Origin of the sequence: Halomonas sp. AOP27-A1-41 (assembly GCF_052378605.1) — a bacterium.
Classification (GTDB): Bacteria; Pseudomonadota; Gammaproteobacteria; order Pseudomonadales; family Halomonadaceae; genus Vreelandella; species Vreelandella citrativorans.
The window spans coordinates 115,344-156,250 of the sequence record NZ_JBQSXT010000005.1 but is presented as its reverse complement, the minus strand read 5'-3'; the positions used below and the strand labels follow the sequence as shown (position 1 = coordinate 156,250).

General features: G+C 54.9%; 40 protein-coding genes, 1 tRNA gene and 1 pseudogene (1 of these 42 only partly in view). 12 read left to right on the top strand and 30 right to left on the bottom strand.

What is annotated here, in order from left to right; translation table 11 throughout:
- Positions 1–70 precede the first annotated feature (70 nt).
- A pseudogene (locus ACT3TC_RS05765) lies at positions 71–274 on the bottom strand (BrnT family toxin); the annotation flags it as partial.
- Between the two features lie 231 nt (positions 275–505).
- On the opposite strand from ACT3TC_RS05765, the gene ACT3TC_RS05760 reads away from it, so the two are divergent.
- On the top strand, positions 506–808 hold the full coding sequence (locus tag ACT3TC_RS05760) for a type II toxin-antitoxin system RelE/ParE family toxin (protein WP_444639444.1): 303 nt from the start codon (positions 506–508) through the stop codon (positions 806–808).
- Positions 805–1,125, top strand: coding sequence for an addiction module antidote protein (locus ACT3TC_RS05755; protein WP_444628492.1), 321 nt, complete (start codon positions 805–807; stop codon positions 1,123–1,125). Before ACT3TC_RS05760 ends, ACT3TC_RS05755 begins: the two co-directional genes overlap by 4 nt.
- A 95-nt stretch (positions 1,126–1,220) precedes the next feature.
- Here the strand turns inward: ACT3TC_RS05755 and ACT3TC_RS05750 are convergent, their stop codons facing one another.
- Positions 1,221–1,619 carry a lysozyme inhibitor LprI family protein gene (locus ACT3TC_RS05750; protein ID WP_444639443.1) on the bottom strand — a complete coding sequence of 133 codons (399 nt, stop codon included), beginning with the start codon at positions 1,617–1,619 and terminating at the stop codon, positions 1,221–1,223.
- Between the two features lie 150 nt (positions 1,620–1,769).
- Positions 1,770–2,471: a ZinT family metal-binding protein gene (locus ACT3TC_RS05745; protein ID WP_444639442.1), complete on the bottom strand. Its 702-nt coding sequence runs from the start codon at positions 2,469–2,471 to the stop codon at positions 1,770–1,772.
- A gap of 377 nt (positions 2,472–2,848) precedes the next feature.
- On the opposite strand from ACT3TC_RS05745, the gene ACT3TC_RS05740 reads away from it, so the two are divergent.
- The 3 genes from ACT3TC_RS05740 (at position 2,849) to ACT3TC_RS05730 (ending at position 5,563) form a co-directional block, all read left to right on the top strand.
- Positions 2,849–3,874 (top strand): CNNM domain-containing protein, encoded by a 1,026-nt coding sequence (locus tag ACT3TC_RS05740; RefSeq protein WP_444639441.1) that lies wholly within the window; start codon positions 2,849–2,851, stop codon positions 3,872–3,874.
- Positions 3,875–3,997: 123 nt separating this feature from the next.
- Complete coding sequence (locus ACT3TC_RS05735; protein WP_444639450.1) at positions 3,998–4,957, top strand: calcium/sodium antiporter; 960 nt, start codon at positions 3,998–4,000, stop codon at positions 4,955–4,957.
- A gap of 60 nt (positions 4,958–5,017) precedes the next feature.
- A complete protein-coding gene (locus tag ACT3TC_RS05730; RefSeq protein WP_444639440.1) occupies positions 5,018–5,563 on the top strand; it encodes a hypothetical protein in 546 nt (181 codons plus the stop codon).
- A 29-nt stretch (positions 5,564–5,592) separates the two neighbouring features.
- On the opposite strand, the gene ACT3TC_RS05725 is transcribed toward ACT3TC_RS05730, so the two are convergent.
- Together ACT3TC_RS05725 and ACT3TC_RS05720 are read right to left on the bottom strand one after the other, a co-directional pair.
- Positions 5,593–7,383 carry a TRAP transporter permease gene (locus ACT3TC_RS05725; protein ID WP_444639439.1) on the bottom strand — a complete coding sequence of 597 codons (1,791 nt, stop codon included), beginning with the start codon at positions 7,381–7,383 and terminating at the stop codon, positions 5,593–5,595.
- Between the two features lie 85 nt (positions 7,384–7,468).
- Positions 7,469–8,437, bottom strand: coding sequence for a TAXI family TRAP transporter solute-binding subunit (locus ACT3TC_RS05720; RefSeq protein WP_444639438.1), 969 nt, complete (start codon positions 8,435–8,437; stop codon positions 7,469–7,471).
- A 506-nt stretch (positions 8,438–8,943) separates the two neighbouring features.
- Here ACT3TC_RS05720 and nhaD point away from each other — a divergent pair.
- Entirely contained in the window at positions 8,944–10,419 is a 1,476-nt protein-coding gene (gene nhaD, locus ACT3TC_RS05715; protein WP_444639437.1) for a sodium:proton antiporter NhaD, read from the top strand.
- Positions 10,420–10,500: 81 nt separating this feature from the next.
- On the opposite strand, the gene ACT3TC_RS05710 is transcribed toward nhaD, so the two are convergent.
- The 3 genes from ACT3TC_RS05710 to ACT3TC_RS05700 all read right to left on the bottom strand — a co-directional run bounded on the left by ACT3TC_RS05710 (position 10,501) and on the right by ACT3TC_RS05700 (position 14,492).
- Positions 10,501–13,107 carry an EAL domain-containing protein gene (locus ACT3TC_RS05710; RefSeq protein WP_444639436.1) on the bottom strand — a complete coding sequence of 869 codons (2,607 nt, stop codon included), beginning with the start codon at positions 13,105–13,107 and terminating at the stop codon, positions 10,501–10,503.
- Between the two features lie 7 nt (positions 13,108–13,114).
- Positions 13,115–13,786: a glutathione S-transferase gene (locus ACT3TC_RS05705; protein ID WP_444639435.1), complete on the bottom strand. Its 672-nt coding sequence runs from the start codon at positions 13,784–13,786 to the stop codon at positions 13,115–13,117.
- A 127-nt stretch (positions 13,787–13,913) separates the two neighbouring features.
- On the bottom strand, positions 13,914–14,492 hold the full coding sequence (locus ACT3TC_RS05700; protein WP_444639434.1) for an antibiotic biosynthesis monooxygenase: 579 nt from the start codon (positions 14,490–14,492) through the stop codon (positions 13,914–13,916).
- Positions 14,493–14,635: 143 nt separating this feature from the next.
- Here ACT3TC_RS05700 and ACT3TC_RS05695 point away from each other — a divergent pair, with 143 nt between their 5' ends.
- Positions 14,636–14,839: a putative metalloprotease CJM1_0395 family protein gene (locus tag ACT3TC_RS05695; protein WP_444639433.1), complete on the top strand. Its 204-nt coding sequence runs from the start codon at positions 14,636–14,638 to the stop codon at positions 14,837–14,839.
- Positions 14,840–14,969: 130 nt separating this feature from the next.
- Here ACT3TC_RS05695 and ACT3TC_RS05690 read toward each other — a convergent pair whose 3' ends face one another.
- The 15 genes from ACT3TC_RS05690 to ACT3TC_RS05620 all read right to left on the bottom strand — a co-directional run bounded on the left by ACT3TC_RS05690 (position 14,970) and on the right by ACT3TC_RS05620 (position 29,471).
- Complete coding sequence (locus ACT3TC_RS05690) at positions 14,970–15,458, bottom strand: C40 family peptidase (RefSeq protein WP_444639432.1); 489 nt, start codon at positions 15,456–15,458, stop codon at positions 14,970–14,972.
- Between the two features lie 64 nt (positions 15,459–15,522).
- Entirely contained in the window at positions 15,523–16,152 is a 630-nt protein-coding gene (locus ACT3TC_RS05685) for a histidine phosphatase family protein (RefSeq protein ID WP_444639431.1), read from the bottom strand.
- A 37-nt stretch (positions 16,153–16,189) separates the two neighbouring features.
- Positions 16,190–17,005: a phosphonate ABC transporter, permease protein PhnE gene (gene phnE / locus ACT3TC_RS05680; protein WP_172117624.1), complete on the bottom strand. Its 816-nt coding sequence runs from the start codon at positions 17,003–17,005 to the stop codon at positions 16,190–16,192.
- 16 nt (positions 17,006–17,021) lie between these two features.
- Complete coding sequence (gene phnE / locus ACT3TC_RS05675; RefSeq protein WP_444639430.1) at positions 17,022–17,858, bottom strand: phosphonate ABC transporter, permease protein PhnE; 837 nt, start codon at positions 17,856–17,858, stop codon at positions 17,022–17,024.
- On the bottom strand, positions 17,855–18,691 hold the full coding sequence (gene phnC / locus ACT3TC_RS05670) for a phosphonate ABC transporter ATP-binding protein (RefSeq protein WP_444627946.1): 837 nt from the start codon (positions 18,689–18,691) through the stop codon (positions 17,855–17,857). Before phnC ends, phnE (ACT3TC_RS05675) begins: the two co-directional genes overlap by 4 nt.
- Before the next feature lie 79 nt (positions 18,692–18,770).
- Positions 18,771–19,736 (bottom strand): phosphate/phosphite/phosphonate ABC transporter substrate-binding protein, encoded by a 966-nt coding sequence (phnD, locus tag ACT3TC_RS05665; RefSeq protein ID WP_172117627.1) that lies wholly within the window; start codon positions 19,734–19,736, stop codon positions 18,771–18,773.
- A gap of 100 nt (positions 19,737–19,836) precedes the next feature.
- Complete coding sequence (locus tag ACT3TC_RS05660; RefSeq protein ID WP_444639429.1) at positions 19,837–20,031, bottom strand: hypothetical protein; 195 nt, start codon at positions 20,029–20,031, stop codon at positions 19,837–19,839.
- Positions 20,032–20,192: 161 nt separating this feature from the next.
- Positions 20,193–21,728, bottom strand: a complete 1,536-nt coding sequence (locus ACT3TC_RS05655; RefSeq protein WP_444639428.1) for a TolC family protein — start codon at positions 21,726–21,728, stop codon at positions 20,193–20,195.
- Positions 21,712–23,616, bottom strand: coding sequence for an FUSC family protein (locus ACT3TC_RS05650; RefSeq protein WP_444639427.1), 1,905 nt, complete (start codon positions 23,614–23,616; stop codon positions 21,712–21,714). Before ACT3TC_RS05650 ends, ACT3TC_RS05655 begins: the two co-directional genes overlap by 17 nt.
- The gene (gene mdtN / locus ACT3TC_RS05645; protein WP_444639426.1) at positions 23,606–24,655 is read right to left on the bottom strand and encodes a multidrug transporter subunit MdtN; all 1,050 of its coding nucleotides are present in this window, start codon (positions 24,653–24,655) and stop codon (positions 23,606–23,608) included. Before mdtN ends, ACT3TC_RS05650 begins: the two co-directional genes overlap by 11 nt.
- 3 nt (positions 24,656–24,658) lie before the next feature.
- Positions 24,659–24,955: a YtcA family lipoprotein gene (locus ACT3TC_RS05640; protein ID WP_319643844.1), complete on the bottom strand. Its 297-nt coding sequence runs from the start codon at positions 24,953–24,955 to the stop codon at positions 24,659–24,661.
- Between the two features lie 225 nt (positions 24,956–25,180).
- Positions 25,181–27,100 (bottom strand): alkaline phosphatase D family protein, encoded by a 1,920-nt coding sequence (locus ACT3TC_RS05635; RefSeq protein WP_444639425.1) that lies wholly within the window; start codon positions 27,098–27,100, stop codon positions 25,181–25,183.
- A gap of 15 nt (positions 27,101–27,115) precedes the next feature.
- A complete protein-coding gene (locus ACT3TC_RS05630) occupies positions 27,116–28,483 on the bottom strand; it encodes a sensor histidine kinase (RefSeq protein WP_444639424.1) in 1,368 nt (455 codons plus the stop codon).
- Positions 28,480–29,154, bottom strand: coding sequence for a response regulator transcription factor (locus ACT3TC_RS05625; protein WP_193056537.1), 675 nt, complete (start codon positions 29,152–29,154; stop codon positions 28,480–28,482). The genes ACT3TC_RS05630 and ACT3TC_RS05625 overlap by 4 nt, the downstream gene beginning before the upstream one ends.
- On the bottom strand, positions 29,151–29,471 hold the full coding sequence (locus tag ACT3TC_RS05620; protein ID WP_444639449.1) for a PepSY domain-containing protein: 321 nt from the start codon (positions 29,469–29,471) through the stop codon (positions 29,151–29,153). Before ACT3TC_RS05620 ends, ACT3TC_RS05625 begins: the two co-directional genes overlap by 4 nt.
- Positions 29,472–29,699: 228 nt before the next feature.
- Here ACT3TC_RS05620 and ACT3TC_RS05615 point away from each other — a divergent pair, with 228 nt between their 5' ends.
- Together ACT3TC_RS05615 and ACT3TC_RS05610 are read left to right on the top strand one after the other, a co-directional pair.
- Positions 29,700–30,176, top strand: a complete 477-nt coding sequence (locus ACT3TC_RS05615; protein ID WP_087108803.1) for a PepSY domain-containing protein — start codon at positions 29,700–29,702, stop codon at positions 30,174–30,176.
- A gap of 171 nt (positions 30,177–30,347) precedes the next feature.
- Positions 30,348–31,301 (top strand): DUF1853 family protein, encoded by a 954-nt coding sequence (locus tag ACT3TC_RS05610; protein ID WP_444639448.1) that lies wholly within the window; start codon positions 30,348–30,350, stop codon positions 31,299–31,301.
- A gap of 89 nt (positions 31,302–31,390) precedes the next feature.
- On the opposite strand, the gene proB is transcribed toward ACT3TC_RS05610, so the two are convergent.
- From proB to rplU, 4 genes are all read right to left on the bottom strand, one after another.
- A complete protein-coding gene (proB, locus tag ACT3TC_RS05605; RefSeq protein WP_444639423.1) occupies positions 31,391–32,530 on the bottom strand; it encodes a glutamate 5-kinase in 1,140 nt (379 codons plus the stop codon).
- Positions 32,531–32,642: 112 nt separating this feature from the next.
- The gene (cgtA, locus tag ACT3TC_RS05600) at positions 32,643–33,836 is read right to left on the bottom strand and encodes an Obg family GTPase CgtA (protein ID WP_444639422.1); all 1,194 of its coding nucleotides are present in this window, start codon (positions 33,834–33,836) and stop codon (positions 32,643–32,645) included.
- 140 nt (positions 33,837–33,976) lie between these two features.
- Positions 33,977–34,234: a 50S ribosomal protein L27 gene (rpmA, locus tag ACT3TC_RS05595; RefSeq protein WP_018917617.1), complete on the bottom strand. Its 258-nt coding sequence runs from the start codon at positions 34,232–34,234 to the stop codon at positions 33,977–33,979.
- 31 nt (positions 34,235–34,265) lie between these two features.
- A complete protein-coding gene (rplU, locus tag ACT3TC_RS05590) occupies positions 34,266–34,577 on the bottom strand; it encodes a 50S ribosomal protein L21 (protein WP_087108812.1) in 312 nt (103 codons plus the stop codon).
- A gap of 307 nt (positions 34,578–34,884) precedes the next feature.
- Here rplU and ispB point away from each other — a divergent pair, with 307 nt between their 5' ends.
- Together ispB and ACT3TC_RS05580 are read left to right on the top strand one after the other, a co-directional pair.
- Entirely contained in the window at positions 34,885–35,889 is a 1,005-nt protein-coding gene (ispB, locus tag ACT3TC_RS05585) for an octaprenyl diphosphate synthase (RefSeq protein ID WP_444627953.1), read from the top strand.
- Between the two features lie 86 nt (positions 35,890–35,975).
- Positions 35,976–36,052: transfer RNA gene (locus ACT3TC_RS05580), tRNA-Pro, on the top strand.
- Between the two features lie 77 nt (positions 36,053–36,129).
- On the opposite strand, the gene ACT3TC_RS05575 is transcribed toward ACT3TC_RS05580, so the two are convergent.
- Entirely contained in the window at positions 36,130–36,795 is a 666-nt protein-coding gene (locus ACT3TC_RS05575) for a hypothetical protein (RefSeq protein WP_444639421.1), read from the bottom strand.
- Positions 36,796–37,108: 313 nt separating this feature from the next.
- Here ACT3TC_RS05575 and ACT3TC_RS05570 point away from each other — a divergent pair, with 313 nt between their 5' ends.
- A complete protein-coding gene (locus tag ACT3TC_RS05570) occupies positions 37,109–38,281 on the top strand; it encodes an MFS transporter (RefSeq protein ID WP_444639447.1) in 1,173 nt (390 codons plus the stop codon).
- A gap of 32 nt (positions 38,282–38,313) precedes the next feature.
- On the opposite strand, the gene ACT3TC_RS05565 is transcribed toward ACT3TC_RS05570, so the two are convergent.
- Both ACT3TC_RS05565 and ACT3TC_RS05560 read right to left on the bottom strand, forming a co-directional pair.
- A complete protein-coding gene (locus tag ACT3TC_RS05565) occupies positions 38,314–39,093 on the bottom strand; it encodes a TSUP family transporter (protein ID WP_444639420.1) in 780 nt (259 codons plus the stop codon).
- A gap of 31 nt (positions 39,094–39,124) precedes the next feature.
- Positions 39,125–40,907 carry the 3' portion of a helicase C-terminal domain-containing protein gene (locus ACT3TC_RS05560; protein ID WP_444639419.1) on the bottom strand. Its footprint extends 530 nt past the window's final position, so only the last 1,783 of its 2,313 coding nucleotides appear in the window; its start codon lies off the right edge, out of view; it ends in the stop codon at positions 39,125–39,127.

Below are 40,907 nucleotides of genomic sequence, written 5' to 3'. Positions count from 1 at the left end.
TCGTAGCACCTCAGCCATGGGCCGCATTTGCTTCACGTCCGCTTCTGTTAGCTCTCTAACTTCGCCGTCTTTATTCGTGAGTCGCGTTTTCATAGCGTCGCATCTCCCGTGAGTTGGCTTTCCTGAGACTGATAACCCGAATGCCATCGGTAATAGGCGTAAAGCACACTACGTGCACCCTTTCCCCTATCTTCCCCAAGCCTATGAAGCGCTGTTCGGGGTAATCAAAGCGGGTATCTTCCGAAAATACAGCGCCTTCCCAATCAAAGCGCTCTGCTGTCGTGAAGGGAAGACCGCGCTCCTGCTCATTCCGGGCGCTCTTGTTCGAATCAAACGTCGATGATCATAGACTTTCCAGTTCCCTGCGATAAAAAACCAAGTTCTTATAGCGCTCAAATGCCTGAACCACGGGGGCAAGCAGCCCCGGATTCCGTGAAATTTTCGGAATCCCAGCGTGCACCGCCACAGGTGGGCAGCATCCGCGTAGCCATGCGGCGCATCACCTGTGCCCCCCACTTATTCAGGCAAAGCATGTACAGGTGTTACCCTGAGAAATGCATTCCTCTGCGCCGCGCCACTTACCAGCAAAGACAAGCGTTTAGCGCCGTCTGGAGGCGACGCCAAGGCAGTGGGCGATGGTGTGCTAGAGCTACGGATTGATTACGGGCCGGGCTACCGCGTTTATTACGCCAAAGTAGGCCGCCGTTTAGTGATGTTATTAGCCGGTGGAACCAAGAAACGCCAGCAAGCCGATATAGAGCAAGCAAAGGCGTTTTTAGCTGACCACCGTAGGAGAGCAAGTACATGAAAAGCCATGATGCTGCTGTTGTCGAAATGCTGCGCGATGATCCTAATATGGCGCTGGACTATTTGCGCACCGCTTTCGATGAGCTGGATGAAGAAGGCGGCGAGTCTGCCTTTCTGCTGGCACTACGCCATGTAGTGGAAGCCCAAGGCGGTGTAGCCGCCATTGCGGAACGTGCCAAAGTGTCACGCGAAAGTCTCTACCGAGCGCTTTCACCTAAAGGCAACCCCACGCTACGCACGATGACCGCCGTCATCAAAGCAACAGGTATTCACTTTCACGACCTGACACGCCATAGCCAAGAGCCGGCAACAGGATAGAGAGCGGCCAACTATAAAGCGCCGCCTCCACCATCCCCCTATAAATCAATCGACTATCGGTGCTTTTTTGTTTCTATGGGCAGCTTTTGTTTTAGCTACCTTACACAGCTAAGGTCGCCCTCTTCGCAGCTGGCATGCTCTTGCAGGCTTTGCGTACGTGCTTTGGTGAGCGCTTCAAGGCAGCCATTACGTACCATGGGCTGGGCGCTCCCCCCTTCGACCGCGCTACTCTCGAACGCACATTCGGCGTCACGAAAGTCAATCCACCTGCGCTGGGCCACTCTGAGCTTCTCAAGCGATAAATCATTACTATCAAGCCTTCCAATCAATGCCTGATAAGCCTCATTAAGCGCATCATCAGCCGCTTGATACGTGTTCGCTGAACACTGCGTCATTTCCGCTTGGGTTTCAGGGCTAACACACTCTTCATTAGCGCTGACCAAGCCGCTGAAGATCAAAATCCCCATGCCTGCCCATCGTGAAAGTAGTCGCATCGTCGTACCTATTCTGGTGGATAAAGCCAACGTGGTAACAAGAACGCTACCTGCCTTACAGGTTAGCCTCTTTTTCATGCGCCCATAACGGCAAAACGCCAGCATTTCTGCTGGCGCCCGTCGACTAGCTATAAAAAAGGTGGCTCGACCTTAATGAGCAGTCATTTCTTCAGCGATTTCATTACCGTCTAAATCGGACGGGTAGTAGGTCGGCCAGTGAGAGACTTCTTCCAGCAGTGCTTCGCGATCATTGCCCCAGTAAAGGTGAAAGTGATGCGCGTCGGTTGGGTAGATAGCGTGGTCGCTGAATTGAATGTACTGAGGAAGATTTTCAGCGCTCTCACCCTCTAACTCGAAAATAAACCGCACGCCACGATTGCCTGCGTCGTAGGTTAAAATCTCGTAGCCGTCGTATTGATACTCGCCCGTGCTCTCTTCGCCGTCTTCGTAGAAGGTAATGTTATTGCCTTCAATAACGATACGGTCAACCGCTGCTTGGTAACCGGTGTCGTAGTACTCCTTGTACTCTTCAGCCGTTTTATCGCCATGCTCGGCTTTATGAGCAAACACCTCATCCAGCGTGCCATCCTCTAGATAGGGATAAACGGACTGCCAATCACCTTCCCAGTCGGAAAGTGGACGGTCCGCTACCTGGTCATCACTGAAATGCCCGGAATAAATATCACTACTGTGGTCGTGCGCATGGTCATGGGAGTGGTCGTGTGAATGACCATGGGAGTGATCATGGTCGTGGTGTTCATGCTTGTCATCTGCAACCACCGGCTGAATACCCGCCACTGCCAGCAAGCTGATGGCTAAGGCGCTGAGTGCTTTTGATGAAAGTAATGGCATTTTTCAGACTTCCTTTTTCAGAGAATGAATGGTTTTTAAATCAACATAAAAGATACATTATAACATAACACTAATCAAACAAAGCATGTTGGCCTGAAACGTTAAAGCGCCTAACGCTTCTTGGCGGCAAGTGGGTCGACCATCATCGTACCGGCCGTGCCAGATCCAACAAGCACAACGGAGCCATTATCACTAGCCAATCAGTCGCCAACCAGCCGCCAAACTTGGTCGAAGTAAAAATTATTTTCAAAGAGGTTATACATTATATAGCTTTTATTAAAACAACATAAATTAGAAGTCGGCGCCATTTCATTGACAGTCAAAACAGCTTAACTATAAAGAGCTTAACGCTCTCTTTATCTGGCGAGACATTATATATGGTGCTCTTAACAATCATTGTTATTTTAACTATTTCAGCTTCTTTCCTTTGTTCGATACTTGAAGCCTCATTGCTGTCGATTACACCAAGCTATATTGCTCAGCTTAAAGAAGAGCGTCCTAAATTACATAAAGCACTTGATACATTAAAAGCCAACATCGACCGCCCGCTTGCGGCCATTTTAACGCTTAACACTATCGCCAATACGGCGGGCGCGACGGGGATAGGCGCTCAGGTAGCCGCTGTATTTGGGGATGTTTATGTCGCTGTTGCCTCGGCAGTTATGACCATTCTCATTCTGGTATTTTCAGAAATTATTCCTAAAACGTTAGGTGCCAACTACTGGCGCCGTTTGGCTCCTTTTCTGCCTCCTATTTTAAATACCTTAATGGTGGTGTTAATGCCCTTTATCTGGCTATCAAAAATGATTACTCAACGGCTGGGTGAGGCAGATGAAGGCATCGATGTGCGCAGTGAAATAAAAGTATTAGCGCGCGCAGGCCTGGAGGAAAAAGTGATGGATAATGATGAAACACGCACGATCACTAATATCCTTAATCTGCATGAGATTCCGGTGACCAAGGCGATGACACCACGCGCCGTCAGTGAAACGGTCACCCCGGAAATGACGGTGAGCGCTTTCGATGAGCGCTTCGGCAAGCTCTCTTTTACGCGCTACCCTGTGATGGATGCAAACGAGCAGGCGTTAGGCTATGTACATAAGCTTGATGTTTATCACGCCGAGCCTGGCCAAACCATGCAAACGTTGATGCACCCAATGGGGACCATCGCCGATAGCGCAAGCGTTGAGCAGGTATTTACCGACATGCTAACCAGCCGCCACCATATGCGTGTGATCCATGATGAACATGGGACATGGCTTGGCATTATTACCCTTGAAGACGTTATCGAAACGATTTTGGGGCAGGATATTGTAGATGAAACAGATAAAATTCAGAACCTTAGAAACCATGCAAAGCAGCGTTGGCTCAAGCAAGTAACGTCCGATACGCCCCTTCCCTAGCTGACCCTTAGCGAATATTTTAACCCCCTATGGCTGAAAAATAATGTGTCTCGCCACGCACCGAGTTTACGCTTATAGTCACTAACAATAAGCGCTTAGGCTACATGGTGGAGGCCCTTTATGCTGCTTTATGGACTGAGTTTATTAGCCGGCATCGTGCTTTTAACGCTTGGTGGCGAAGGATTGATTCGCGGCGCCGTCGCCGGGGCCAAACGGCTGGGCGTATCACCGCTGTTTACCGGACTGGTGATTGTCGGCTTTGGTACCTCATCGCCTGAACTGGTGGTCTCGATCCATGCCGCCATGAACCAGCAGCCCGACATTGCGATTGGCAATGTGGTCGGCAGCAATATCGGCAATATCCTGTTGACTCTGGGCCTTTGTGCACTTATCTGCCCGCTGACCACCCAGCCCCAAGCGCTTAAGCGCGATGGGTTGGTAATGATGCTCGCCACTGGGCTGTTTATTCTTTTAGCGTTTAACGGCAGCCTGGGGCGTTTCGATGCAGCGGTGCTACTCGCAAGCCTGGCGGCTTATCTGGTATGGGCCTACTGCAGCGAAAGCGGCCAGCACTCCCCTTCTGCCGAGCTACACACGGCCGAGGCAGAGGAAGTGACCCAACTGCCCAGCAGCACGCTGTTTATCGTGGTGGCTTTAATCGGCGGGTTGGCTCTACTGATCGGCGGCTCCCAATTGCTGCTTTATGGCGCCGTCGGCATTGCTCAGGCGCTGGGGATTTCAGAAGCGGTTATCGGGCTTACCATCGTGGCTATCGGCACCTCACTACCTGAACTCTCGGTATCGGTGATCGCGGCGCTACGGCGTCATGCCGATGTGGCAGTGGGCAACATTCTGGGCAGCAATATCTTTAATTTACTCGGCATACTGGGCATCTCCGCCTTTCTTCAGCCGCTACCGCTTGTTGAGCGCATGGCATCCTTTGACCAGTGGGTAATGCTGGGCGCCTCTGCGCTGCTGATTGCTTTCCTCTATACCGGCCTACGTTTATCACGTGGTGAGGGGTTATTGCTCCTGGTAGGATATATAGCGTATTTAGCGGCCAGTTTTACGGTGATTAGTTAGGCTTTTTACGACAACGGCTTGCGCTCGACCATAACGGCATTAAAGGCATAAGGAAGCACAATGATGCTTGGTACTCTGGGGCCTGAAGGCAACAATCATGCGCTGGTCGCTGAGCGCTATCTCAAACACCGGGTACCGAAAGGTGGCCAATGCATTTTCTTCGACACGTTTGAGGCGGCTTTCGAGGCACTGCTGGCCGGAGAACTAACCCATGTACTGCAATGTACGGCCCACTTCAGCCATGCCGACTGCGTAGGTCGCTATATGCATCGCGCCTTTCCAGTCGATACGTTTATTGCGGGCAGTAAGCCGCTGGCGCTGCTCGCCCGTCGTGATGCTTCCGAACCAGAACATATCGCGCTTCAGCCTGCCACGCGCTACTACACTGATTTAAGCGCGTTCAAGACGATCATTGAGGCACCGACAACCGTCGACGTTGCCAATGGGTTGATTGAAGGTCGTTATCAGGCCGGTATTTGTGCAGAAGAAGCACTGGCCCAGGCACCTGATACGCTAACCTTGGTACGCTCGCTAGGACCGGCCATTGATAGCTGGGTTATCTACGCCACCGAAGCGCTGAATGAAGATTCGCCGCTGCATTTATAGCGTGCATTGGCAGCGGCGAACCCGGCAAGCTAGAGTGCGAAGATAATCAGCGCGCCCACCACCATAAGCGCCAGGCGCAGCCAGAGCGCTTTATGGGCAATGATGCCAAAGGAGATCGCCCCCAAGCCAACGGCCACCTTGGCGGTATCGAACAGCGCACCAGCGGGGTCAAAGGCAAGCCGAATCATGTCAGGGTTAGCGACCATTGCTAACGGAATGATATAAAGCCCAATGCCCAGCGCCATGGCCTTCAACGCTACCTTAAGCCAGTTCTCTCCCACCATGCCCGCCGCGATAAAGACACCACCACACACCGGCGGTGTAATCGTCGACAGTAGCGCATACCAGAAGACAAACAAGTGCGCGAGGAGCGGCTCAAGCCCCAGCGATGTCAGTGCAGGTCCCGCCACTGAGACACAGATGACATAGGCGGCCGTGGTGGGGACTTCCATGCCCAGAATCAAACACGCCAGTGCCGTCAACAACAGCGCAGGCCACAGCATATCGTTGGAAAGCGACAGGATACCGGAGGTAATTTTCACCCCAAGCCCGGTCAGCGAAAGCACGCCTATCACCAGCGAGGCGCAAATAATAATCGCGCCAATCATCGCAATCTGCCGCCCAGCGGTCACCATGGCAAGCATAAACCGGGTTATAAAACCAGAAAGAGAAAAACGCAGTGTGACGTTAAAAAACAGCAGGGCCAAACTGGCGAAAATGGCAATGCTCGCCGCATACTGAGGGGTGTATCCGCTGATAAAAATACACACCAGCAGCAACACAAACGGGACTGCAAAAAACAGTGAGGTAATCAACACCTCTTTACGGCTGGGCTGATCGCTTTTATCCAAAGGCTGCAAATCATGCCGAGTCGCGTAAGCATTAATCCCCATCCAGACCGTTAGAAAGTAAAGAAACGCCGGTAAAACAGCCGCCGCCATAATCTGTGTGTAGGGGGTTCCAGTGAGCTCCACCATGACGAAAGCCCCCGCTCCCATCAAGGGCGGCATGATTTGCCCACCCGAGGAGGCCACGGCTTCCACCGCCCCTGCCAGGGATTTCGGATAACGCAAACGCACCATGGAAGGAATGGTAATGGCCCCGGTAGACGCCACATTGGCGGAGGCCGACCCGGAAATGGACCCCATCAGCGCCGAAGAGATCACCGAGACTTTCGCCGCGCCACCGGTTAATCGGCCCGCCACAGCACTTGCCAGATTCATAAACCCTTGGCCTGCCTCGCCCGCGTTAAGCACCGCGCCAAAAATAACGAAAATCGCGACGACGCCCACACTGACACCGGTAAGCGATCCCCACAGCCCGCCTTCGGCAATGGTCAGCGAGCCCACCATGCTTGGCAGGGGAATACCTGGGTGACCAAACGTGCCGGGCACATACTGTCCAAAAGCGCCATACAGCAAAGCGAGCAACGCAACCAACGGTAAGGGCCAGCCGATAGCACGGCGCGCCGCCTCAAGCGCCAGAGCGATCAAAAAAAGCCCAATTCCCATCTGCAGATGGCTATCGATAAAACCGTACTGGTTGGCCAGTGATGCTTCGTTAAGGGCGATATAGCCACAGGCCGCCACACCCAGTAGTGTCAGCACCCAGCCGCTCGCCCGCTGCCAAGGCGTTTTGGCCATAAATATCAGCACCCAGGGCAGCAGTAATGCCATATGCAGCGGTCGACTAATTAACGCAGGCGTTAACCCGTAAAAGATAAGCCCCATGTGGAAAACCACGCTTAAGGTGCCCAGCGCTACCCAGCCACGCGCAGCGGGCGCCTCGTCGTCTAGCGTCGAAGTTGAAAAAAGTGTCATGCCCTATGCCTATCAGAAACGAGTCAACAACAAATAGCGACGCCACGAAGCGGACCTCGTGGCGTCGGCACTGCCTGGGAGAGAATTAACGCAGCGATTCGGGAACGTCGATGCCGGCTTCCTCGTAATAGCGCAGAGCGCCGGGGTGCAGCATACCTGCCATATTGTCGAGCTGGTCCGGGGTAATACCGCCCCACCACGCGGTCTCTTCGGCCATGGCGTCACGGCGTTCCCAGAAGGTTTTGGTCAACGTATACGCGGTTTCGTCATCCATTTGTGACGTGGTATACGCCATGACCGGCAACGACGTGGTTTGTACGTCCTCATCAATACCTGGGTAGGTGCCGCCAGGAATTACCTGACGCGGCGCGCCGGTCATGTCGATCTGCTCGTCAGTGAGACTCACCATCGCAATCGGCATGCCCGCAGCCACTTCGATAATATTGGGCGTTGGGTAAGAGCTGGCGGTTACAAAGCCGTCAATCTGCCCATTTTTCAACGCGTCGGGGCCGCTGCCCAAGGCAGCATCGGCGACCTGTACACTCTCTTCCAATCCAAACAGCGCCAGGTAACGCGCGGCTTCACGTGCGCCGAACGTGCCCCGGCCAATCAGGATATGCTTATCTTCAAGTTCCTCAATACCCACGACACCTTTATCCTCACCCAGGATGAAGTGCATGGTAATCGCTGGAATGGGAAACAGGCCGCGGATCTCCTGAAAACGTGGGTTCTGACGTTCAGCAAAAGGCCCTTCACCCGCCATGGCCTGATCAACCAACGCAGGCGGCGTGGTAAAAACATAGTTACCCTGGCGCGCCATGACTTCCATCACGTTTTGCACCGAGCCTTGGCTCTCTTCCAGGGTAAGAATAATAGCGTCATCCGTGCCTTGGCGAATGGCTTCTGATAACTCGACGCCCATCTGATAATAAGCCGTTCCCGCCGTTGCCGACTTATAGGTAACGCGGGTTTCCGCTTGGGCAGCCAGGCTAAGTGAAAGCGTGGTGGCTACGAGTAAGGGCGTGCATAAAGCAGAGCGTATAAAGGGGAGCATGTGTCAATTCCTGGTATCCAGCGACCTCATCGGCCTGATTTTTTTGTCGCGCTGAAAGAATAATAAACGCCAGCGGGCCAGGTCGTGAACAGTGCCCCGCCTAGCGCCGCTAACATTAGCATGTAATACGCCGAGCAGGAACGCTGTGCCTCCAACGGAGTAGCCTTACCAAGACAGCCCTATCCAGCACTGAATTCGATGCATAGGCAACACTGACGGGCAATAATGGCAAACAGAGGATGGCACTCAGCATTCGTCTTACTGCATCGCTTATCGCTTGCAACTTTGGTTTATTACCATAAAGATTAATCGCTGTTAAAATGTATCGCACTTTATCAATAAACTTACCATTAGCTAAATGGATAATTTGCTAAAAAAAGATGCCATAGCGAGTTAACAAACGACCTTTATTCGGTTTTATTCTTTATTTAGAAAACAGGCAATTTGTTATACTTAACGCCGCTTATTAACCCTTCCTACCACCTTTAAATAAGGATAAACGTATCATGTTGACGCAGGATTGCGACCCAGGCCAGCCGAGATCTTCTCGTCGCTGGCTTTTTTTGTTAGCCCCCTTACTATTTTTCTATAGCGTGTCGACCTTTGCTGTGACAGGTGAGATTGATTTAACGACATCTTTTATCGGTTTTTTTGCTGTCGCCATTTTTGTTTTGGCATATGCCTTGGTGATGGCAGAAGAAAAGATTCATATGCGTAAATCAAAGCCAGTGCTAATAGCGGCAGGTATTATTTGGAGCCTCATCGGCTGGGTGTATGTTCAAAACGGCATGTCAGAAACCTCAGAATATGCGTTTCGCATGACCCTTTTAGAGTTCACCGAGCTGATGCTGTTCCTGCTGGTGGCCATGACGTATATCAACGCCATGGAAGAGCGTCGAGTATTTGATGCTCTGCGCTCCTGGATGCTGCGTAAAGGATTTAACTATCGCACGCTTTTCTGGCTGACCGGCGGCTTGGCATTTATTCTTTCACCGATTGCCGATAACTTAACCACCGCGCTGCTAATGTGTGCCGTCATCACCAAGGTGGCCGAAGGTGACAAGCGCTTTATTAACCTGGCGTGCATTAATATTGTGGTCGCCGCCAATGCGGGGGGCGCCTTTAGCCCATTTGGAGACATCACCACGCTGATGGTATGGCAGGCAGGCATTCTTCAATTCCAGGAGTTTTTTACTCTTTTCCTCCCTTCGTTGGTTAACTTCCTGATTCCAGCCATGATCATGAGCCTGTTTATCAAGGACCAAAAGCCCGGTAGCGTATATGAGGATGTCCAACTGAAACGCGGTGCACGACGGATTATCGTGCTTTTCTTACTGACCATTTTAACCGCCGTCATCTGCCACACCTTCTTACACTTGCCGCCCGTGCTTGGCATGATGACAGGGCTTGGTTATCTTCAGTTCTTTGGCTTCTACCTACGCAAGAGCCTGCCCCGTTCGCTGGAGCGTAAGCGTGAACGCTACAGTCGTCGTGGGGATAACAAGAAACTGGCGCAGTTAGGTAGCGTGGTACCGTTTGACGTATTTAACCGCGTGGCGCGGGCCGAGTGGGACACACTGCTGTTTTTCTACGGCGTAGTGATGTGCGTAGGTGGGCTTGGCTTTATGGGCTACCTTGGCTTGCTGTCCGAGGCGCTTTATACCAATTGGGATGCTACGTGGGCGAACATTGTGTTGGGTGTGGTGTCCGCTGTGGTGGATAACATTCCTGTAATGTTTGCGGTGCTCACCATGCAGCCTGAAATGTCTGACGGGCAGTGGCTGTTAATCACCCTAACCGCTGGTGTTGGAGGCAGCCTGCTCTCGATTGGTTCAGCAGCTGGCGTTGCGGTTATGGGCCAAGCACGCGGCGCTTATACCTTTATGGGCCACTTGCGCTGGGCGCCGGTTATTCTATTGGGCTACATCGCCAGTATTGCCGTTCATTTATGGCTTAATGCAGGAAGCTTTACCGCCGCTTAAGACAGATTGATACGCTGTTTTTTAACACACCTCCTCACCATAATAGATAGCGCCCTTATCCAGGGCGTTATCGTTTAGCTTTTAATAGCTTTCAAACAAGCGATCAATGGATGTCGGGCGGCCAAACAGGTAACCCTGATAATGATAACAGCCATGACCCTTTAGCCAGTCCAACTGCTCCTGCTTCTCGACCCCTTCGGCGACCACCGTTAACCCAAGACTCACTGCCAACAAAATGGTGGTATCGACAATGGCCGCATCCGCTTTATCGGTTAAAAGCTCGCGGATAAACGACTGATCAATCTTTAGTTCATCCAAGGGCAGTCGTTTAAGATAGCTTAACGACGAGTAGCCAGTACCAAAGTCATCAATCGCAAAGCGAACCCCTTGCGCGCGCAATTTGAGCATTGTATTGCGCACGCGTGTTGGATCATGCATTAACAGGCTCTCGGTGACTTCCAACACCAGCCGCCCCGGTGGCGCTTGGGTCTGAGCAAGAAGACCTTCCAAATTGCGTACAAATTCAGGCTGCTGAAACTGTGCCGAACTCACGTTAACGGAAATCGTCAGCGCAGCATAAGGGGCCTGGCTGGCCCACTTGGCAAGCTGCTCGCAGACAGAATGAAGCACCCAATAACCAATGGGTATAATTAGCCCATTATCTTCTGCTAGAGGAATAAAGGTCGAGGGCGGCACCCAGCCACGCTGAGGGTGATACCAGCGTAAAAGCGCCTCCACACCGGTGGTAATGCCTTGATGGTTCACCTGAGTTTGATAGTGCAACGTCAGCTCATGACGTGCCAGCGCATGGTGTAAATCAGCTTCAAGGCTGGCCCGCTCGATCAAGCGTGTTTGCATACTACGATTAAAAAAGCGCAGCGTATTCCCACCCGCTGCTTTCGCCTGCTGAAGTGCCAAATCGGCCTGTTGGAGCACGCTGTTCATACTATGGTCAACGCCATCGAATAGCGTAATACCAATACTGGCGCTGACGGGCAGCGAACGACCCGCTCGCAGTCTGGAGATAGCGTCCAACAACTGCTTGGCTGTACGTTCAGCGCTTAGCGCAGCATCCGCCGGGTGCTCGCCCTGCTTTGCCAGTAGCGCAACAAACTCATCCCCACTAAAGCGGGCCAACACAGCCCCTTCCGGTAACAACAGCCGCACCTGATTGGCCACATCAATTAACAACTGGTCACCACTTTCATGGCCCTGAATATCGTTAACGAGATGAAAGTTATCCAGATCAATGGTCAGCAGTGCGCTGTAGAGATGGGACGTATTCTCCTGCTCAATTTTCCCACTTAACGACTCCATCAATAAGCGTCGATTAGGCAGGCCTGTCAGCGCATCGTAAAACGCCAGATGATTGGTACGCGATTGCAACTCAAGGTAATCGGTTAGTTCAGTGGAAATCCCGCACAGGCTCGCGGGCTCGCCTGGGGAGAGGGACAACGGCATTTTAATAGTAACAAACGTGCGAACCTTATCGTTGTGTTGTAGTACGTTCCCCTCTTCGAGCGTTATTTTTTTGCCTGATTCCATCACACTGCGGTCAATCTGAGCTATTTCATTCGCGGTTGTGCTATCAAAAAATGCTTCATCACTTTTACCCAGAATGTGCTCTTTCGGCAGCCCAAAGAGCTCAACCACCCGCTGGTTGACAAACTGGTAATGTAACGAGGGTGTTTTGATATAGATGCAGGCGTCCACGTTATTAAGAATAGTGGCCAGCATGGCCTCATTGGCGTCGAACTGTGCCCTATTTAGCGTGACACGCCGTTTAAGCCACCATGCACTGCCTAGTGCCACAGCCAGTAGCGCCGTTAACAGACCAAGCCCGCCCCATAACCAGGCAGAGATCGTATCGGGTGGCGTTTCGGCACGCCAGGAACGCAGTATCCTAAAATACGCTGAACGTGGATTTTGCTTCCAACCAAGCAACACATCGTCGATACGGTTCAGTATGGTTGCCGACAAAGTAGGCGACCCGGCATAGAACAGCCGGATAGGTTGAAAGATGATGGGCGTTTCATATAGCCCATAGTCCTGCGCGCGCCAGTCTCCGAAGATGTGGTCGGTAACCGCCAGGTCCGCATCCCCCATGGCCACTGCTTGAAAAGCATCCGCATAGCTATCAACGGGCAGCCAGGTGACCGCAACACCGAAGCGTTCTGTCACGGCGCTCAGGTAGTTCTGTTGAATAGAGCCATCTACAATGGCGACGCGTTTTTGTTCAAGGTCAAGAATCGCCTCGACCCGCTCGTTTTCGCGCTGATAAATCTGCGACCAGCTTTGGATAATCGGTTCACGATGAAACGCGATACGCTCACCACGCTCTTCACCCCAGGCAGTCCCGGGCAATATATCGATATCCCCCTGTTCAAGCAGGGTAAGACAGTGGTGGAATTCGCAGGCAATACTCTCAAGCTGCCAATCCTCTTCTTGTGCAATCGCTGCAAGCAGCTCACCCAAAATACCGCGCAAATGCCCCTGGTCATCCACGAATATTTTTGGTGGATTGTTATAAACGCCCACCAATAAGGTGTCGCTGGCCATGCTTGAAAAAGCCAAACTCCAGAGGCCCAGCAACGCAGCGGCCTTAATAGCGCCTCTACGTGTACGAGCAAGCAGTCGTCCTGGCATCAACCACAGCGGGTGAGTAACGTATCCAGCCTTATCCTGCATCGTCCTGTTACTCGCCTGGCATAGTGAGCGGGCCTGCGCGCTCGGCCACACGCAGCCAGGCAGGGTCAGCATCAATACGCGCTACAAACCGCATAATGGCGGGATACGTTGTCAGCGTTTGGGTGGCAGCTATGGCCTGAAGAGGAAAGCTCATTTGAATATCAGCCCCGCTTGGCCACTCACCTGCAAAGTTCTCTTTACGCGCTAAATGATCTTCGATAAAGCCCAGATGCTGTTTAAGCTGAGGCGCTAGAAATTGCTGACTAACCTTATCGCCAATGCCTTTAGCGAGCGGTTTAATTAACCAGGGAGACTGTGCGGGTATCTTTTTAAACACCAGTTGCATCACCAGCAGTGGCATTAAAGAGCCTTCGGCATAATGTAGCCAATAGCGGTAATCAACCCAGTCGGCGATATTATCGGCAGAGGGTTGCAAGCGCTCTTTGCCGTAGGTATGTAGTAAGTAATCAATGATTGCCCCTGACTCTGCAATCACTAATTCACCATCCATAATGACTGGCGACTTACCTAAAGGATGAATGTTTTTTAGTGCTGCAGGGGCCTGCGGAGTTTTACGATCACGCTGATATACATGGATGTCATAGTCCAACGCAAGCACTTCGAGAAGCCATAAAATTCGGTATGAGCGCGACTTTTCCAAATGATGGACGTGAATCATACAGTACTCCATGAAGGCGATGTAACACGCAGACGCTAGGCCTGCAGCAGTTGTCCTTTTACTGCAAGCTTAGTTAGCGTAGCAGCGTTGCCCCTCGTGGAGTACATATATCCGGGGAAAAAAAGTCTTATGTTCGAGTAATGCGCCGCACATGCATCCACCTATCCATTGGTGACCACTTCCCTTGCAGCCAGGGCGACAGTAGCCGTGTGGAGAGTGGAATAAACACAAATACCATCACTGGCGTTAGTATCAGAGTGCTTACTAACACGCGCGGGATCAGCGCCCAATCGGCCAACATACCGCCAAATACCCACTGAAAGAGTAACGAGATAGGAAAAAAGGCCAACCAAACGGCCACGGCCTGCTTCCAGCGAGGCGGCACACTGCCTGAGCCGGTTTGAAACCAGGCATCCAACCCCGTGGCACGGTGCTCATGAGGCGCATCATAAAGCCCCTTGCCGCGCACAAGCCAGGCATGCCGTGAAGCCGAGTGCTCCCATGCATGGAGCGTTTCACTGCTGCTAAAGCGGAAGATAATCTGATATTCATCGTGATGCTCGGGTGGCGCAAGCACTCCTGAGCCCAGATAACCAGGAAAATCAGCCGCTAGCTCGCGACCTTCGTTCAACCACCGATTAAAATCATGGTAACGGCCACTGGCAATGCGCCGAGCTACCATCAATGTGACAGGTGAGGCAGACATGGTATATCTCCTGATATAACCACAACCAATGCTGGGTAAGCAGGTTGTAAACGACCCGGCGGATAAGCCTGATCGCGTTAACGGCATAAGCGAGGGATACCGCTTATGAGATGACGTAATTATATAGACAATAGCAATGCCATGTGGGTTATTTAACAGGTGATGAGGCGGCTGTCCCCACGCGACCTGATGGAAAGAAGTACGCCGTTGCGAGAGAAGTGCCTATCGATTACGGCCCCATCCTGGGTGACTCACAGGCCACTATCAAGAAAATGCAGACGGTGATTGCTACCCCGAAGCCGCAGCGCTTATGGAAGTTGTGTAAGCGACTGCCAACCGGCTCGTAACGACCATTGCGAAAGCCAAGCATCAGGACTACTTTTTTCGGCTTGGAGAGAACTCATTAAAAAGCGACCTTACGCCCCATAAGGTGGGATGCAATACGTAAGTAGGTGCGTTAAAGGTGCAGGCCAAGTATCAAGGAGCAAGTGCAGCGGCGCCTAAAAAGCGCTGCTGCCAGTAATCGACATCCAAGGGAACGCTAACTACGGCGCGACCACTTCCCGGTGCATGGATCATCTGCTGGTTGCCGCGATAAATGCCTACATGCGTGGCCTTGCTACGCTCTCCAAAGAAGAGCAGATCGCCAGGTTTGGGGGTATTGGCTGAAGGTAGCGCACGGAACTGTGCGTCTGCGGTGCGCGGTACGCGCATACCGGCCGCGCGATACGCCATTTCAACAAGCCCCGAGCAGTCGAGGCCGTCGGGCGTATTGCCGCCAAAGCGGTAAGGCGTACCAATGGCCTGCTGAGCGTGGGCCAGGATCAGCACGCGCTCCATGGAAAGTCCTTCGTGGGATTCGGCAGGCGATGAAGGGGGTGCGATAGCGACATCACGGCTGGCACAGCCCGAAAGCCACATTAACATCATCAAAGCGAACGTAAACCTTCCCAACGTGATGGGCATTAGCAGCTCTCCTTGTGGCAATGCCCTTATCATGGCGCAAACGGGAGGGCAGCGCCAAGTTCAACTAACGGCCAATCCACTCAATAAAGCTGGTTTCGCCTAACGCATGGCGTTCGTGGCGTACACGACTCATCGCAGCGTAAGGCAAATCCATCGCCAATACACGCCCTAACGGTTGCCCCAGCACCTGGCGCAGCAGGCCATTGCAAACAAACAGATGCGCCACTACCAACACATGCTTACCAGGCGGGTTTACCAGCACGTTTTGCCATACTTCAGCAAGCCGTGAATCAAAAACATCCATCGCCTCGCCCTGCGGTGGTGATACGGCCTCAGGGCTGTTCCAGAAAGCGCTCATCGGCGCGGAGCCCTCCTCGCTAAACACCTCAGCGTGGGTTTTGCCCTCCCAGCGTCCCAAGTGCAATTCGGCAAGATCGTCTTCAATCTGTACTGGCAATTCAAACTCTTCACCTAACCACAGCGCAAACTCACGACAGCGCATAAGCGGCGAGGTAAGCACCGCATCATAAGGCGGCCTGCCGTCAACGGTATGGCGCATGATGGCATCCGTTACCTGCTGCCAGCCAGTTTCACTCAGCGGGTGGTCAGTGGAACCGCGCAGCATACGCCCGCCAACGGGTTCGCCATGGCGCAGCAAATCAATAGTGGTGACATCAGCATCAGGAAAGCGCATTCAGAACTCCTCGCTTGGCGATTTATCAATCCGTGGGTTAAATAATCGCGTGGCGGACACGGGCGGATATCCATTCCGAGACCAATACCGTGGCGAAGATCATGACAAAAATAACGCTGACCTGATTCCAGGCGAGCATATTGATAGAGGCATTCAACTGAAGCCCGATCCCCCCAGCGCCCACCAGGCCAAGCACGGTGGATTCACGAATATTGATATCCCACCGGTAAACACTGATACCCGCAAACGCTGGCATGACCTGAGGCAGAACGCCGTAGTTCATGACCTGTAAACGGCTAGCACCGGTTGCGCTAATGGCCTCGACAGGCGTCGGGTGAATTTCCTCAATGGCCTCATAAAGAAGCTTGCCCACAAACCCAATAGAGCGCAGCGCAATGGCGATAATGCCCGCCAGGACGCCCGGACCCAAAATCGTTACCAACAGCATGGCCCAAATCAGCGAATTGATAGAGCGTGACGACACGATCACCATCAACGCTAGGCTTCGCACTAGCGGATGCGGCGTGGTGTTACGCGCGGCGAGAAACGCCACAGGAAACGCCATCACAATCCCCAAGGCGGTGCCCAGCGTGGCAATGTTCAGCGTATCCCACATGGGTTTCCACAGCACATTGGCGTATTCCCATTTGGGGGGCATCATCCGGCTTAAAAGATCACTGCCCTGGCGTCCAGCATCCTCAACAAACACCCACATGGTGTTATCGGAAATCACCTTCCAGCAGAACAAGAACAGGCTAATCCCTACTAGCCACGCACTAAATTGCAGCCACTGGGCACGCGTGGTACGTAGCCGCCATACCGGGACCCCTTGCCGGGAGGTTGAAACAGGCATATAGATTCTCCGGAGATTACTGCGTCCAACGGCGGACGTGGCTTGAGCTGTATTCGCACAGCAGCACAATCGCGATGATGATCAACAAAATGGCGGCTGACGTGTCGTACTCATAACGGCTAAGCGAGGTATTCAGCGTGGCGCCTATTCCGCCTGCACCAACAATGCCGATCACTGACGATTCGCGAAAATTGATATCCAAACGGTACATGGAGAGGCCAATTAAGCGCGGCATAACCTGGGGCTGAATGGCGTGATTCATGGTTTGCCACCAGCTGGCGCCGGTCGCTCTCACCGCTTCTACCTGGCGCCAGTCGAGGTCTTCAACATCTTCGGCCAACAGCTTGGCCATAAAGCCGATAGTCGCAAACGCCAGCGTAATCATCCCCGCCAGCGGGCCAAAGCCAAACATCACCACAAACAGGATCGCAATAATGATCTCTTGAAAGGTACGTGAGACGGCAATGATGCTACGGCATACGAAATAAATCGGCAGCGGCGCAATGTTGCGTGCAGCGCCTAGTCCCACGGGAATCGCGAGCGCTACCCCAATGACCGAGGAGGTAAGCGTCATGGTCAAACTCTCGACCAGCCCATTGATAATATCGTTACCACGGCTGAAAAAATCAGGCTGCGCAAACGCGCTAATGAAACGCAGGCCTCGGCTGGTGCCTTCCGCCACACGTGCCCAATTCACCTCAACAGAGGCCAGCGCCAACACCAGGTAAGCCACCACACCCAAGGCAATAGCCCAACGCAACCACTGGCTATGCACAAGAGGTAACCGACGCCAATGCCCTTGGCGGGCCGCGTGTTGGCGGGCTTCAAAATACGCAGAGCGCTGCTCACTCATGGTGCTACCCCAGCCATCTCAACTGCGATAGAGCGGCGCTCACAGGAAACGGCCTCACTGTCAGGCTCATCGGCAGGTTCAGGAGAGGTATCCCAATCCTCTTCGCCATAAATGGTGGTGAGAATCTCGCTGGTTAGCTCGTCAGGGCGGCCATCAAACACGATCTGGCCAGCCCGCAGCCCCACAATACGGTCCGCAAACTGCTGGGCGAGCGCGACATCATGAATATTGATAATCGTCGCCAACTCGCGCTCAGCACACAGTTCACGAATCAGGCGCATAATCTGGCGTGAGGTTTTGGGATCCAGGCTGGCGGTTGGCTCATCTACCAGTAACAGCTTGGGGCTTTGTAACAGTGCCCGAGCAATCCCCACTCGCTGGCGTTGGCCACCGGACAACGCATCGGCGCGCTTATCAATAGCGTGAGGCAGGCCTACCCGCTCAAGCAGACGAAACGCTTCAGCGACGGCATCCTGCGGGTAGCGACGTAAAAAGCTACGCCAGAAGCCCACGTAGCCAAGCCGTCCGGAAAGCACGTTTTCCATCACGGTCAGGCGGTCAACCAGCGCATACTCCTGAAAAATCATGCCCATTGAGCGGCGTGCCTTACGCAGGCCGCTGCCCGAAAGCCTGGTAAGCTCTGTTCCTTCCAGGCAAATGCTGCCCGCCGTCGGCTCTACCAAGCGATTTACACAGCGAATCAGGGTACTTTTACCCGCACCAGAGGGGCCGATAAGCGCCATCACCTGGCCTTTAGGCAGGGTAAGTTCGATATCGGTAAGCGCACGGTCCCCGGTTGGATAGCGTTTGGTAACGCCGCTGAGTGTCAACATCGCTCTACCTCATCTACATAATGTAACGGCCAGAAGGGATTAACCTTCTGGCCGAGTAACTGCAAAATTAAGTGCTTACTTAGTCACATTCGTACGTCACACCGTTAGCATCGGCGATCGTGCGGATAACGGACCAGTGCTCTTCATAGGTAATCGGCATAAATTGCGCTTCACCCGAGTTGGCAAACTCAGCCTGTAGCGCAGAACCCTCCCAGTCGTAGCTGAAGAACGCGTCTTGGATCTGTTCAGCCAGTTCAGGCTTCAAGTTATGCGCCAAACCGTACGCTGTGGTGGGGAAGGTTTCTGAGGTGTAGATAATGTCGTAATCGCCTTCATTCACTACGCCCCGGGCAATCATGCGCGTGCCGACGGAGTTAGCAATGGCCGCTGCGTCGTAGTCTTGATTCACAACGCCCAGAATGGAGTTATCGTGGGAACCCGAGAACGCTGTCTCGAAGGCTTCCCCTGCTTCCATGCCATATTCAGAACGCAGCAGCGCAGAAGGTGCCCGGAAGCCTGAATTAGAGGTCTCAGAGGTAAACGCCAACTGGCGGCCTTCGAGGTCTTCAACCGACTCAATACCGCTACCTGGATAGGTGATGATTTCCATTTCATAGCCATAGCTGCCGTCGTCTGCTGCCATAATGGCAAACGGACGGAAGCCACCGCAGTTCACGGCAACCGGAACACCACCGGTGTTAAAGCCCGCTACATGCAGGCGGCCAGCGCGCAGCGCTTCTTGCTGTGCCGCGTTGGACTGCACCGGGAAGAACTGAACGTCTTTGCCTGTGGCTTCACTCAGATGGTCCAAAAAACCGGCCCAAACATCCGCGTAAACAGCCGGGTCTTCAACCGGTGTATAAGCAAATACCAACGTATCGGGGTCGACCCACTGCGACTCGTCCGTGGGTGCATCCGCTACCATGTCGCCGTCGTTATCAACATAGCGCGCAGAGAGGTCTGCCGATGCATTAACGGCAACCAGAGCAAAGGCACTGACAACAGCAGCGCTGATCAAAGTACGGGGAAGAGTCACAGCATGCATACGTCACCTAGAATGTTGTTCAAAGATAGCGCCATCCTGCCGACGCTAGATGACAACACCGCGACACTTAAGTGACCACTTGATGACGGTTGCAAAACACTTAATGCAGCTCTACCAATTGCCCTGCCTGCATGGCCACATCAAACAAGCGCAGCGGCGATGTTTTAGGCCCACGTATCAGCCCTTCATAGCCGTAAATAGAGTGCTGGCTGGCATCCGCGATGGGTTGAAACAACACGTGCAGATCTTCTGATTCAATAATACGGTTAAGCCATTGAGCTTCCTGGGCGGTCAACGGCTGAATGCCTCTTGTATTAGAGACGGTGTTAGAGGCAGTTTGCAAAGGCTTTTTACGAGGACTGTCTAGTTAGTAAGCGTGCGACTTTTTTATGACATTGGCGTGACAATTAGCGCGCTAAAATAGCTTACGTGTGAAGGGTGGTGGGCGGACAAGCGTCAGGGAATAGCCTCTAAAGGAGACGTGCTTGAGGTCATGGCGCCAAGCGTGAACGCAAGCGTCGATGCGGCAATCAAGCTTGCCGCATGTGCCTCGGAGCGTGCCAGCCTTGCATCCAGCAGACCGGACTCCGCCGCAGTAGCCTCAGTGATAGTGCCTACCCCGTTGCGATAAGCATCAAAGGCCGCGTCGTAAGTCACCGCTGCCGCTTCGGTCAACGCATCAGCGGCGTCAAAAGCCGCCAGTGAGGAGCGCAGTGCATCAGCAGCAACGACCATCTCGCGCATCGCCGTGTTGCGAATTTTCTCGAATGCCGCTTCGGCTGAAGCCGTGACAGAGACTGCCTGCTGGCGTTTGGCGGCAAGAAGGCCGCCATCATAGATAGGCATTGTCACCCCAAGGAACACCCCGGTGCCTGTGGTCTGGTTGCCAATACTGGGCAAATGACCAATGCTCAGATTTTGCTTGTTGGTTCCCGTGGCGGCGGCAACAAATACCCGGGGCATGAAGTCGGCATCGGCGGCACGCTCTGTCGCTTTGGCAGCTTGCAGCTCAGCATAGCTGGCCAGCACATCCGGCCGCTTGCTGAGTGCCGCCTCAATCGCAGAATCCACCGATGCCAACTCGTCAATACCCGGTAGCGGGCGATTCGACGCGCCGGCCACCTCGATCTGGGTCGTCGGCGAAGCGCCGAGAGCACTCAGCAACTCCTGATACTGATCGCGCAGCATACTCTGTGCCTGCACCATCCGCAGGTTAGATTGGGCGACAAGCTGACGGGCTTGAGCAACAGCGATACTGGTGCCGGTGCCATTGGCGTAGCGGGACTCAGCCGCATCCTGCAGAAGGCGGTTGTTGACCAGCACCTCCTCAGCAATTGCCAGCCTGTCCTTGGCAGCACCGTACTGGTAATAGCTACGCGTCACGTTGTAGATCACCGCCTGGTGGGCACCATTGAAGTTGACGTTGGCCGCATAGGCATTGTGTCGGGCGGCATCGCTGAGCGCCTCGCGCCGACCAAAATCAAACACTAGCCACTGCAAAGCAAGGTTCGGCGCCACACCGCTGACGGTGGTATCGACATGGTGAGTGTCACCATCCAGCAATCCGCGATAAGGAATGCTGGTCTGCTGCCTGCCCGCAAACACATTGGCGGTCAGGATCGGCAGAAACGTGGCTTCAACCATTCCAGAGGCCAGCGCCAGCTGGCGCGCCTGCTCCCAGGCAATTCGGGTTGACGGGTTATGGCGTTGCGCAAAGTCTATCAGTTCGGGTAACTGATACACCTTGTCCGACTGTAGATCCTGTGACACCGGGTCTGGCAGCAAGCCGATATCAGCTGAACCTGACACGGAAAAATCGCCAGGTAGCACGGACTGACCTTGAGGCACCCAGGGTGTGCTGGGGGAGGCGGAAGTATTCTTCAGCGCATCCGTTGCACAGCCCTGCAGGCCCCCTATAGTGCCAAGAACAACGCCCAGAGCAATACAGGTTCTGAGCTTGGCTAATCTGAACACGCTAGCTTTTCTCAACATGCACAATCCGCTCTATCCGAGTGAGTTGCCGTTCTATATCACTATACGCGCCGTCGTCGAGGGGAGAGCCCTCGTAAGTCGAAGACGCCCTGTTACGTCGGTTTTCAAGCTCAGTGACCAGCTGTGACTTGAGTCGCTGCAGGCGCTCTTTGATAGTGCCGTCATCCTGTTCTGCCATGTAAAGCTGGCCGGTGAGGTCATTGAGTTCTTCAACAATTCTCTCCACGCGCTTCAGCTCATCAGCACTGGCACGCAGACGCGACGGCTCGAAAGGCACCATATCGAGCAGCTCTTCGGCCTGGCCCAGTGCAAAATATGCAGTAGATGCCGCCTGGGTGCGCAACTGTTGATCCTGCCTGGAAAGCGTACTGAGATCGCTCAAGGCATCCAACGCATCATTGAGCTGCCGTGCCACCTGATTGATGACGCTACGCGGCCAGAACTGGGTGAAGATCACATAGATGACAAAAATACCCAGCAAAATTCCGTAGATACGGTTGCTGGCCTGGGAGATATCAAAGCTGGGGCCAAACCCGTTGAGAGTGGTCAGCAAGAAAGCCAAGGCGATCTGCACGCCGGCATAATAGATCCGCTCAGTACCTGATGACACCCAGGCACCGATCAGCACGCCAAAGAACACCAGCCCCATCAGGCCACCGACGGAGCTCAGGTGCGGCATGATGAAGGCCAACGAAAAAATCCCCATCGCTGCGCCAATCAGACAACCGACGATCCGCAACGTCAGTTTGCGCAGTGTTTCCCCCGTAGTGCCGAGCGCGGCCACATAACAGGTGATCATCGCCGTATGAATGCCATCCCACTGCATGCCGGTGTAAATCAAATAGCAAAGCACCGCCGCGGCGGATGTCTTTAACGCATAGCGCTGATGTATCGGATTGGAAAACGCATCGGCAGCCAGCAAAGGTATTTTTCTCGGACGCGGCGGTTGTGCCGCTCCTCCATCTGGCTGGGACAAACCCTGTAAGGCGACGTAAAGCGGCTGTAAGCCGGTTTCTGTCGCCTCCGGCGCCGCCTGTAGCACCGGGCACGCATCATTGGCGATAGCATCCGCCGCTTGGCGTAACTCAACCGCCAAGTCACTCCTTGCTGCACGACTCAGGCTTTCAGGCAGGGCCTCCGCGATAATCAGGATGCGATAACTTGTCTCAGTGGCTCCGCTGAGCCAGCGAGAGCGTGCCGTCGATATCAGGTGCAGTAGCTTAACGAGCTGCATTTGCTGCAACGAGTCATCATTACCTTCGCTCACCAGGGTGTTAAAAGCTGTGGATGCTTGCTGTGTCTCGATGCGGTCTGCCGCACAGCGCAGTCTTTCGACAATCCGGTTACGCACCAGTGTTTGCGAAGGGGTGCCGAACAGCAGGTTAAAAAGGATCATCAAAAACATCGGCATGCAGGCCATTTTCCATGCCATCAGCAAGCCTTTGTCAGCGACCTCACCAACCGGCACCATGGTCACTAGCGTCATGATAAAGGCGATCACCAAGCCAACAATGGCCGCCTGCTCACCCAGCGGAGTCGCTGAACTGAGAAACAGGAAGATATACGAGGCAAAAAACATGACTGCCAGCCGCATGGCAGGGCTGTCGATGCTAACGTTGATGATCGGAATCATCAGCACCACCACGGTAGACGCCATCAAAATGACGCCCAAAGCCATAATGCAGTTCTTGACGGCATCCTGCTTGGACAGAAAAATGATCAGATAGCAGCTAATCGCGGCCTCAGGTATTTTCAGCATCATGGCCGTTGCAGACACCAGAGCACACAGTAGCGCCACGCGCCAAGTCAGGCCCATCCTTCCGGGAAAGGGCTGGATATCCGCCCACGCCTGGCGGGCGATTTTCCCCCACGGAGATTCAGCAGCCATCGTGGTGGTGAACCGTTGCCACCGCCGATGCGCCGACTCGCATCAATTCTGCCGGCGGGTCATCCAGCCGAATGCGGACGGGAAAGCGCTGCTGAACTCTCACCCAATCAAGAGATTTCGGCACAATCGGCAGCGATAACGGCAGGTCGATCAGGTCCTTCGAGGCCACGCCCCAACCTATCCCCACCACCGTGCCTTTAATGGCACGGTCGCGGTTAGCCAGCGCATATACCGTGGCGCAGTCACCGACCGCGATATTGCCCAGCATGGTTTCGGTGAAGTTGGCCGAAGCATACCAAGTGTCCGTCTTGACCAGATTGAACTGGGACTGGGCAGGCAGCGCGTAGTCACCCACAGAAACGGTCACTCCGACAACCCGACCGTCGGCAGGCGCATAGACCCGAGTGCCGTCCAGCTCATGCTGGGCAATGTCCTGAGCGGCCCGGCGCGCTTCAATCAACGCCAGGGTTGCTTCATCATTACCCACCAGCGCCTCAGCGGCCTGACGCTGCTGAATCGCTTCCTGCAAGCTGATTTCGGCATTGCGTTTAACAGTGCGCGCGTCGTGGATCTGCTGCTGAGAAACATACCCCTTGGACTCCATCGGCAGCAGACGGTCAAGGGTCTGGTTCGCCAGCGCCAGGTTTGCCGTGGCTCGATTGATTTGGGCCTCGGCAATTTCTGCATTGGCCTGCTCCGCGCGGATAGTGCGAGACTGATCACCACTGGCCGCCGTTGCCATGGCCAGGTCGGCCTGTGTCTGTTTCAGGGCCAGCCGATAGGCAGTGTCATCAATTTCCAGCAACAGATCGCCCTTGCGGACAAAATCGTTTTCCTCAACATGCAAGGCCACGATGCGGCCCGCGACCGACGGAGCAATGTGGACAATATCGGCCCTCAGAGTGGCATCATCTGACAGCGGATTGGCGCGCGCATTCTCGTAGCTGTGGTAAGCCAGAACAGCAGCGCCCGCAATGATGGCAATGGCGATCACGGCTCCGACAATGGATGCTACCCGCTTGGAAGCATGACCTTTCATGATTCAGCGTCCAAAAAAAAGATGAGAAGATAACAGCGTCATGGCCAGCGTCAGAGACAGATATACCAGGACACGCCACGGAATGATGTCATCAAGCTTCGTCACCACGAAAATGACACGGATAAAAATCGTTGCCACCACACCGATAAACAGCGAGATTAGCCAGTAAGGAAAGAAGCTACCAAACATGCCAACAGCCGGAGCGGCTGACAAGGCCGGAGTGGCTGCCATCAACAAAAGGATCGCCAGAAAGGTTCTTTTCAGCAGCCGTTCTTTCCTGGCAGCGCCTGCTCTCAGCACCAGAGCCTCCTATTCATTGCAGTCTGCCCCTATCAAAATAGTGCCCAACAGGGCCTTTTACTTTTGTTCGATCTTGATGAGGCGATGCACCTGGTGCATGCCGTCCCCTAAGCATGCTTACTATGGCATGCGCGGTTCGCGGCTGTCTATGCCGCCGCCCGCGCTACACGCTATTCCAGCGAACAGCCCTGTTGTTTGCCATGCACTGACGTCAGATACATGTCATCAGATATAGGGAAGGTCAGCGGGCGGGGGAAAGACAACGTCATTGCCGTTGGCGTCCAACTGGCGAATATCCACCGGGCGGCCCTCAATATCCAGCGTTACAAGGCCAATACCGCTGGCGTTCCAAAGCCGCTCGCCCGCGCTTGCCCCGCTGGGGTCACGCGGGTGGATACTCAGCTTGCGACGTTTGGTAAACCAGTTAAGCGGCGACCAGGGCGCGTAGAGCCACCGATTAAGCCGGTCAAAGGTATTTAGCAACTGCACGGGGAAAGTGTTCTTGATGCCGCTGGAGGTCACCTGCCATAAATGGGGCGCACGCTTTTGGCGACGCACAATAATGTCGTAAGCAAACGAGTAGTGCACATCGCCAGAGAGAATCACGTAATTGCCCGGCGTTTTGGAATGACGCCAGATTTGCAGCAATGTATTGGCGGCGCCACGGTGGGCCATCCAGTTCTCGGCATCCACCACCAGCGGCTTGCCCGCCCAAGTGAACATCTTCTGAACGCCTTCAATCAGCTTTACCCCAAACATGGGGGCTGGCGAGACGATGACAGCACTTTTGCAACCCAATAGCGCCTGCTGCATTTCCATCAGCGCTTCCCAATCCATTAATCCGGATGGCTGTTGGGGGCTACGCTCGCTACGCCAGCGGCGGGTGCGGGTATCCAAAACAATCAGCGCAGGCGTACCGGGCACCTGAAACTCCCACCCTTGAAAACGCAGTAGCCGTTCGATCAATGCATCCTGCCTGGCGCACACAAGCGGCCCTGGCTCACGGAACAATTCGGCCGCCTGTTCGACCAGCGGGTTAAGCTTATCCGGTGCATTGCCCCACCCCTGGCAGAGCAAATAGGCCACCAGCGCATTGCCAATAATGCGCTTTGAGAACGGGTGGCCATACGCACAGCGCTCCCAATCGGCAGTCAGGTTCCAGTCGTCGGTAACATCGTGGTCGTCAAAGATCATCAAGCTGGGCAAATGCGCCATTAACCGAGCGCACTGCGGTAACCCGGCCACAAAATCATCCAAAGCCGCCTGCTCCTGGCGATAACGTTGGGCTGCTTTATCGTTAAGGGCAGGCATCTCCGGGGAAATCATTTGCCAAGCAACCGGCGACCACACTAAACAATACATGGCGAGCATTTCCGCCAGTGTCATTAGATGATTGGAGGCGTTCGCCGAGGTAAACACCGGCTTTTTAACGCCGCCGAAAAATCGCTCGCGCAGCGCCACGTTGCTGGTGACATCAGGCAGCAGCGACTCGCGCTGGTAATAGCTATCAGGCGAGGCATAAAGCGCTTGGCTATCCTCCACCGTGGCGCCCTCCAGCCGCTCATCGACTAGCCCCAGGCGTTCAATAAGTGCATGCACCGCACGCAGCATGGGGCCTGCGACATCATCCACATACACCTGGTCGCCGGTCATTAACAACCATGCTGGCCACTCTTTCGGCGCTGGCTGCTTGTCCGCCAGCCAGCTGTCGGCGCGCACTAACCCATCGGCGCTCGCATGGTGAGGCTTACGGCACGAACCGTGCATTAACCGGTGATGGCGTGAGGCAATGACAAAGGCAGGATAAGCAGAGCCTTCATGGCACAGCCAGGGCGCCCACTCGGGCAGCGCCTGCCACTCCCCCGTCGCCGCTTGAAATCGCAGGTCGTATTCGATGCGTTCATCAGTGGATAGCGCGTGCGGCAAGCGCAGGTCAATCAAGTGAATAAACGCGTGCCGACCGATAGGCAGGCACTGGTGATGATCATTTAAGTGGAAGCGCTGCTCATTGCTGCCGCCCGGGAAAAGCACCAGCGACATATCAAGCGGGCGCGTTGCCACTAACCACAACACTAGGCGTGTGGGGCTAATGCGGCGCAATAGCGGGCCGACCAATACATCCGGCAACGCATCATCCATTGTCATTGCATTTGCTCTCTTTTAGCCATGCGCCACCACCGGTAGTTCGACAATAGCCTCAAGCCCCCCAGCCTCTGCGCGCTGAAGGCGCATTTGGCCATGATAGAGCGTGACCAGGTCCGCCACGATGGCAAGACCCAAGCCACTTTGGGAGCGCTGCTCATCCAGGCGCTTGCCGCGCTCAAGTGCCTCCTGGCTCTCTTGCTGTGTCATGCCAGGGCCATCATCACTGACGCTCAACCAAAGTGTCTGGTCGATAACCCACACTCTAAACGTCACTTCATGGCTTGCCCAGCGCAGCGCATTATCCAGCACGTTGCCGATAAGCTCCTGAATATCCTGGGCATCCAAGTGTACACGCGGGTGATTTTCCCAGATTTGATGCAGGGTAAGCGAGCGACGCTGAGCCAGCCGACCCAGCCCGCTGAGCAGTGGCGATAGCGTATCGTGTAGCGAGATCGGCGCAAAGCGGCCACCGTCCCCCGCAGCAGAGGCCCGTGCCAAGTGATGGCGAACGGCACTGTCCATTCGGGTTAACTCGGCTTCCCAGGCGGCGCGATGCGCGTCAGGCAACTGGTGGACCAGCAAGCGCATAACGCTTAAGGGGGTTTTCAGGGCATGGGCCAAATTACCTGCCGTGTGACGGCCACGCTCAATCAGGCGCTGGTCGCGGGCCAGTACGGCGTTCATGGAAGCCGCGAGCGTAGCAAGCTCATTAGGCAGGTCTGTTGTCATCGCTGCTGCGCGCCCCTGCTCAACGTCTTTTAAGTTGGCCTGCATACGTCGCAGCGGCGCAAGCCCCCAGCGCACCTGTAGGCCCAGCACGCCTAACAGCAATATTCCAAGACTGACCAGGCCCAGCCAGAGCAAGCGCTGGAACTCGCGTATATCGGCCTTCAGCTCGTCATCGCGGGCCGCTACGCTAATATGCAAAGGGGCTTCTAAAGGGGCCAGGTAAATATCTCGCTCGACGGTACGCAGCGATTGCCCACGTGGGCCGGGCAACGAGCGCGCGCTCACCTCTTCATTATCGGTGACCGGCAGGCGTTGATCCCACAGCGAGCGCGAGGTGATCGTGTGCACCTGTTGATCGGTAATTTGCCAGTACCATCCGGAGAAGACCTGGTCAAAAAGTGGGTCCCCAAGAGCGCGGTCATAACGCAACTGCTCACTTAGCGGGTCAACGGAAACGCCCGCAATAATCACGTTCAGCGTTGCTTCAAGGCGTTCATCAAACGACTCGGTCGCCGCGTTTCGGTAATGATGCGAGAGCAGCATTCCAGCGAGCGGCAAGGCCACCCCGATCATGACTAAAACGGCCAGCAGCAAGCGAAGGTTAATCGAGCGGCCTGCCCAGCGCGTTCGCCAAGTGGGCGTTACCTTGCTCATTCGCCGCCGGGCACTTCTGCCAAGAGCCGGTAACCCTGCCCACGCAGGGTGGCAAACCGCCAGGCCCCCAGCTTGCGACGTAGTCGGCTGATTTGCACATCAATTACGTTTGAGTCGGGCTCGTGGTCACGGTCGTAAACGTGTTCAGAAAGCTCGCTTCGGCTGACGACCCGAGGCGCGGCATGCATTAGGTAGCTAAGCAAGCGTGTCTCCTGGGCAGTCAAGCTTACCGGGCGGCCCGCCAGGCTAACGTGCTGCGTATGAGTATCCAGGCTGAGCTCACCTACTTTGAGTACCGGATGAGCATGGCCGTGGGTACGCCGCACCAGTGCCCGTAGCCGAAACAACACCTCACCCGGCTCGAAAGGCTTGGTAACGTAGTCATCGGCACCTGCGGTAAAGCCCGCCGCTTTATCGGCCCAGCGCTCTCGAGCGGTCAGAATCAGCACAGGCAGATCAATGCCGTCTTCACGCCAGGCGGCCAGCCAACGCGTGCCGTCGCCGTCGGGCAAACCTACATCGAGTATTACCGTATCGTAGGTTTCGGTACGCACCAGAAAGTCGGCCTCCTGGCCATTTTCGGCGTGCTCAACGACCCAGTCACCGTCACGCAGCGCTTGGCTCAGCTCGCGGGCAATCGCCTGATCATCCTCTACCAGCAAACACTTCATGGCGTCATACCTTGTGGGCGCTGCATCTCATTGATACGCACACCCTCTATTTTCATTAACTGACCATTGTGACCATCAAATTCAAACTCAACCACTTGACCTTGTGGGCCCAGCAGCTTGATTTCATACTCTACCAGACCCTGCTCGCGCTCTACCTCCACTTCCAGCACGTCTCCCAGATAGTTCGCTTCCAGCCAGTCTAAAATAGTTTCCAAGGGCACCACCTCCCCACGGCGCACTTCACTGTGCAGTGTTTCCCAGTGCTGGTCACCCACAGCGCTGCCTATCAATATGGCAGCCAGCAGCGCCCCGCCCATCCACTTGGCAGAAGAGAGGAAGCAGTAAAAGAGTCGGTGCGTGAATCTATGGCGGAGTGACTTCATTGGACTAGAATGCCAGAAGCAACATGAACGCTAGATGAATGGATTGTTCAGCTTGGGGAAATAACCGCAGTGCTATAAATCCTCTGTCGCATTCGCTGAGTGATCTGTATCAGACCACATTCATCGGGCAATGCCATTCATTAAGCAAAGAAGGAATTTGATATGAACGTCATGCAAAAAATGCTGTTAATCCCCGCCTCTGCTCTGCTACTTACCGCCGCCGCAGGCAGCGCTCAAGCAGACGCGCTGTCCATGGACCGGGTTGACGAGGTGCTGGTACCTGCCGTCGATTATGGATTCACCCATTATGAAGAGATCAGCATTAAAAGCCGTGGACGCGCCGAGGTAGAAGGCTGGCTGGATGATGAGTGGTACGCCGACGTTGAATTTTCTCTGGATAACGGCGAAACCCTAAAAGAAGAGCGTAAACGCTTAATTACCGGTGCGTGGGGAATGAGCGAAGAGGACGTACGCCAGGCGCTGGAAGTGGCACGAAAAGAGGGCATGAGCGAGTTTGAGGATATCGACATTGATAAGGGCGGCGTTATTGATATCGAAGGCCGGGATGAGAATGGCCGCGAGCTGGAAATAAGCCTGCGTCAAGGCTCTTACGAGATTACTGAAATTGACCGTGATTAATAGCTGCTAGCGGTAGCACCCTATCACTGGCTAAGTGTTACCACACGGTGCGGGCCCTACGGGGCCCGCTGGTGTTTTTACCACTACCTAGCGACAGTGATGCCAAGGGGAGAACATCGTGGAACTGATAACGTGGAAGTAAGAAGGCATCGTGCTGAGAAAAGCGAAGAGATGATAGCGCCGGGGGTGGCCCAAATAGCGCATGATTTGGCATGGTTGATAACAGCGCCCGATCTGGTCACGCTCCCGCCGCCCATGCCAAACGGTGGCCGCCCGACGTGTCAGGAGTTGGGCCTGGCCGCAGGCTCTGCTGACTGGCTACAGCAAATAACGCCGCTACTCGCAGGTGTTAACCGCCAACAGACAGGCCGCATGGGGCACTACCACGAGCGGCTGTGGCATCTCCTGCTGGATAACGCGCCTAACACGCGGCTACTCGCCAAAAATGTGCGCATTTTTAAAAAGCGTACAACGCTTGGCGAGCTGGATATGCTTTACCGCACCCGCGATAACCCGGCGCCCGTGCATCTGGAAGTGGCGATCAAGTTTTATTTGGGCCTGCCTGAAGGCCCCGGCCCGGCCGACAGCCCAAGCCGCTGGATCGGTCCTGGTGGGCTGGATAGCCTAGCGCTAAAATGCGCTCATTTATGCCAGCACCAGTTGCCGCGCTCCATAACGCCCGGGGCACTGGCCACGCTTGCTCACTGGCTAACCCCCCGCGACATCGCCACCTGCTCGTCCACGGTAGGAGAGCTTCTTACTCATCGCCTCGCCATGCCGGGCGTCTTGTTTTACCCGTGGCATACAGCGCTGCCTTCCCCCCAACATGCTACGCCGGACCATCACCGCGGCAGGTGGTGTTTTTTGCGTGACTGGCCTGCGCTGCGCGATAGCCTGGGTGCGTCGTTACGCATAGTCTGGTTACGAAAACCGCACTGGCTAGCGCCGCCCAGAGCGGAAGATTTTCAACCAGTGGCCGACGTGATACCTGGCATTGAGCGACTCATCGAACAGGGGCCCCAGCAAATAATGCTCTACCTGCCCCACCAGCAGCGCATTGAGCGGGTATTTATTGTGCCCAACGACTGGCCCCGCCAAGTGCCCATCGCCCCCAAGGCAAAGTAGCGCACGCATAAAAAAGCCGCTTACTGATCACAGCAAACGGCGTTTTGATGATGTTCTATTTCAACCAATACCCGGGCAAAAACCAAGCGCTAGATCACCACCAGGTTATCGCGGTGAATCAGTTCATGGGCTTCTACGTAGCCCAAAATAGCCTCAATTTGGTGACTCGGCTGCCCCGCCAACTGACGCGCTTCATCCACACCGTAATTGACCAGCCCTTTAGCAACCGGCGTGCCCTGCTCATCGACACACACCACCATATCGCCCCGCTTGAACGTGCCTTTTACACCCCGCACCCCTACCGGCAACAGGCTGGAGCCTTTTTCGCGCAGGACTTTTACCGCCCCAGCATCCAGCATCAGCGTGCCACGCACTTGCAGTTGCCCCGCTAGCCAGCGCTTACGCGCCGCCATCGGTGCCTGCTCCGGATGCAGTAGCGTTCCCAACGCTTCACCACTCATAAGCCGGGTAATGACACCTGGCTGGCGACCACTGGCAATCACTGTAACGGCGCCTGAACGCGCGGCAAGCTTGGCAGCACGTACCTTGGTACTCATGCCACCCCGCCCCAGCGCCCCGCCGCTGCCCGCCACCGCTGCCAAGCGCGGGTCATCTGCGCGCCCTTCGGCGATCATCTGGGCATTGGGGTTATGGCGTGGGTCGGCATCGAACAGGCCTTCCTGGTCGGTCAGCAGCAGTAACGCGTCCGCTTCCAGCAGGTTGGCTACCAACGCGCCCAGCGTATCGTTATCGCCAAAGCGTATTTCGTCGGTCACCACCGTATCGTTTTCGTTGATGACCGGCACCACGCGCATCTCCACCAGCGTGCGCAGGGCCGATAACGCATTGAGGTAGCGTTTGCGGTTGGAAAGGTCGTCATGAGTGAGCAGAATTTGCGCAGTGAGCATTTCGTGGCGAGCAAAATGTTGCTCATAGCACTGGGTAAGGCCGTTCTGGCCCACGGCGGCGGCGGCCTGCAGCTCATGCACCGCACTCGGGCGTGCTTGCCAGCCTAATCGCACCATGCCTGCTGCCACGGCGCCGGAGGAGACCAGCACCACTTCAATACCCTGTTGATGAAGCTCGGCAACCTGGTCAACCCAGCCGCCAATAGCGGCTTCATCCAGGCCACGGCCGTCGTTGGTCAGCAGTGCGCTACCGATTTTCACTACCACGCGGCGCGCACAGCTTAGCGCTTCGCGGCCCATCCCCTGCTCATGACTCTCCATCCGTCTCTACCTTATCAGGCACATTGTTAACGCTATTCAGCAATGATATTCGACAACAATATTCAACGTCGGCCATTACTGGCAGGCTGAGCAAGCCTGCCGGTTTCGGCCGTTAGGGCGCGTACTCGACCTCAACGTCGTAATCATCATCATCGAAATCATCGTCGTCGGCTTCTTCAGCAGGCCGCTTGCGGCGACGCCCCAGACGCTCTTCGATACGAGCAACCGACTCATCTTCCATGCGGCGGTGCATTTCCTGCTCGCGGGCCAGCGCCTCTTCGTCTTCGTTCTCAAGGCGACGCTGCTCGGTCAGCCAGCGGTACGCGGCCTGAACCAGCTTGTCCGTGCCTTCATTGCTAATCGCCGAGATACGGAACACCGGGCCTTCCCAGCCAAGCGCATCAATGATCGCCTGGGCGCGCTCTTCGCGCTCCTCTTCCGGTAGCAGATCAAACTTGTTCAACACCAGCCAGCGCGGGCGCTCGGAAAGCGCCGGAGAGAACTGACCAAGCTCATGCACAATCGCTTGAGCGGCTTCCACCGGGTCAGACTCATCAAAGGGCGCTATATCGACCACATGAAACAGCAGTCGCGTGCGGGTCAGGTGCTTAAGAAAGCGCTGCCCCAGGCCCGCACCATCAGAGGCACCTTCGATCAATCCCGGCACGTCCGCCATCACAAAGTGCTCGTGCATCCCTAGCTTCACCACCCCCAGGTTAGGCACCAGCGTGGTAAACGGGTAGTTGGCGACTTTAGGTTTGGCCGCCGATACCGAGCGAATCAGGGTGGATTTGCCAGCATTGGGCATGCCCAACAGGCCAACATCCGCCATCACCTTCATTTCCAGACGCAAATTGCGACGGTCGCCTTCGGTACCTGGCGTGGTGCGCCGCGGTGCACGGTTAGTGGACGACTTGAAGTGGATGTTACCCAAACCACGTCGACCACCTTCCGCGACCAGTACCACCTGGCCAATTTCGGTAATATCCGCGATGACTTCCAGCGTATCAACGTCCACAACGGTGGTGCCTACCGGCACCTTAACGTGCAGGTCTTCACCGGCTTTACCGCTCATCTGGCGGCCCATGCCGCCCTGGCCGTTCTCAGCCTTGTAAAAACGCTGAAACTTGAAGTCGACCAGCGTATTGAGCGCATCGTCACCAATCAGGTAAACGCTGCCGCCGTTCCCACCGTCACCACCATCGGGGCCACCCTTGGGCACATATTTTTCGCGGCGAAAGCTCAGACAGCCATTGCCGCCATTTCCCGCCTCAACAATAATCGAGGCTTCATCGACGAACTGCATAGTTTCTCCCGGCCGCTTCCGCCGCCCTATATGCAACGCTCCTGCCTCCATTCATTGGGCAAGAGGGTTTAAACAGACAAAAAAGCCCCGCCATAGCGGGGCTTTTCTTCATTAACTACGTTCTACGCAACCAGAGTTGCTTATTCAGAAACGATGCTAACGAATTTGCGGTTTTTCGGGCCTTTGGTCTCAAACTTCACAAAGCCTTCGTTCAGGGCGAACAAAGTGTGATCACGACCTAGACCAACGCCAGTACCCGCGTGGAAACGCGTGCCGCGCTGACGAACGATGATGCTACCTGCGTTCGCTGCTTGGCCACCGAAAAGCTTAACACCGAGGCGTTTGGATTCGGAATCGCGACCGTTACGCGTGGAGCCGGCTGCCTTTTTATGTGCCATTGCAAAATTCTCCTTTCAGGGAATGAACCGCTTACGCGGAAATTCCGGTAATTTTGACTTCAGTGAACCACTGACGGTGGCCCTGACGCTTCATGCTGTGCTTACGGCGACGGAATTTAATGATCGTCACCTTGTCACCGCGGCCGTGGGAAACGATTTCAGCGGAAACCTTGGCGCCACTCAACAGCGGAGCACCAATGTTTACGTCGTCGCCGTCTGCAACCAGCAGCACTTCATCAAACTCAATCGTTTCGCCGGTAGCGACTTCGATTTTCTCGAGTTTAAGGGTCTGACCTTCTTGAACGCGGTACTGCTTGCCACCGCTTTTGATAATTGCGTACATGTCGCTCTCCGGACTTGTCGGTAATGCCGTTATGCGTTGCATAACCAGCGCTCATCGCCTGACGCTCTTATTGACCTGCTGCGAGTGGCGCCCCTTTTGGAGCCATCTGACAGGGAGCATGATGAGTGGGTCGCGGATTATAACGACAATCGCCTTCTACCACAAGACTGTAGGCCGTTGTCAATTGATGATTATTGTCGCACGTCGAATGGATGCCCTGCACGCGCCTTGACGCTTTCCCGGTAGCCCCATAGCATGACCTCAATTCAGGGGCGTACCCCTCCACCTGCCGCGATGAACGGAACCCATGACCGCCAACGTCTCCCCAACCCCGACTGCCAGCCCTACGCCCTCACCGCTGCACGCCGTGGTGGCAGATGACTTTGAAGCCGTCAACCGGACGATTGTTGAGCAGCTCACCTCGAAAGTCCCGCTCGTCGAGACCATTAGCCAATACATTATTGAAAGCGGCGGCAAGCGTTTGCGGCCCATGCTGGTACTGCTGGCCGCTCGTTCACTGGGCTACCAGGGCGACAAGCACATTACCCTGGCCACGCTGATCGAGTTCATGCACACATCCACACTTCTGCATGACGATGTGGTGGATGAGTCCCACATGCGGCGGGGCAAAAAAACCGCCAACGATGCCTGGGGTAACGCGCCATCGGTGTTAGTCGGCGACTTCCTCTATTCGCGCTCATTTCAGCTCATGGTCGATGTTGGGTCGATGCAGATCATGGCGATTCTCTCCAGCGCCACCTGCACCATCGCCGAAGGCGAAGTGCTACAGCTGACCAATATTGGCAACCCCAGCGTCTCTGAAGCGGACTACTTTGAAACCATTCAAGGTAAAACCGCCATGCTGTTTGAAGCTGCCAGCCACAGCGGTGCCGTACTTGCTGATGCCACACCAGAGCAAGCCCAGGCGCTACAGTTATACGGCCGTTACCTGGGCCTTGCCTTCCAGTTGATTGATGACCTGTTGGATTACCAGGGCGATGCCGACGCCATGGGTAAAAATGTCGGCGATGACCTGGCCGAAGGCAAGCCCACCCTCCCGCTGATTCACGCCATGGAGCAGGGCACGCCTGAGCAGGCCAAGCTGATTCGCCAAGTGATCCGCAAAGGCGGCCTTGAGCAGTTGGATGACGTACTGGCCATTGTTCACGCCACGGGCGCGCTTGAGTACACCCGTAAACGCGCCAATGAAATGGCCGATAAGGCACTGGCGCAATTAGAGTTACTTTCACCCAGCCCGTATCGCGATAGCATGGCGCAACTCGCCCGCCTGGCCGTTGACAGGCAAGCATAAATTCGCACAACAGAGGCGCTGAGGCTTGATAAAAAGCGTCTACTTGTGTAAGATACGCCCCGTTGTCGAGCACCGCTCACAACCTTCGGAATATAGCTCAGCTTGGTAGAGCGCTGCCTTCGGGAGGCAGAGGTCGTAGGTTCGAATCCTGCTATTCCGACCAAGAACACTATTAAAAACGGCCACTTAGCTATTACAGCAAGTGGCCGTTTTTTTAATCTACACTTCCCTTCCGCTAGCCTATTCTTCGAGCAGGTCAGGCGCGACGCTGATAACCTCGTTTCTATAGTCATTCAGCGCTTTTTCAAACAGCTCTATCCAAGCCGCGTTGGTAGCAAACGGGCGAATCTGGCGAGTGCGGACAAGAATACTTTCTTGCGTTTCACTAGATCGTAGCTCAAGGGTTGTGGAGATCCGAGTGTTCAAGGTAGTTTCCAATCCTGGAGTGAGCCACCCCCAAAACTCATCGATATAAACATCTATGACCGGACTATTAGCTGCAGCAACTGCTGACTGAGGAAGCACACTGTAACCGGATTCGTTCAGAGCAAGAGCCAAATTGCTACGCACCACGCTATCAACGGTTTGTCCATTTTCCAACAAAACGTCTCCTATCGCATAACCGTATTTATTCTTTTTTCGACCAATCGCTCTTGCTTTGGTCTGGTCGGATGCTTTACTTGCCCCGCCTTTTCCAAGAGAAGGAGTGCTCGGATTAATCGGTGACTCTTCGAAAACTCGCCGATCAATAACCTCTCCTATTACTATGGTCTGCTCTGTACTCGCATATTGGTTTGAATTTGCCTCAGGCAGCGGCAACGCTATTTCGCTACGGTTGATAGCACAACCAGACAACAGCACTAAACAGAAAACTGCTAAAACCCTTGAGTATCTATTAGTTATCAACCCTTTATTCCCTTAATGTTAGTTTTCATATGAAGTTCGTCTAATAACCTTTGTTATTAGATATGAAAAGCTTCGTCCCCAGGGCGGATTATGTCAACTTAGACATAGCTGAACGTCTCTTATTACTTCATCAAGATACGTGTTTAACGATCAACCAGCCCCTCACTCTTCCGGCTTTGCCAAAACAGCCAGCTGGGTCAATCTACTGGCACAGTGTCGCTGTCGATACACTAGCACCAAAATAGTAGCTTGCTAACGACAGTGCTATCATCAGTGCCTTTGCCATCTCGATGTTCATCTAGGGAAGCTCACCATCAACCATTTAACCCATACCAAAGCCGTACTGCTATTTGCCAGCACCATGACGGTGATGTCGGGCGCGATTATTGCGCCTGCTTTGCCGGGTATCAGCCGCCATTTTTCGGATCAGCCGCAGGTGTTGATTCAGCTGATCCTGACGCTTCCTGCGCTGATGATTACGCTGTTCAGCCCGCTAATGGGCTATCTGGCCGACCGGTTTGGGCGCAAGCCTCTACTCCTGATGATGTTGTCCATTTATGGCCTGGCGGGTGGGGCGGGCTTTTTGATTGATAGCGTGGACCTGTTGTTAGCATCACGGGCGCTGATGGGCATCGCCGTGGCCGGTATTTTAAGTATTAGTACTACGCTAGTTGGCGACTATTTTGATGGCCCCGAGCGAGTGCGTTTTTTGGGTCTGCAAAGTAGCTGCATGGCGCTCGGTGGGGTGGTGTTTATTAATCTGGGTGGGCTACTCTCCGACTGGAGCTGGCGGGGTCCTTTCCTGCTCTACCTGACGGGGGTGTTTCTACTGCCTTATGCCTGGGCGATGCTCAAGGCGCCTAAGCTCCAGAGCAATGAGCAGGCAGGCCATCTCAACGCGCCGGTCAAGGTCGACTATATGCGCACCGGGATTGCCTATTTGGCGGGCATGCTGAGCATGATGATGTTTTACATGTTCCCTGCGCAGCTGCCTTTTTTACTTTCAGAGCAGGGTGAGGTCAGCGGTTTGGCTATCGGCATTGCGCTCTCCACCGCTGCCTTTACCGCCAGCATCGTGTCGTTCTGCTATGGCTACTACAAACCCTTTTTGTCGGTCATGACGATCTATATAGCGGGCTTTGTACTGGCCGCGCTGGGCTTTATGGTGGTAGGCCTTACACAGAGTTATGCCATGGCGATTGTCGGTGCGGCCATTTCGGGGCTTGGCCTGGGCGCCTTTATGCCCAACACCACGGCCTGGCTGATGCGTATTACGCCACAGCGAGTGCGTGGCCGCGTGTTTGGTGGCTTTACCGCCACCTTCTTTCTTGGTCAGTTTATCTCGCCCATTTCGGTCGCCCCTGCGGTTACCTGGCTTGAGTCACTGCGCAACGTCTATACCGGCATGGCCGTGCTCTGCTGCGTGTTGGCGGTGATACTGGCTATCCTGAGCAGGACGCTGCTACGCGCTGACAGCAAGCTTTAAGCGGTAGCAACGTTTTCATGCCAAGCCGAGAATCAAGAAGGCGAAAATATCAACCCTATGATGCTGACAAAGATCAGCACCGCGCCCAGCACCCGGAAAAACACGCCCGTATCGGCTTTGATGATATAGCGGTGCGCCCGCTCACCCACCAGGTGCCCGGCATACGCGCAGGGCAATAGCCATAGCTGATGGATCAGCTGTAGGTCCACACCGGCAAATACAAACGAGATCATCTTGATCACGACCAGAATGAACCACAGCACAAACATGGTATCGCGCAGTTGCTCCTTGGCGACATGTGAGGCAAACACCGCCACGATCAGCGGCGCACCAATCAGCGACGTACCGCTGACATAGCCCCCCAAGGCCAGCAGCACATAGTCGACGTACCTGTTGTTGCTTTGAAACGGTTTATTGAGCACATAGCCAATGGCGTAGACCAACACGATGCCGAAAATGATGCTGGTCATGATAGTGGCAGGCAGCGTTAACAGGCCCACCACGCCAACCAGCTTGGGGATGATCATGATTTTCAGGGCCTTGCGTAAATAGGCCCAATCAATATTGCTCTGTACCGGCGCGTTGCCACTCTCCCGCTTTATTTGGCGATTACCCTGCCAGGCAATCCAGCTGGAGAAGATCAGCAGATGAATGGCGATAATCGGCAGGAAAAGCAGCGGATCGTTAACGACCAGCAGTAGAAACGGCAACGCCAGCACCGCACCGCCAAACCCCAGGCTGGTTCTAACAAAACCGCTCCAGGCAAAAATCAGCCCGATCAACGCATACTGATACCACAACAAATCCGCCATTCACTTGCGTCCCTGGTTATCACGCTGGTTCTCAAAATGATGATCCGTCTACCGCCCACCAGCTGGGTAACAGCGCCTGCACGCGGGAGTGGGCAAAACGATCATCCATTAATACCACAACCCCTTCGTCGTTGGGGCTGCGGATCACCCGCCCGGCGGCCTGTACTACCTTGATCATCCCCGGAATGCGGTAGGTGTAGTCATCGCCCTGACCAAACCGTGCCGTGAGGCGCGCTTTAAGGGCTTCGTTGAAAGCATTAAACGGCGGCAGCCCAAGCGTTGCGATAAACGCACCAATCAGTCGGTCGCCGGGCAGGTCGATGCCTTCAGCAAAGACGCCGCCCAGTACGGTAAAGCCGACTCCCTCCCCGCCCGGCGTAAAACGCTGCAAGAACGCTTCCCGCTCGGCTTCACGCATGCCCGGCGTTTGGGCAAATGCAGGGATGTCAGGGTGCTGTTCACAAAACCGCTTAAGCGCGGCATTGAGGTAGGTGAAACTGCTAAAAAATGCCAGATAGTGGCCCGGCGCCTGCTCATACTGTTGGGCCATTTCGGCCACCATCGGCGCAAGCGACGCCTCCCGGTCGCGAAAGCGGGTCGAGATATCCCGGCGAATGCGCACTTCAAGCTGGCGGGCCACAAAGGGCGAGCACACTTCGCGCCATACCGTGTTCGCTGGCAGGCCCAGCAGGTCACGGTAATAATGGGCAGGCGTTAGGGTGGCGGAGAACAGCGCGGTGCTATGCGCAGCGTTGAAGCGTGGCGCTAGAAAGTCCGCCGGTATCAGATTACGCAGCCCAATCAGCGCTTTCCCTCGTCCTTTTAGCGTTACATCACATAGCGAGTGGTCGTCGAAATTTTCTGCCAAGCGGCAAAATGCCAGCGCCTCAAACAGCAGCTCCTGCAACTCATAAGAGATATCTTCGGGGTGCTCGCCCAAGTGGTTGGTGATTGAGGCGGCAGCGTTCTGAAGGGCGCCCACCAGTTTATCGGGCAGCGACTCTAGCAGGTGATAGCCTTCCCGTTCCATATCATCCGGCTTACTTTCGGCGACGTCTTTCACCGCTGCCTGCCACTGCCGGCCCAGGCTTGCCAATGAGCGGCCAAGGGCTTTCGGGGCGCTACGCTTAACGCGGCTAAAACGCTGCTGGTCAAGCTCGGTGCTGTACATGCCGCGTGCCCGCTCAACCAGGTTGTGCGCTTCATCCACCAATAATCCCACTCGCCAATCATTAGCTTGTGCCAAGCCATGCAGCAGCGCATGACGATCAAACCAGTGGTTAACGTCGCCCACAATCACATCGGCCCAGCGCGCCAATTCCTGGCCCAGGTAATAAGGGCAGACGCTGTGAGCAAGCGCTAACTTGCGCAGTGTTTCGCGGTCCCAACTGCTTTCAGCCACGGCGGCCTGGCGTGCAGCGGGCAGGCGGTCATAGAAGCCCGCCGCTAACGGGCAGGCATCACCATGGCAGGCGGTTCCCGGGTACTCGCAGGCTTTTTCACGAGCAATGAGTTCCAGCACACGCGGCGCGCTGTTATCAGAATGTTCGGCGGATTGTACAGAAGGGCGAAGCTGAGCCAGGGCGTCCAGCGCCAGGCGGCGCCCGGGCGTTTTCATGGTCAGAAAAGCAATCCGATCAAGGCGCTGACGCGGCATGGCGGTGAGCATGGGGAACAGCGTGGCCAACGTTTTGCCGATTCCCGTAGGCGCCTGGGCCAGCAGGCACCGCCCGGTGCTGGCGGCCTTGTAAACATCTTCGGCCAACTCGCGCTGGCCGGGGCGAAACGTAGCATGAGGAAATTGAAGGTCGTTT

Bases quoted from the DNA above. Each gene is read 5' to 3' on its own strand.
- rplU (WP_087108812.1), bottom strand. From the start codon at position 34,577: ATGTACGCAATTATCAAAAGCGGTGGCAAGCAGTACCGCGTTCAAGAA.
- ACT3TC_RS05690 (WP_444639432.1), bottom strand. From the start codon at position 15,458: ATGCCCATCACGTTGGGAAGGTTTACGTTCGCTTTGATGATGTTAATG.
- nhaD (WP_444639437.1), top strand. From the start codon at position 8,944: ATGTTGACGCAGGATTGCGACCCAGGCCAGCCGAGATCTTCTCGTCGC.
- ACT3TC_RS05565 (WP_444639420.1), bottom strand. From the start codon at position 39,093: ATGGCGGATTTGTTGTGGTATCAGTATGCGTTGATCGGGCTGATTTTT.
- ACT3TC_RS05710 (WP_444639436.1), bottom strand. From the start codon at position 13,107: ATGCAGGATAAGGCTGGATACGTTACTCACCCGCTGTGGTTGATGCCA.
- phnD (WP_172117627.1), bottom strand. From the start codon at position 19,736: ATGCATGCTGTGACTCTTCCCCGTACTTTGATCAGCGCTGCTGTTGTC.
- ACT3TC_RS05625 (WP_193056537.1), bottom strand. From the start codon at position 29,154: ATGAAGTGTTTGCTGGTAGAGGATGATCAGGCGATTGCCCGCGAGCTG.
- ACT3TC_RS05610 (WP_444639448.1), top strand. From the start codon at position 30,348: ATGATAGCGCCGGGGGTGGCCCAAATAGCGCATGATTTGGCATGGTTG.
- ACT3TC_RS05615 (WP_087108803.1), top strand. From the start codon at position 29,700: ATGAACGTCATGCAAAAAATGCTGTTAATCCCCGCCTCTGCTCTGCTA.
- ACT3TC_RS05650 (WP_444639427.1), bottom strand. From the start codon at position 23,616: ATGGCTGCTGAATCTCCGTGGGGGAAAATCGCCCGCCAGGCGTGGGCG.
- phnE (WP_444639430.1), bottom strand. From the start codon at position 17,858: ATGAGTGAGCAGCGCTCTGCGTATTTTGAAGCCCGCCAACACGCGGCC.
- ACT3TC_RS05745 (WP_444639442.1), bottom strand. From the start codon at position 2,471: ATGCCATTACTTTCATCAAAAGCACTCAGCGCCTTAGCCATCAGCTTG.
- cgtA (WP_444639422.1), bottom strand. From the start codon at position 33,836: ATGCAGTTCGTCGATGAAGCCTCGATTATTGTTGAGGCGGGAAATGGC.
- ACT3TC_RS05630 (WP_444639424.1), bottom strand. From the start codon at position 28,483: ATGAGCAAGGTAACGCCCACTTGGCGAACGCGCTGGGCAGGCCGCTCG.
- mdtN (WP_444639426.1), bottom strand. From the start codon at position 24,655: ATGAAAGGTCATGCTTCCAAGCGGGTAGCATCCATTGTCGGAGCCGTG.
- ACT3TC_RS05740 (WP_444639441.1), top strand. From the start codon at position 2,849: ATGGTGCTCTTAACAATCATTGTTATTTTAACTATTTCAGCTTCTTTC.
- ACT3TC_RS05750 (WP_444639443.1), bottom strand. From the start codon at position 1,619: ATGCGACTACTTTCACGATGGGCAGGCATGGGGATTTTGATCTTCAGC.
- ACT3TC_RS05725 (WP_444639439.1), bottom strand. From the start codon at position 7,383: ATGACACTTTTTTCAACTTCGACGCTAGACGACGAGGCGCCCGCTGCG.
- ACT3TC_RS05755 (WP_444628492.1), top strand. From the start codon at position 805: ATGAAAAGCCATGATGCTGCTGTTGTCGAAATGCTGCGCGATGATCCT.
- rpmA (WP_018917617.1), bottom strand. From the start codon at position 34,234: ATGGCACATAAAAAGGCAGCCGGCTCCACGCGTAACGGTCGCGATTCC.
- ACT3TC_RS05620 (WP_444639449.1), bottom strand. From the start codon at position 29,471: ATGGGCGGGGCGCTGCTGGCTGCCATATTGATAGGCAGCGCTGTGGGT.
- ispB (WP_444627953.1), top strand. From the start codon at position 34,885: ATGACCGCCAACGTCTCCCCAACCCCGACTGCCAGCCCTACGCCCTCA.
- ACT3TC_RS05700 (WP_444639434.1), bottom strand. From the start codon at position 14,492: ATGTCTGCCTCACCTGTCACATTGATGGTAGCTCGGCGCATTGCCAGT.
- ACT3TC_RS05705 (WP_444639435.1), bottom strand. From the start codon at position 13,786: ATGATTCACGTCCATCATTTGGAAAAGTCGCGCTCATACCGAATTTTA.
- phnC (WP_444627946.1), bottom strand. From the start codon at position 18,691: ATGTTGACACTCAGCGGCGTTACCAAACGCTATCCAACCGGGGACCGT.
- ACT3TC_RS05655 (WP_444639428.1), bottom strand. From the start codon at position 21,728: ATGTTGAGAAAAGCTAGCGTGTTCAGATTAGCCAAGCTCAGAACCTGT.
- ACT3TC_RS05635 (WP_444639425.1), bottom strand. From the start codon at position 27,100: ATGACAATGGATGATGCGTTGCCGGATGTATTGGTCGGCCCGCTATTG.
- ACT3TC_RS05730 (WP_444639440.1), top strand. From the start codon at position 5,018: ATGATGCTTGGTACTCTGGGGCCTGAAGGCAACAATCATGCGCTGGTC.
- proB (WP_444639423.1), bottom strand. From the start codon at position 32,530: ATGGAGAGTCATGAGCAGGGGATGGGCCGCGAAGCGCTAAGCTGTGCG.
- phnE (WP_172117624.1), bottom strand. From the start codon at position 17,005: ATGCCTGTTTCAACCTCCCGGCAAGGGGTCCCGGTATGGCGGCTACGT.
- ACT3TC_RS05720 (WP_444639438.1), bottom strand. From the start codon at position 8,437: ATGCTCCCCTTTATACGCTCTGCTTTATGCACGCCCTTACTCGTAGCC.
- ACT3TC_RS05685 (WP_444639431.1), bottom strand. From the start codon at position 16,152: ATGCGCTTTCCTGATGCTGATGTCACCACTATTGATTTGCTGCGCCAT.